47 protein-coding genes are annotated in these 48,562 nt (G+C 66.3%); 34 read left to right on the top strand and 13 right to left on the bottom strand.

Translation table 11 applies throughout. The features are described from left to right. Positions 1-75 precede the first annotated feature (75 nt). Positions 76-1,056, bottom strand: a complete 981-nt coding sequence (locus AC6LKG_RS19145) for a Bug family tripartite tricarboxylate transporter substrate binding protein (protein WP_498166937.1) — start codon at positions 1,054-1,056, stop codon at positions 76-78. After that, positions 1,053-1,829, bottom strand: a complete 777-nt coding sequence (locus AC6LKG_RS19140) for an IclR family transcriptional regulator (RefSeq protein ID WP_498166935.1) — start codon at positions 1,827-1,829, stop codon at positions 1,053-1,055. The genes AC6LKG_RS19145 and AC6LKG_RS19140 overlap by 4 nt, the downstream gene beginning before the upstream one ends. Before the next feature lie 68 nt (positions 1,830-1,897). Here AC6LKG_RS19140 and AC6LKG_RS19135 point away from each other — a divergent pair, with 68 nt between their 5' ends. Then, on the top strand, positions 1,898-2,947 hold the full coding sequence (locus tag AC6LKG_RS19135) for a cyclase family protein (protein ID WP_498166933.1): 1,050 nt from the start codon (positions 1,898-1,900) through the stop codon (positions 2,945-2,947). Positions 2,948-3,080: 133 nt separating this feature from the next. Here AC6LKG_RS19135 and mltB read toward each other — a convergent pair whose 3' ends face one another. Further along, complete coding sequence (gene mltB / locus AC6LKG_RS19130; protein ID WP_498166930.1) at positions 3,081-4,238, bottom strand: lytic murein transglycosylase B; 1,158 nt, start codon at positions 4,236-4,238, stop codon at positions 3,081-3,083. 10 nt (positions 4,239-4,248) lie between these two features. On the opposite strand from mltB, the gene AC6LKG_RS19125 reads away from it, so the two are divergent. The 17 genes from AC6LKG_RS19125 (at position 4,249) to AC6LKG_RS19045 (ending at position 24,660) form a co-directional block, all read left to right on the top strand. After that, positions 4,249-5,172, top strand: coding sequence for a histone deacetylase family protein (locus AC6LKG_RS19125; protein WP_080977347.1), 924 nt, complete (start codon positions 4,249-4,251; stop codon positions 5,170-5,172). A gap of 71 nt (positions 5,173-5,243) precedes the next feature. Further along, positions 5,244-5,993, top strand: a complete 750-nt coding sequence (locus AC6LKG_RS19120) for an electron transfer flavoprotein subunit beta/FixA family protein (protein ID WP_076411707.1) — start codon at positions 5,244-5,246, stop codon at positions 5,991-5,993. A gap of 1 nt (position 5,994) precedes the next feature. Next, a complete protein-coding gene (locus tag AC6LKG_RS19115; RefSeq protein ID WP_498166928.1) occupies positions 5,995-6,924 on the top strand; it encodes an electron transfer flavoprotein subunit alpha/FixB family protein in 930 nt (309 codons plus the stop codon). A gap of 222 nt (positions 6,925-7,146) precedes the next feature. After that, positions 7,147-8,838: an aspartate-alanine antiporter gene (gene aspT / locus AC6LKG_RS19110; RefSeq protein ID WP_498166927.1), complete on the top strand. Its 1,692-nt coding sequence runs from the start codon at positions 7,147-7,149 to the stop codon at positions 8,836-8,838. Positions 8,839-8,976: 138 nt separating this feature from the next. Then, positions 8,977-10,791, top strand: coding sequence for a bifunctional aspartate transaminase/aspartate 4-decarboxylase (locus tag AC6LKG_RS19105; protein WP_498166924.1), 1,815 nt, complete (start codon positions 8,977-8,979; stop codon positions 10,789-10,791). Between the two features lie 36 nt (positions 10,792-10,827). Beyond that, entirely contained in the window at positions 10,828-12,531 is a 1,704-nt protein-coding gene (aspT, locus tag AC6LKG_RS19100; protein WP_498166922.1) for an aspartate-alanine antiporter, read from the top strand. A 161-nt stretch (positions 12,532-12,692) separates the two neighbouring features. Next, the gene (locus AC6LKG_RS19095) at positions 12,693-14,519 is read left to right on the top strand and encodes an acyl-CoA dehydrogenase (protein ID WP_498166919.1); all 1,827 of its coding nucleotides are present in this window, start codon (positions 12,693-12,695) and stop codon (positions 14,517-14,519) included. A 153-nt stretch (positions 14,520-14,672) separates the two neighbouring features. Beyond that, complete coding sequence (locus AC6LKG_RS19090; RefSeq protein WP_498166918.1) at positions 14,673-15,314, top strand: peroxiredoxin; 642 nt, start codon at positions 14,673-14,675, stop codon at positions 15,312-15,314. Between the two features lie 225 nt (positions 15,315-15,539). Continuing rightward, on the top strand, positions 15,540-16,568 hold the full coding sequence (locus AC6LKG_RS19085; protein ID WP_498166917.1) for a sulfate ABC transporter substrate-binding protein: 1,029 nt from the start codon (positions 15,540-15,542) through the stop codon (positions 16,566-16,568). Between the two features lie 24 nt (positions 16,569-16,592). Then, on the top strand, positions 16,593-17,483 hold the full coding sequence (cysT, locus tag AC6LKG_RS19080) for a sulfate ABC transporter permease subunit CysT (protein WP_498166940.1): 891 nt from the start codon (positions 16,593-16,595) through the stop codon (positions 17,481-17,483). Beyond that, positions 17,480-18,379, top strand: coding sequence for a sulfate ABC transporter permease subunit CysW (cysW, locus tag AC6LKG_RS19075; protein WP_498166915.1), 900 nt, complete (start codon positions 17,480-17,482; stop codon positions 18,377-18,379). Before cysT ends, cysW begins: the two co-directional genes overlap by 4 nt. A 25-nt stretch (positions 18,380-18,404) precedes the next feature. Then, on the top strand, positions 18,405-19,469 hold the full coding sequence (locus tag AC6LKG_RS19070; RefSeq protein ID WP_498166912.1) for a sulfate/molybdate ABC transporter ATP-binding protein: 1,065 nt from the start codon (positions 18,405-18,407) through the stop codon (positions 19,467-19,469). Beyond that, complete coding sequence (locus AC6LKG_RS19065; protein WP_498166909.1) at positions 19,466-20,215, top strand: phosphoadenylyl-sulfate reductase; 750 nt, start codon at positions 19,466-19,468, stop codon at positions 20,213-20,215. Before AC6LKG_RS19070 ends, AC6LKG_RS19065 begins: the two co-directional genes overlap by 4 nt. 40 nt (positions 20,216-20,255) lie before the next feature. Further along, positions 20,256-21,164 (top strand): sulfate adenylyltransferase subunit CysD, encoded by a 909-nt coding sequence (gene cysD, locus AC6LKG_RS19060; RefSeq protein ID WP_064526919.1) that lies wholly within the window; start codon positions 20,256-20,258, stop codon positions 21,162-21,164. A gap of 43 nt (positions 21,165-21,207) precedes the next feature. Further along, positions 21,208-22,506 carry a sulfate adenylyltransferase subunit 1 gene (locus tag AC6LKG_RS19055; RefSeq protein ID WP_498166907.1) on the top strand — a complete coding sequence of 433 codons (1,299 nt, stop codon included), beginning with the start codon at positions 21,208-21,210 and terminating at the stop codon, positions 22,504-22,506. Positions 22,507-22,719: 213 nt separating this feature from the next. Further along, positions 22,720-24,126, top strand: a complete 1,407-nt coding sequence (locus AC6LKG_RS19050; RefSeq protein WP_498166904.1) for a PA0069 family radical SAM protein — start codon at positions 22,720-22,722, stop codon at positions 24,124-24,126. 72 nt (positions 24,127-24,198) lie between these two features. Beyond that, positions 24,199-24,660 carry a hypothetical protein gene (locus AC6LKG_RS19045; RefSeq protein WP_498166902.1) on the top strand — a complete coding sequence of 154 codons (462 nt, stop codon included), beginning with the start codon at positions 24,199-24,201 and terminating at the stop codon, positions 24,658-24,660. 104 nt (positions 24,661-24,764) lie between these two features. On the opposite strand, the gene AC6LKG_RS19040 is transcribed toward AC6LKG_RS19045, so the two are convergent. Next, positions 24,765-25,637 (bottom strand): EamA family transporter, encoded by an 873-nt coding sequence (locus tag AC6LKG_RS19040; protein ID WP_498166899.1) that lies wholly within the window; start codon positions 25,635-25,637, stop codon positions 24,765-24,767. 235 nt (positions 25,638-25,872) lie between these two features. On the opposite strand from AC6LKG_RS19040, the gene rplS reads away from it, so the two are divergent. Next, positions 25,873-26,253 (top strand): 50S ribosomal protein L19, encoded by a 381-nt coding sequence (gene rplS / locus AC6LKG_RS19035; protein WP_006218237.1) that lies wholly within the window; start codon positions 25,873-25,875, stop codon positions 26,251-26,253. Positions 26,254-26,377: 124 nt separating this feature from the next. Next, a complete protein-coding gene (locus tag AC6LKG_RS19030; RefSeq protein WP_498166897.1) occupies positions 26,378-27,109 on the top strand; it encodes a CoA pyrophosphatase in 732 nt (243 codons plus the stop codon). 158 nt (positions 27,110-27,267) lie between these two features. On the opposite strand, the gene rsgA is transcribed toward AC6LKG_RS19030, so the two are convergent. Further along, a complete protein-coding gene (gene rsgA / locus AC6LKG_RS19025) occupies positions 27,268-28,230 on the bottom strand; it encodes a ribosome small subunit-dependent GTPase A (RefSeq protein ID WP_498166895.1) in 963 nt (320 codons plus the stop codon). Further along, a complete protein-coding gene (locus AC6LKG_RS19020) occupies positions 28,227-29,477 on the bottom strand; it encodes a M48 family metallopeptidase (protein ID WP_498166892.1) in 1,251 nt (416 codons plus the stop codon). Before AC6LKG_RS19020 ends, rsgA begins: the two co-directional genes overlap by 4 nt. Positions 29,478-29,553: 76 nt before the next feature. On the opposite strand from AC6LKG_RS19020, the gene orn reads away from it, so the two are divergent. Beyond that, a complete protein-coding gene (gene orn / locus AC6LKG_RS19015) occupies positions 29,554-30,099 on the top strand; it encodes an oligoribonuclease (protein WP_498166889.1) in 546 nt (181 codons plus the stop codon). Positions 30,100-30,130: 31 nt separating this feature from the next. Further along, positions 30,131-30,760, top strand: coding sequence for an NAD(P)H-hydrate epimerase (locus tag AC6LKG_RS19010; protein WP_498166887.1), 630 nt, complete (start codon positions 30,131-30,133; stop codon positions 30,758-30,760). Positions 30,761-30,840: 80 nt separating this feature from the next. Here AC6LKG_RS19010 and paaX read toward each other — a convergent pair whose 3' ends face one another. Further along, complete coding sequence (gene paaX / locus AC6LKG_RS19005; protein ID WP_498166885.1) at positions 30,841-31,770, bottom strand: phenylacetic acid degradation operon negative regulatory protein PaaX; 930 nt, start codon at positions 31,768-31,770, stop codon at positions 30,841-30,843. A 172-nt stretch (positions 31,771-31,942) separates the two neighbouring features. Here paaX and paaA point away from each other — a divergent pair, with 172 nt between their 5' ends. From paaA to paaK, 9 genes are all read left to right on the top strand, one after another. Next, positions 31,943-32,932, top strand: a complete 990-nt coding sequence (gene paaA / locus AC6LKG_RS19000; protein ID WP_498166883.1) for a 1,2-phenylacetyl-CoA epoxidase subunit PaaA — start codon at positions 31,943-31,945, stop codon at positions 32,930-32,932. A gap of 88 nt (positions 32,933-33,020) precedes the next feature. Continuing rightward, on the top strand, positions 33,021-33,305 hold the full coding sequence (gene paaB, locus AC6LKG_RS18995; protein ID WP_006388300.1) for a 1,2-phenylacetyl-CoA epoxidase subunit PaaB: 285 nt from the start codon (positions 33,021-33,023) through the stop codon (positions 33,303-33,305). Positions 33,306-33,320: 15 nt separating this feature from the next. Further along, positions 33,321-34,085, top strand: a complete 765-nt coding sequence (gene paaC, locus AC6LKG_RS18990) for a 1,2-phenylacetyl-CoA epoxidase subunit PaaC (protein WP_498166880.1) — start codon at positions 33,321-33,323, stop codon at positions 34,083-34,085. After that, positions 34,079-34,588, top strand: a complete 510-nt coding sequence (paaD, locus tag AC6LKG_RS18985; protein WP_498166878.1) for a 1,2-phenylacetyl-CoA epoxidase subunit PaaD — start codon at positions 34,079-34,081, stop codon at positions 34,586-34,588. Before paaC ends, paaD begins: the two co-directional genes overlap by 7 nt. Positions 34,589-34,602: 14 nt before the next feature. Continuing rightward, complete coding sequence (paaE, locus tag AC6LKG_RS18980; protein WP_498166875.1) at positions 34,603-35,691, top strand: 1,2-phenylacetyl-CoA epoxidase subunit PaaE; 1,089 nt, start codon at positions 34,603-34,605, stop codon at positions 35,689-35,691. Between the two features lie 45 nt (positions 35,692-35,736). Next, complete coding sequence (gene paaN / locus AC6LKG_RS18975; RefSeq protein ID WP_498166873.1) at positions 35,737-37,401, top strand: phenylacetic acid degradation protein PaaN; 1,665 nt, start codon at positions 35,737-35,739, stop codon at positions 37,399-37,401. A 14-nt stretch (positions 37,402-37,415) separates the two neighbouring features. Beyond that, positions 37,416-38,204, top strand: coding sequence for a 2-(1,2-epoxy-1,2-dihydrophenyl)acetyl-CoA isomerase PaaG (gene paaG, locus AC6LKG_RS18970; RefSeq protein ID WP_238908341.1), 789 nt, complete (start codon positions 37,416-37,418; stop codon positions 38,202-38,204). Further along, complete coding sequence (gene paaI, locus AC6LKG_RS18965; protein ID WP_049072392.1) at positions 38,204-38,677, top strand: hydroxyphenylacetyl-CoA thioesterase PaaI; 474 nt, start codon at positions 38,204-38,206, stop codon at positions 38,675-38,677. Before paaG ends, paaI begins: the two co-directional genes overlap by 1 nt. 93 nt (positions 38,678-38,770) lie before the next feature. Beyond that, entirely contained in the window at positions 38,771-40,087 is a 1,317-nt protein-coding gene (gene paaK / locus AC6LKG_RS18960) for a phenylacetate--CoA ligase PaaK (protein ID WP_498166870.1), read from the top strand. A gap of 93 nt (positions 40,088-40,180) precedes the next feature. Here paaK and AC6LKG_RS18955 read toward each other — a convergent pair whose 3' ends face one another. The 6 genes from AC6LKG_RS18955 to radC form a co-directional block, all read right to left on the bottom strand. Beyond that, positions 40,181-41,581: an MATE family efflux transporter gene (locus AC6LKG_RS18955; RefSeq protein ID WP_498166867.1), complete on the bottom strand. Its 1,401-nt coding sequence runs from the start codon at positions 41,579-41,581 to the stop codon at positions 40,181-40,183. Next, complete coding sequence (locus tag AC6LKG_RS18950; protein ID WP_498166865.1) at positions 41,578-43,308, bottom strand: ArnT family glycosyltransferase; 1,731 nt, start codon at positions 43,306-43,308, stop codon at positions 41,578-41,580. The genes AC6LKG_RS18955 and AC6LKG_RS18950 overlap by 4 nt, the downstream gene beginning before the upstream one ends. Before the next feature lie 124 nt (positions 43,309-43,432). Further along, positions 43,433-43,699 carry a type B 50S ribosomal protein L31 gene (locus tag AC6LKG_RS18945; RefSeq protein ID WP_175132451.1) on the bottom strand — a complete coding sequence of 89 codons (267 nt, stop codon included), beginning with the start codon at positions 43,697-43,699 and terminating at the stop codon, positions 43,433-43,435. A gap of 176 nt (positions 43,700-43,875) precedes the next feature. Further along, positions 43,876-44,724, bottom strand: a complete 849-nt coding sequence (gene kynA, locus AC6LKG_RS18940) for a tryptophan 2,3-dioxygenase (RefSeq protein ID WP_498166862.1) — start codon at positions 44,722-44,724, stop codon at positions 43,876-43,878. Positions 44,725-44,919: 195 nt separating this feature from the next. Beyond that, on the bottom strand, positions 44,920-45,549 hold the full coding sequence (gene kynB, locus AC6LKG_RS18935) for an arylformamidase (RefSeq protein WP_498166860.1): 630 nt from the start codon (positions 45,547-45,549) through the stop codon (positions 44,920-44,922). A gap of 109 nt (positions 45,550-45,658) precedes the next feature. Continuing rightward, positions 45,659-46,336, bottom strand: a complete 678-nt coding sequence (radC, locus tag AC6LKG_RS18930) for a RadC family protein (protein ID WP_498166857.1) — start codon at positions 46,334-46,336, stop codon at positions 45,659-45,661. Between the two features lie 51 nt (positions 46,337-46,387). Between radC and AC6LKG_RS18925 the strand changes: the two genes are divergently transcribed. Genes AC6LKG_RS18925 through maiA form a run of 3 tightly spaced genes read left to right on the top strand, consistent with a single transcriptional unit; the run spans position 46,388 to position 48,533 of the window. After that, the gene (locus AC6LKG_RS18925) at positions 46,388-46,864 is read left to right on the top strand and encodes an FKBP-type peptidyl-prolyl cis-trans isomerase (RefSeq protein ID WP_498166854.1); all 477 of its coding nucleotides are present in this window, start codon (positions 46,388-46,390) and stop codon (positions 46,862-46,864) included. Further along, on the top strand, positions 46,864-47,847 hold the full coding sequence (gene ispH / locus AC6LKG_RS18920; RefSeq protein ID WP_498166852.1) for a 4-hydroxy-3-methylbut-2-enyl diphosphate reductase: 984 nt from the start codon (positions 46,864-46,866) through the stop codon (positions 47,845-47,847). The genes AC6LKG_RS18925 and ispH overlap by 1 nt, the downstream gene beginning before the upstream one ends. 41 nt (positions 47,848-47,888) lie before the next feature. After that, on the top strand, positions 47,889-48,533 hold the full coding sequence (maiA, locus tag AC6LKG_RS18915) for a maleylacetoacetate isomerase (RefSeq protein WP_498166849.1): 645 nt from the start codon (positions 47,889-47,891) through the stop codon (positions 48,531-48,533). Positions 48,534-48,562: the final 29 nt, after the last annotated feature.

Raw genomic sequence — 48,562 nt, 5'->3', positions numbered from 1 at the left:
CCGCCCGGGATATCATCCGGGGCGGGGGGCGTTTGCATTGCCGCCCGGCCATGTGGCGCCGAGCGTCGGTGGGCCTTATTCGGGCTGGATGTTGGCGTCTTTCATGACCTTGATCCAGCGGGCGCTTTCCGCCAGGTTGAAGGCTTCGGCTTCCTGGTAGGTCATGGTACTGGGCAGCGTGCCCTGCGACTTCAGCGCCTCGACCACCTTGGGCGATTGCGAAGCCTCGATCATGGCCTTGTTCAGCTTGGCGACGATGGGTTCGGGCGTGTCCTTGGGCACCCACATGCCGTACCAGGTGACGATATCGAAGCCGGGCAGTCCGCTCTCGGCGATGGTCGGGACGTCGGGCAGTTCGGCCAGGCGGTTCTTGGTGGTCACGGCGATCGGTCGCACCTTGCCGCTCTGGATCAAGGGCAGGGCGGGGGCCAGCGGCGCGTACATCAGGTCGACGTGGCCGCCGGCGACGTCGGTCAAGGCCGGGCTGCTGCCGCGGTAGCCGACGTGCGCGATGGAGGCCTTGGTGGTGGTGTTGATGAGTTCACCTGCCAGGTGAGGCAGGGTGGCCACGCCCGGCGAGGCAAAGCTCAGCGAACCCGGTTGGGCCTTGGCCTGCGCGATCAGTTCGCCGAAGGTCTTGAACTTCGAGTCGGGCGGCACCACTGCCACCATCGGCACGGTGCCGAGCACGCCCACCATGCGGAAGTCCTTGATCGGGTCGAACGTCAGGCTTTTGAACTGGGCCGGGTAGATGCCTTGCACCGAGGGGTTCATCAGCACGGTGTAGCCGTCGGCGGGAGAGCGCGCCACCTGCGCGGCGCCGATGGTGCCGCTGGCGCCGGGCCGGCTCTCGATCACCAGCGGATGGCCCAGGATCTCTCCCATGCGCACCGCGATCACGCGGCCCACCACATCGGTGGGGCCGCCGGCGGCCCACGGCATGATCACGCGGATCGGTTTATCAGGGTAGGCGTCCTGCGCCTGCGCGCCAGCCAGTGGCAGGGCCCCGATGGCGATCGCCGAGCATGCCGCTGCGAGCAAAGTGCGCTTGTTCATTTGCTGTCTTCTCCTACAAAGGTGAGGTTGGCCGAGGGCAGGGCTGCGCGCAGCAGCGCCTTGACCTCTTTGAGTTGTGCTCCAGTGGTGGCTTCGTTTTTCTGCATGCGCCCCAGAGGGCCGGCCACCACGATGGCAAAGGGTTGTTCATAGGCCCGAAAGCCCAGCGAAATGGACATGACGTCTTCGACGTTTTCGCCCAGCGAGCGTTGCCAGCCGCGTTGGATGCCGGCCCGGAGATCACGGTCGAAGGCGGCCTGGCTGGTTAGGGTGGTATCGGTGTACGCGGCGAATCCGGGGTAGGTCTTGAACCATTTCTGGCGTTCGTCCTCGGACAGCACCGACAGCAGCGCCTTGCCCGAGCTGGTGGCGTGGACCGCCTTGAAGCCGCCCGGCTGATGCGAGAAGCGGATGGTCTGCTTGGATTCGGCGACGATCAGGTACACCACCTTGTCGTCGGCAAGCTTGGCCAGCAGGGCGGTCTCACCGGTCAGGTCGCGCACCCGTGCCAGGACCGGCTCGATCACCGCGTTCAGCGGATCGCTGCGGCAGATCAGGGTGGCGACATGGATCAGTTTCTGGGTCGGGTAATAACCGTGCTTCTTGCCGATCTCGTAGAGATAGCCGCGCGCCACCATGGTCTTGAGCAGGCCATGGCAGCTGGACAGCGGGATCTCCATTTGCGCGGCGATCTCGCTGTACAGCAATGGCTTCTGCGCCTCGGCGAAGAGGTTCAGAACATCCAGGACTCGGGCGGCTGTTTTCACATCCATGATGCTATTATCCTATATGTGATAATTTTGTGTCAAATTTGCTTTCAATTGCCAAGGAGTCGTGTCGCATGAGATGGAAGAATCGTCCCGAGGGATCGAATTGGGGGGACTTCGGCCCTGACGATCAAAGAGGTTGCCTGAATTACATCACTCCCGCGAATGTGATGAAGGGAATCCAGGAGGTCCGCGAGGGGCTGAGTTTCTGTCTGTCGCTGCCGCTGGATTATCCCGGAGGCAACGGCGTCAACGTGCGCCGCCATCCGCCCAAACTGCGCCCGACCGAGAGGGATGGCGACCAATATCTGAATTTCCCGCTGGGCCGCCTGCGCCCCGGATGCGTCGATGTCCTGAGTGACGACATTGTCGAGATGAGCCTGCAGTATTCGACCCAGTGGGATTCGCTGGCGCACGTGGGCGCGCTGTTCGACGCCAACGGCGACGGCCTGCCCGAGCGAGTCTATTACAACGGCTATCGCCCCAACGAGCACGTGGTCGGTCCGGTCGATTACGACGTCGACAACGGTTTCGCCAAGACCGACCTGGGGCAGGGCGGGGCCTCCCATGCCAGGAAACTGGACATTACCCAGTTGGCCGAATCCTGCCTGCAGAGCCGTGGCGTCATGGTCGATCTGGCGCGGCACTACGGCCGCGAGCAGCGGTCGGTGGGCTATGACGACTTGATGCGCATCATCGAAGCCGACCGCATCGAGATCGAGCGGGGCGACATTGTGCTGTTCCATACCGAATTCGGCGATGCCTTGCTGGAAAAGCAACGCGAGCCCGATCACCATACGCTGCATGAGATCTGTGCCGGGCTGGACGGCAGCGACGAGAAACTGCTGCAGTGGATCACAGATTCGCAGGTGGCCGCGATGGCTTCGGACAACCATGCGCTGGAAATCTATCCGACGCAGAAGCCCAACGCCTGCTGCGCGGCATTGCCGCTGCACCACCATTGCATCTTCAAGCTCGGCCTGCCGATCGGCGAGATGTGGTACCTGGGGGCGCTGGCGCGCTGGCTGACGGCCAACGGACGCAGCCGTTTCCTCCTGACCGCGCCGCCGCTGAACTTGCCTGGCGCGGTGGGCTCGCCGGCCACGCCGGTGGCCACGGTCTGAGCAACGGCGCGATCCGGCCCGAGCCGGAATCGTCGAGGCCGGAACCGCCGGGCGCAAAGCACCCCGCCGCGGACCCGCTCCGCCGATGCGGCCTCAGGGCGCCACCGGCACGAGCGAGGGGCACGCCGGCTTTTCAGCGGCCGACGCGTGCCTCGATTTCGCTGGCCAGATCGGCCACCGCGGTGGCGTAGAAATAGCTGCGGTTGTATTTCGTCAAGGCGAAGAAGTTGGGTGTGCCGACGCGGTACTGCGCGGTGCCGCGGGCTTCTTCCACCAGGTCGACGATGCCCAGCGGCTGGCTGCCCCAGCCGTTGGCCGAGGCGCCGGGCTGCAGGCGCGCGCCGGCCGCGCTCAGGGCGCTCCAGTTTTGCCTGGGCTCCAGTCCGCCATCCACCAGCGCGCTGGGGTCGGCCGGCAGCGCCACCGGCGCGAACACCGGCAGGCCCCGCTGCCAGCCATGCTGCGACAGGAAGCTGCCCACCGACATGATGGCATCGCGGGTGTTGTTGGTCAGGTCGATATGGCCGCTGTCGTCGCCGTCGACCGCGTAGTGCCGGATGCTGGTGGGCATGAATTGCGGCATGCCGATGGCGCCGGCATAGGAGCCGCGGGTTTCCATGTCCAGCTTGCCCTTCATCGCCAGCGTCAGGAAGTCTGCCAGCTGGCCGCGAAACATGGCGGCGCGCTCGGGCTTGGCCGGGTCCGGATAGTCGAAGGCCAGCGTGGTCAGCGCGTCCAGCACGCGGAAATTGCCCATGTTGCGGCCATACAAGGTTTCAACGCCGATGATCGAGGCGATGATCGGCGCCGGCACGCCGAAGCGCTGCGCCGCCTGGTTGAGCTGGTCTCGATGCGCGTTGTAGAACTCCACGCCCCAGCCGATGCGCTTGGGCTCGACGAAGCGCGAGCGGTAGGTCAGCCAACTGCGCCAGATCTTCTTGCCGGGCGGCGAGGGCGCGATCAGGCGGGCCACGGTGGCGTTGTAGCGCGCGCTTTCGAGCGCCGCCACCATGGGCTTGAGCGGCAGGTCGCGCTCGGCGGCCAGGCTTTCGACGAAGGCGCGCACTTCCGGGCGCAGGGCGCCGCCGGGCGTCAGGGCGGCCGGGCCGTCGTCAGTGGGCTCGGAACCGACTGTCGGCGTGCTGGGTCCGATGCGGATGGGCGTGGTGCCGGTGGCGGCCGCCGGCGGCTGGCCGGAGGACGGATTGGGGGCGGTGGGGGCGGTGGTGGCGCACCCGGCCAGCAGGGCCGATAAGGTGCCGAGTTGCAGTAATCGCCGACAGATGAACATAATCTTCCTTATGGAGACCATGTATCTTACCCACCCGGCATGCCGCTTGCATGAAATGGGCAGTTGGCATCCGGAGAGCCCGCAGAGGCTGGATGCCATTTCCGACCAATTGCTCGCCAGCGGTTTGATGCCCTATCTGGACGACCGGCAGGCGCCGCAGGCGTCGCGCCATGACGTGCTGCGGGTGCACACTGTCCAGTATCTGGACAGTCTGCGCGAACACACCCCGGAGCACGGGTATTACCCGATAGATCCCGACACCCTCATGAACCCCCACACCTACGAAGCCGCCCTGTACGCGGCTGGCGCGGGCGTGGCGGCCGTGGACGCGGTGATCGGCGGGGAGGCTCGCACCGCTTTTTGCGCGGTGCGCCCTCCAGGGCACCATGCCTGCCGTTCGCAGGCCATGGGCTTCTGCTTCCTGAACAACGTGGCGATCGCGGCCCGCCACGCCATGGACTTCCACGGCCTGTCGCGGGTGGCGATCGTCGATTTCGACGTGCACCACGGCAACGGCACCGAGGACGTCTTCGCGGGCGATGAGCGGGTGCTGATGTGCAGCATTTTCCAGCATCCCTTCTTTCCCAACAGCGGCACCGAACATCCGGCGGCCAACATGGTCAACGTGCCTGTAGCCGCCTATACGGCGGGCGCTGCTGTCCGTGCCATCGTCACGGACACCTGGCTGCCACGGCTGGAGGCGCACCGCCCGGAACTCATTCTGATTTCGGCCGGTTTCGATGCCCACCGCGAGGACGACATGGGTCAAATGGGGCTGGTGGAGGCCGACTATGCATGGATCACCGAGCAGCTCGTGGAGGTGGCGGAACGCCACTGCCAGGGGCGCATCGTCAGCACGCTCGAGGGCGGTTACAACCTGTCCGCCCTGGGGCGCAGCGTCGTGGCCCATATACGGGCGCTGGCGAAGCTGTAGAATCAGGAAAAAATTGTGCAATGCGATCCCGGCGATTGCCGGGTAATTATTTCCATTTTGGAGGCAGCGGGATGAAGGTGTTGGTACCTGTCAAGCGCGTCGTTGACTACAACGTCAAGGTGCGCGTCAAGTCTGATCAGACCGGCGTGGATATCGCCAATGTGAAGATGTCGATGAACCCCTTTGACGAGATCGCCGTCGAGGAAGCCACCCGCCTGAAGGAAAAGGGCACCGTGGCCGAGGTGGTGGCGGTTTCTTGCGGCGTTGCGCAATGCCAGGAAACGCTGCGCACCGCCATGGCCATCGGCGCCGACCGCGGCGTGCTGGTCCAGACCGACGCCGAACTGCAGCCGCTGGCCGTGGCCAAGCTGCTCAAGGCCCTCGTCGACAAGGAACAGCCGCAACTGGTGATCCTGGGCAAGCAGGCCATCGACGACGACGCCAACCAGACCGGCCAGATGCTGGCCGCGCTGCTGGACTGGCCGCAAGCCACGTTCGCCAGCAAGGTCGAGCTGGCCGATGGCAAGGCCACGGTCACGCGCGAAGTCGACGGCGGCCTGGAAACGCTGACGCTCAAGCTGCCGGCCATCATCACCACCGACCTGCGCCTGAACGAGCCGCGTTACGTCACGCTGCCGAACATCATGAAGGCCAAGAAGAAGCAGCTGGACACCGTCACCCCGGAAGAACTGGGTGTCGATCCGGCGCCGCGCCTGAAGACGCTCAAGGTCAGCGAGCCGCCCGCCCGCAAGGCCGGCATCAAGGTGGCCGATGTCGCGGCCCTGGTGGACAAACTCAAGAACGAAGCGAAGGTGGTCTGAGATGACGACGCTGGTTATTGCCGAACACGATAACGCCCAGCTCAAGGGCGCAACCCTGAACGCCGTCGCCGCCGCCGCCAAGATCGGAGGCGACGTCCACGTGCTGGTCGCAGGCGCCAATGCCCGCGCCGTGGCCGACCAGGCCGCGCAGGCGGCTGGCGTGTCCAAGGTGCTGCTGGCCGACGCGCCGCAACTGGCCGACGGCCTGGCCGAGAACGTGGCCGCCCAGGTGCTGGCGGTGGCCTCGGGCTACAGCCACATCCTGTTCCCGGCCACTGCTTCGGGCAAGAACATCGCCCCGCGCGTGGCCGCAAAGCTCGACGTGGCCCAGATATCCGACATCATCGGCGTGGAATCCGCCGACACCTTCCAGCGCCCGATCTACGCCGGCAACGCCATCGCCACCGTGCAATCGGCCGACCCGGTCAAGGTCATCACCGTGCGCACCACCGGCTTTGACGCCGTGGCCGCGCAGGGTGGCTCGGCCGCCGTTGAAGACGTCGCCGCCGTGGCCGATTCCGGCCTGTCGAGCTTCGTCGGCCGCGAAGTCGCCAAGAGCGACCGCCCGGAACTGGCCGGCGCCCGCGTCGTCGTTTCCGGCGGCCGCGGCCTGGGCAGCGCCGAGAACTTCAAGATCCTGGATCCGCTGGCCGACAAGCTCGGCGCCGCCCTGGGCGCCTCGCGCGCCGCGGTCGACGCAGGCTACGCGCCCAACGATTGGCAGGTCGGCCAGACCGGCAAGATCGTCGCGCCGCAGTTGTACGTGGCCGTCGGCATTTCCGGCGCCATCCAGCATCTGGCGGGCATGAAGGATTCCAAGGTCATCGTCGCCATCAACAAGGACCCCGAGGCGCCGATTTTCGGCGTGGCCGATTATGGCCTGGTTGGCGACCTGTTCCAGGTCGTTCCCGAACTGACCGGCGCGTTGTAGACCAACGCGCCTCTGGCTTAAATGCCAAAAGCCCGCGGACATTATCTGTCCGCGGGCTTTTTTTATTCCTGAGTGATGCGGCTTATTTTTGGCTGACAAACGAAACTATTTGATATTTATAATGTAAATGTTTTGATTTTTTGAAAGATTCTGATAATGTATGCCGCGCGCAGCTAGGATTGGCGCAAGTGTTTGGCCGGTACATAACGAAGGAGATTCGGGATGGAATGGTTATTCGACACTCTGCGGAAATACCCTGAACTGGCAATATTTCTTACTCTGGGTCTGGGATATTGGATCGGTGCCAAGAAAATATTTGGCTTCAATCTGGGGGCGGTGACCGGAACCTTGCTGGTCGGCGTGCTGGTCGGCCAGCTCGACATCACGATCGCCCCGATCGTCAAACAAGTATTCTTCCTGCTGTTCCTGTTCGGTCTGGGCTATGGCGTCGGGCCGCAATTCTTCCGCGGCATGAAAAGCGATGGCCTGCCGCAGGTCATCTTTGCCGTCGTCATCTGCGTTATCTGCCTGCTGGTGACCTGGGGCACGGCCGTGGGGTTCGGCTTCGACGCCGGTACGGGCGCGGGCCTGCTGTCCGGGGCGCAGACCATTTCCGCGGTAATCGGGGTTGCAACCGACACCATCAATGGCCTGGGCATTGACGCGGCCACCAAGAAGAAATGGATCGACAGTATTCCGGTGGCCTATGCGGTCTGCTATATCTTCGGCACGGTCGGCAGCGCCTGGCTGCTGGCCTCGCTGGGCCCGAAGCTGATGCGGGTGGATATCGTCAAAGAGTGCAAGGAGTACGAGGCCAAGATGTCCGGCGGCGCCGACTCGATGGAGCTGTCGGGCTACCGCAAGTTCATTTCGCGCGCTTACAAGCTGGACCATTCCGAATTCGTCGGCAAGACGGTGGGCGAGATTGAAGCGCGCTTCGTCGAAGCGCGCGTGTTCATCGAGCGCATCCGGCGCGGCGACCAGATCCTCGACACCGATTCCTCCACGGTGCTGCAGGCTGGCGACGTGCTGGGAGTGACCGGCCGCCATGACGCGCTGGTGCTGCAAGCTGCCGGCATTATCGGCACCGAGGTCGAGGACCGTGACCTGATCAGCCTGCCTGCCGAGATTGTCGAGGTGGTGCTGACCAATAAGAACCTGGCCGGCAAGACCGTCAAGGAAATCTCCGAGATGGAACAGGTGCGCGCGCTCGGCCGCGGTGTGTTCCTGCGCAAGGTGATGCGCGGCGGCCACGAGATGCCGGTCAACTGGGGCCTGAAGCTGGACCGCGGCGACCGCCTGTTCATCCTCGGGGCCAAGCGTGACGTCGAGCGGGTGGTCGGCAAGGTGGGCTACGTGGATCGCGCCACGGAGCAGACCGATATGGTGTTCGTGGGCTTCGGCATTCTGCTGGGCGGCCTGTTCGGCACGCTGGTGCTGACGGTCGGCGGCGTTCCCATCACCCTCTCGACCTCGGGCGGTTCGCTCATTGCCGGCCTGATCTTCGGCTATCTGCGCTCGGTGCATCCGACCTTCGGCCGGGTGCCGGAACCGGTGCACTGGTTTCTGACTTCGGTCGGCCTGACTGCGTTCGTGGCGGTGGTCGGCATCAGTTCGGGGCCGGGTTTCGTGCAGGGCTTCCAGCAGTTGGGCGCCAAGCTCTTCATCGCCGGCATCATCGCCACCAGCGTGCCGATGATCCTGGGGGTATACATCGCCCGCTACGTGTTCAAGTTCCACCCGGCGATCGCGCTGGGGGTTTGCGCCGGCGCCCGTACCACGACGGCGGCCATTGGCCAGATTACCGAGACTGCCAAGAGCCAGGTGCCGGCCCTGGGCTATACCGTGCCCTACGCCATCGGCAACACCCTGCTGATCATCTGGGGCATTGTCATTGTCATGCTCATGACCTAGGACCCGTGTTTCCGGAGGCGGTCCCGCCCTTCGGCAACATGGACTCCGGCGGGATATCCGCGCGCGCCGCGCGCGGGCCAGCGGTCCGGGGCTGCCCCGGGCAAGCGTCTGTCAATCGCAAACCAGGAGTTCTGCACAATGGCTTCCACCGCGCCCATCACCGTCAGCCTGGCCTCGGCCTTGAAAACCACCCGTTCGCGCCAGCGCGACCTGGAGCAGTTGTCGCCCTTCGAATTGAAGGACTACCTGATCACGCTGGCCAAGGACAGCCAGCAGACCGCCGTGTCGACCATGCTGAATGCCGGTCGCGGCAATCCCAACTGGATCGCCACCGAGCCGCGCGACGCCTTTTTCCTGCTGGGCCAGTTCGCCATGAAGGAAGCGCGGCGGGTGCGCGACGATGGCATCCTGGCGGGCATGCCACCCAAGAAAGGTTGCGCCGACCGCCTGCGCAAGTTCCTGTCCAAGAACAAGGGCGCGGCGGGCGCGGACTTTCTGGCCGGCGTGCTGGAGTACGGGGTCAAGATCAAGAGCTTCGTGCCGGACGAATGGATCCATGAGTTGACCGACGGCGTCATCGGCGACAACTATCCGGTGCCGCCGCGCGCGCTGGTGCATCTGGAGCAGATCCTGCACGACTACCTGATCAAGGAAATGTGCGATGGCCGGCCACCCAAGGGCAAGTTCGACCTGTTCCCGGTCGAGGGCGGCACGGCGGCCATGTGCTACATCTTCGATTCGCTGATGCAGAACGGCCTGCTCAAGCAGGGAGACACCATCGCGCTGTTCCTGCCGACCTTCACACCCTATATCGAGATCGCGCATCTGGAGCGCTTCCAGTTCAAGATCGTCGCCATCAATGCCAGCAGCGTTCGGGCCGACGGTACCCACGATTGGCACTATCCGGCCGCGGAAATCGCCAAGCTCGAAAACCCGAAGATCAAGTTGGCGGTGACGGTCAATCCCAGCAACCCGCCTTCGGTCGCCTTCAGCCCGGTCGAGATGAAGCAGATCGTGGGGCTGATCCGCAAGAATCCCGACCTGGTGCTGGTGACGGACGACGTCTATGGCACCTTCGTGCCGAATTTCCGGTCGTTGATGGCGGAGGTGCCGCACAACACCATCTGTGTGTATTCATTCTCGAAGAACTTCGGTTGCACTGGCTGGCGCCTGGGCGTGATTGCGACCCATGAAAAGAACACCATGGACCGCCGCATCGCCGAACTGCCCGCCTCCTGGAAGAACCGCCTGAAAAAGCGCTATGGCGCCATGACGATGGAGCCGGAGAAGCTCAAGTTCATCGACCGGCTGGTGGCCGACAGCCGCAACGTGGCACTGAACCACACCGCCGGCCTGTCGCTGCCGCAGCAGGTGCAGATGGGATTTTTCGCGCTGTCGCACCTGCTGGACCTGAAGGATGCGTACAAGCACCTGACCATGCAGATCGTGCGGGCCCGGCGCGACGCGCTGTGGCGCGGGCTGGGAGCGCCGCTGCCGCCGGAAGACCCGATGCGCGGCTGGTACTACGTCGAACTGGACTTCATGGTGTGGGCCAGGAACACCTATGGTGACGCCTTCTGCAAATACATGTCGTCGAACTACGAACCGGTCGACTTTCTGTTCCGCCTGGCCGAGAAGTCCGGCGTGGTGTTGATGGACGGAGGCGGCTTCGGCGGCCCGCCCTGGTCGATCCGCATTTCGCTGGCTAACCTTGACGACGGCGATTATTCCAGGATCGGCAAGCACATGGTCGATGCCGCCACCGAATACGTGGAGGCCTGGAAGGCCGGCCAGCTCGTGCGTTCCGGCCCGACCGCCGGCAAGGGCCAGAAGGTCAAGGCCTCGGTCGCCAAGCGCACGGCGGCCGGCAAGGGCGCCGCCAAGAAGGCGGTGAAAAAGGCCGTGAAGCAGGCCGCCAAGGCCGAACGCTCGGCCGGGAAAGGGGCGAAGTAGTCCCGGGACGCCACATCCGACAGGGCGGAAGACCACATGACATGCTCCATCGGGTTTTTCAACAGCGTTCCCATCGCGGTGTTGTTTCTCACGGTGGGCCTGGGATACCTGATCGGCAAGCTCCGTGTCGGGCCGATTCAGCTTGGCGGCGTGTGCGGCACGCTCATCGTCGCCCTGCTGATCGGCCAGAGCGGCTGCCAGACGCGCGGCGACCTGAAGGAAGTGGCGTTCGCGCTGTTCATCTTTGCCATGGGGTATTCAGGCGGACCGCAGTTCTTCGCCAACCTGAACCGGTCCAGCCTGCGCTACATCGTGCTGCCGCTGATCGAGGCCTTGCTGGTGCTGGCCATCGTGCTGTTGGCGGTGCCGTTGTTCGGATTGGATGCCGGCACGGCGGCCGGCTTGGCGGCGGGGGCGGCGACCGAATCGGCGGTGGTCGGCACGGCCGCCGAGGCCCTCAAGCACCTGGGCCTGGCCGAGGCCGAGGTGCGGCGCATGGAGGCCAACATCGCCACGGCCTACACGCTGACCTATCTGATAGGCCTGATCAGCATCGTGTTCTTCACCAGCCAGGTGGCGCCAGCCCTGTTGCGCATCAACTTGCGCCAGGCGTGCAAGGCGCTCGAGGAGAAGCTGGGCGCGGTGGCGGGGGAGGCCGGCGAGAGCCTGACGCCGACTCTGCCGCGACTGGTGGGACGCTCGCATGTGGTCAAGGATGCCGACGGCTGGAGCGTGGCCGAGGTCGAAGCGGCGCTGGGCGGCCGCACGGCCATCAGCCGCGTGTTGCGCAACGGCGCGGCGATCGAGCCGGCCACCGCGGACCGGCTCGCCACCGGCGATATCGTGGTGGTGCTGGGGCCGCGCCGCTTCGTGTTGCGGGCGGGGGCGGTGATCGGTCCGGAAATCCAGTTGCCCGAAGCCCACGCGGACGACCTGCAATTGACCGAGCTGCAAGTCATCGTCAGCAAGAAGGCCGTCAATGGTCGCACTGTGGGGGAACTGGCCCAGCGACCAGGCGCCAGGCGCGCGCGCGGGGTGTTCCTGCAATCGATCCGGCGGTCGGGGCACATGCTGCCCGTCATGCCCTCCACGGTGGTGCAGTATGGCGACCTGGTGACGCTGGTCGGCGCCGAACCCGAGCTGTCGCAGGCCGGGGCGGCGCTAGGCAATGAACTACGGCGCAGCGGCGTCACCGATCTGGTATTTCTGGCGTTCGGCATCCTGGTCGGATTGGTGATTGGCAGCCTCGGCGCGCGCCTGTGGGGCATTCCGGTTTCGCTCGGCAGCGGCGGCGGTGCGCTGGTCAGCGGCCTGGTGTGTGGCTGGATCAACGCCAAGCGTCCGGCACTAGGGCACATGCCGGACCAGGCGGTGCAATTGCTCAAGGACCTGGGCCTGGCCGTGTTCGTTGCCAGCGTCGGCTTGTCCGCCGGGTCGGAAGCCGTGTCCCTGATAAAGCAGCATGGCGCCGTGTTGCCGCTGATCGGCCTGCTGGTGTCCCTGGGGCCGGCCAGCCTGTCGCTGTGGGTCGGCCACAAATTGCTCAAGATCGAGGGGCCGCTGCTGGTGGGCGCCATCGCGGGCCAGCACGTCAGCACACCGGCCATCAGCGCCATCCTGGGCGCCAGCGGCAGCGCGGTGCCGCTGCTGGGCTACACGGTGACCTACGCCATCGCCAACGTGCTGCTGCCGGTGCTGGGGCCGGTCATCGTATCGCTGGCGCATCACCTCGGGGGGTGAGGCCGGCGGGGCGCATCGCCCCATGACGCGGAGCGAGGGTTTAACATAGGCTAGGGAAACTACCGAGACCGCCATCGACCGCGCCACGCGTGTCGCCCAAGGCGGCATCCCATCGCACCCCGCCGCCCCCGCCGTCACGGGAGCAGGCTCCTGGAGACAAGATGCCCTACCTTACCCCGCTGAAGGATTTCCGCTTCGCGCTGAACGAACTGGCCGGCCTGGACGACGTCCTTAAACTGCCTGGCTTCGAAGAGGTGACGCCCGACCTGGTGGACGCCATCCTGGAAGAGAATGGCCGTTTCGTCGAGCAGGCGATCGCGCCGTTGAATGTGCCGGGCGACACCCGGCCGCCGGTCTGGAGCGATGGCCGCGTGACCACCACGCCAGGTTACGCGCAGGGCTTCAAGGATTACGCCGCCGGTGGCTGGCAGGGCCTGCAGCATCCACAGGCCTGGGGCGGGCAGGGCCTGCCCAAGCTGGTCGCGGCTGCGCCCGGCGAGAACATCCAGGCCGCGAGCCTGGCGTTTTCGCTATGCCCGATGCTGACCGATGGCGTGATCGAGGCCATCCTGACGGTGGGTTCGGAGGCGCAGCGCAAGACGTTCATCCCCAACCTGATCGGCGGAAAATGGACCGGCACCATGAACCTGACCGAGCCGCAGGCCGGATCGGATCTGGCCCAGGTCGCGACCCGCGCCGTGCGCCAGGAGGACGGCACCTATCGCCTGTCGGGCCAGAAGATCTTCATCACCTACGGCGAGCACGACCTGGCCGAGAACATCATCCACCTGGTGCTGGCGCGCACCCCGGATGCGCCCCCAGGGGTCAAGGGGATCTCGCTGTTCATCGTGCCGAAGTTCCTGGTCGGCGCCGACGGCGCTCCGGGGCCGCGCAACGACGTCTGGTGCGCCTCGCTGGAACACAAGCTCGGCATCCACGGCAGCCCGACCGCGGTGTTGCTGTACGGCTCGGGCAAGGGCGAGGTGGGCGATGGCGCGGTCGGCTATCTGGTGGGCGAACTGAACCGCGGCCTGGAATACATGTTCATCATGATGAACGCGGCGCGCTTTTCGGTCGGGCAGCAGGGCATCGGCGTATCCGAGCGTGCCTATCAGCATGCATTGGCCTATGCGCGTGAACGGGTCCAGGGCAGGGCGGTGGAAGGCTCGGCCGCGCCGGTCGCGATCGCGCGTCACCCGGATGTGCAGCGCATGCTGCTGACCATGAAGGCGTTGACCGAGGCGGCGCGCGCGGTGTCCTATGTGACGGCGGCAGCGCATGACAAGGGCGCGCATCATCCCGACCCCGAACAGCGCGCCCGCAACCGCGCCTTCTACGAATACATGGTGCCGATCGTCAAGGGCTTCTCGACCGAATCGGCGGTGGAAGTGGCCTCGCTTGGCATCCAGGTGCATGGCGGCATGGGCTACATCGAGGAGACCGGCGCGGCGCAGTATTACCGCGACGCCCGCATCCTGCCGATCTACGAGGGCACCACCGCGATCCAGGCCAACGATCTGGTCAGCCGCAAGACCCAGCGCGATGGCGGCGCCACCGCCTATGCCGCCATTGCCGCCATGCGCGAGACGCTGCGGGCGGTCGAGGCCGAGTCCTCGCGCGCCGCGGCGTCCGACCGCGATGGCCTGCGCCTGTTGCGCGACAACCTCGACAGCGCGATCCAGGCCTACGAGGCCGGGGTGGAATTCATCCTGGAACAGGCGGCAGTGAACATCCGCGCGGTCTATTCCAGCAGCGTGCCCTACCTGATGCTGGCCGGCGTGGTGCATGGCGGCTGGCAGATGGCGCGCGCCGTGCTGGCGTGCCGCCGGCACCTGGCTGGGGGATCGACGGATCCGTTCCATCGCGAGAAGCTGGCGACCGGATTGTTCTATGCCGCCCACATCCTGCCGCGCGCCCTGGCCTTGTCGGTGGCGGTGCGCGCCGGGGTAGTGGCCGATGCCTGTGGCGCTGACGCGAATATTGCATAAGGTTATATATCTTGCGTATTTCCCCCGCAACAGGTTTGATGGAAGAATCGTTTGGGTGGGGGCACAGGCTGCCGCCGAAACGTTTTTCCAGCCGGTCGCCGGGCTAGGGCGGCCGGTCGATTCCGCAACCCGAATCCGCAAGCAGGAGACACCATGAGCCATCTACGCCTGGGCGACACCGCGCCCGATTTCGAACAGGAATCCTCCGTCGGCCCGATCCGTTTCCATGAGTATCTGGGCAATAGCTGGGGCGTGCTGTTTTCGCATCCGGCCGACTTCACGCCCGTGTGCACCACCGAGCTGGGCTACACCGCCAAGCTGGCCGACGAATTCGCCAAGCGCAATGTGAAGGTACTGGCATTGTCGGTGGACGGCGCCGATTCGCACAGCAAGTGGATCGAGGACATCAACGACACCCAGTCGACCAAGGTCAATTTCCCGATCCTGGCCGACAAGGACCGCAAGGTGTCCGAGCTGTACGACATGATCCACCCGAACGCCAACGCCACGCTGACGGTGCGCTCGGTCTTCATCATCGACCCTAACAAGAAAGTGCGCCTGATCATCACTTATCCGGCCAGCACCGGCCGCAACTTCAACGAGATCCTGCGCGTCATCGATTCGCTGCAGCTTACCGACAGCCACAGCGTGGCCACGCCGGTCAACTGGGAAGACGGCGACGACGTCATCATCGTGCCGTCGCTGCAGGACGAAGCGGTGATCAAGCAGAAGTTCCCGAAGGGCTACAAGGCGGTGCGTCCCTATCTGCGCATTACGCCCCAACCGAATAAGTAAATAAGAAATCCGTGCGCAAGGCGGTCCGCTCCGCCTTGCCGGATGGCGCCTGCAAAACGCCCGCAAAGCCGCGTATTCCCTGGGAATGCGCGGCTTTTTCACATGGGGCGGCGGCCGCGCTATATGCCTGGCGGCGATGAGCAATCAAAGAATGATTCGTTCCGTTCGGAACTGGCCGCCGGCACACTTGCTTCCACATAGCCAAACACGCGAAGGGAGCAAGGAATGTCTTTCAGGAAAGCCGGATGGTTGGCCGCCGTGGCCGCGGTGACGATGTCTCTGGCCGCCATCGCGCCGGCGCAGGCGCAGCAGAAGCAGACACTGTTGAACGTATCGTACGACCCGACGCGCGAGCTGTACCGTGCCATCGATGAGGCCTTCATCAAGCAATACAAGGAAAAGGCCGGCGTCGACCTGACCCTCCGCCAGTCGCACGGCGGCTCCGGCCGCCAGGCGCGTTCGGTCATCGACGGCCTGGAGGCCGACGTGGTAACGCTGGCGCTGGCCTACGACATCGACGCCATCGCCGACCGCGGCCTCTTGCCCACGAACTGGCAGGCGCGCCTGCCGCAGAACAGCTCGCCCTACACCTCGACCATCGTGTTCCTGGTGCGCAAGGGCAACCCCAAGCACATCAAGGACTGGGACGACCTGGTCAAGGACGGCGTGCAGGTGATCACGCCCAACCCCAAGACCTCGGGCGGCGCCCGCTGGAACTACCTGGCCGCCTGGGCCTACGCGCTGGAAAAGAACGGCGGCAGTGAAGCCAAGGCGCGCGCCTATGTCGGCGAGTTGCTCAAGCACGTGCCGGTGCTCGATACCGGCGCCCGCGGCGCCACCACCACCTTCGTCGAGCGCGGCGTGGGCGACGTGCTTTTGGCCTGGGAAAACGAAGCCTTCCTGGCTCAGGAGGAACTGGGTCCGGACAAGTTCGACATCGTGGTGCCGTCGCTGTCGATCCTGGCCGAGCCGCCCGTGGCCATCGTCGACAAGATCGTTGACAAGAAGGGCACTCGCGCCGCCGCCCAGGCCTACCTGGAATTCCTTTACACCCCGGCCGCCCAGGAAATCATCGCCAGGAACTACTACCGGCCGATCGACAAGACCGTGGCCGCCAGGTACGAAAGCAAGTTCCCCAAGGTCAAGCTGGTGAGCATCGACGACAAGATCTTCGGCGGCTGGCGCAAGGCGCAGAAGGACCACTTCAGCGACGGCGGCACCTTCGACCAGGTCTACCAGCCGCAGAAGAAGTAAGCGGACAACCAGCGGACCATGGCCATGACTTCAGCCTCGATTCCGGCGGCAACGGACGCGCGAGCGCGTTTTGCCGTCCGGCGCAACCGTCCGGGCGTGCTGCCCGGCTTCGGCATTTCGATGGGCTACGCGCTGCTGTACCTGAGCGTGCTCGTGTTGATTCCCCTGGCGGCGCTGCCGATCAAGAGCGCGTCGCTGGGCTGGCAGGGCTTCTGGGACGCGGTGACGGCGCCACGCGTGCTGGCGTCCTATCAGCTTACCTTCGGCGCCTCGTTGCTGGCGGCGCTGGTGAACCTGGTGTTCGGCACCATCGTGGCCTGGGTGCTGGTGCGCTACCGCTTTCCCGGCAAGAAGATCCTGGACGCGCTGGTGGACCTGCCATTCGCGCTGCCCACCGCCGTGGCCGGCATCGCGCTGACCGCGCTGTACGCCGAAAAGGGCTGGCTGGGCGCGCCGCTGGCCAACTGGTTCGGCCTGAAGGTGGCATTCACGCCGCTGGGCATCGTGATCGCGCTGATCTTCATCGGCGTGCCATTCGTGGTGCGCACGGTGCAGCCGGTGCTGGAAGACATCGAGCGCGAAATCGAGGAGGCTGCCGCCAGCCTTGGCGCCGATCGTTGGCAGACCATCCTCCGCGTGCTGTTGCCGACCCTGTTGCCCGCGCTGATGACCGGCTTTGCGCTGGCGTTCGCCCGCGCCGTCGGGGAGTACGGCTCGGTGGTGTTCATCGCCGGCAACATGCCGATGGTGTCCGAGATCACGCCGCTGCTGATCATCGCCAAGCTGGAGCAGTTCGACTATGCAGGCGCCGCGGCCATCGCCACGGTGATGCTGGGGCTGTCGTTCGTGCTGCTGCTCGTCATCAATCTGCTGCAGGGCTGGCAGGCCCGTCGCGGCCTCGGGAGACAGGCATGAGCGCCACCGACCGTCCGGCTCACCTGACCGAGCCGCGCTGGGTACGCGGCATCCTGCTGTTCCTGGCGTTGGGCTTTCTGGCGCTGTTCCTGCTGGTGCCGCTGGCGGCGGTGTTCGCCGAAGCCTTGCGCAAGGGCTGGCAACTGTACCTGGCGGCCATCGTCGAGTCCGACGCGCTGGCCGCGATCCGGCTGACGCTGCTGGTGGCGGCGATCGCGCTGCCGGTGAACCTGGTTTTCGGCGTGGCCGCGGCCTGGGCCATCACCAAGTTCCAGTTCCGCGGCAAGCAGTTCCTGATCACGCTGATCGATCTGCCGTTCTCGGTGTCGCCGGTGGTGGCCGGTCTGGTGTTCGTGCTGCTGTTCGGCTCCCAGGGCTGGTTCGGCGGCTGGCTGCAGGCGCACGACGTGAAGATCGTCTACGCCGTACCGGGCATCGTTCTGGCCTCGTTGTTCGTGACCTTTCCCTTCGTCGCGCGCGAGCTGATTCCGCTGATGCAGGCGCAGGGCAGCGAGGAAGAACAGGCCGCGCTGACGCTGGGCGCGAACGGCTGGCAGATCTTCTGGCGGGTGACGCTGCCGAACATCAAGTGGGGCCTGCTGTACGGCGCCATCCTGTGCAATGCGCGCGCCATGGGCGAGTTCGGCGCGGTGTCGGTGGTGTCGGGCCAGATCCGCGGCCTGACCAACACCATGACCCTGCATGTGGAGATTCTCTACAACGAATACCAGTATTCGGCGGCATTCGCGGTGGCCTCGCTGTTGGCGCTGTTGGCGTTGGTGACGCTGGTGGCCAAGAACGTGGTCGAGTGGCGCAACGCGCGCTACCTGAAGGCGGCGGAGTTGCCGGTCGAGTATCCCGGGCCGGCGACGGCCATCAAGCCGGCCGTCGCCTGACGCGGCCGGCCAGACGGAGACAAGCATGAGTATCGAGGTTCGCAATCTATCCAAGCGCTTCGGCCAGTTCCGCGCGCTCAATGACGTATCGCTCCACATCGAGACGGGCGAACTGGTGGCGCTGCTGGGGCCTTCGGGCTGCGGCAAGACCACGCTGTTGCGCATCATCGCCGGGCTGGAATCGGCCGACACGGGCAGCGTGCTGTTCGCTGGCGAGGACGCCACCGCGGTCCACGTGCGCCAGCGTCAGGTCGGTTTCGTGTTCCAGCATTACGCGCTGTTCAAGCACATGACGGTGTTCGAGAACGTTGCCTTCGGCCTGCGCGTCAAGCACCGCTCGCAGCGGCCGCCGGAAGACCAGATCCGGCGCAAGGTGCATGACCTGCTGGGCCTGGTGCAGCTGGACTGGCTGGCGGATCGATATCCGGCGCAGCTTTCGGGCGGCCAGCGCCAGCGTATCGCCCTGGCGCGCGCGCTGGCGGTGGAACCGCGCGTGTTGCTGCTGGACGAGCCGTTCGGCGCGCTCGACGCCAAGGTGCGCAAGGAACTGCGGCGCTGGCTGCGTCGCCTGCACGACGAACTGAACGTGGCCAGCGTGTTCGTCACCCATGACCAGGAAGAGGCGCTGGAAGTGGCCGACCGCGTGGTGCTGATGAACGCCGGCAGGATCGAACAGGTCGGCACGCCGCGCGAGGTCTGGGAGGGGCCGGCCACGCCGTTCGTCTACGGCTTTCTGGGCGACGTCAATCAATTGCAGGGCGTGGCGAGCCGCGGGGTCTGGGAAGGCGCCGGGTTGTCGCTTCCGGCGCCCGAGCTGGTGCAGGCCGAGTCGCAACGCGCCACCGCCTACGTGCGACCGCACGAATTCGATATCGAACGCTATCACGCTGGCGGCGCCGGCATCGCGGTGCGCCTGTCGCATGCCTATCTGGCCGGCCCCAGCGCCTACCTGGAATTGGCCAGCCAGGATTCCGACGCCGTCATCGAGGCCGAGGTGCCCGAGCATCTCTATCGCGAACTGGCGCTGCGCGATGGCGACATCCTGCTGGCCCGCCCGCGCCGGGCGCGCGTCTTCGCGGTGCAAGCATGACGGCCGCCGATCTCGCCGCCGGCCTGGCGCCGGCCCTTGCGGTTCGCTGGCACGAACTGATCGCGCGGCTGGCGGACGCGCGCCAGCGCTATCCCGACGCGGCGCTGGCCTCTTCGCTGGCGGCCGAGGACATGGTGCTGACGCACGCCATCTACAGCGCCGGCCTGGACCTGGAGGTCTTCACGCTGGACACCGGCCGGCTGCACGCGGAAACGCTGGGCGTGCTGGACGCGGTGCGCGAACGCTACGGACGCGAGATCACCGTGTATCGACCCGAGTCCGGGGCGGTCGAGCGCCATGTGGCCGAGCACGGCGCCTACGCCTTCTACGAGAGCGTCGAGCTGCGCAAGGCCTGTTGCCAGATCCGCAAGGTCGAGCCGCTCAAGCGCGCGCTGGCCGGACGCGGCGCCTGGATCACCGGGCAGCGGCGCGCGCAATCGACCACGCGCGGTGAACTGCACCTGGAAGAGGACGACGCCACCTTCGGCCTCTACAAGTTCAACCCGCTGGCCGAATGGAGCGAAGAGGATGTCTGGGGCGTGATCCGCGGCCAGGGCATTCCCTACAACCCGCTGCACGACCAGGGCTATCCGTCCATCGGCTGCGAGCCCTGTACCCGCGCCATCCGCCCGGGCGAAGACCTGCGGGCCGGGCGCTGGTGGTGGGAGTCGTCGGACTCCAAGGAATGCGGCCTGCACGCAGGCAACCGGGTCATCGGCATCGTCGCGGAAACCACGCGCGCCTGACTCCCGTCACGTATCAAGAATTCGTTTTAGGGGAATACCTATGTCCGCAGTGATTCAACGCAGCCACCTGGACTGGCTGGAATCGGAAGCCATTTTCATCATGCGCGAGGTGGCGGCCGAGAGCGAGAAGCCCGTGCTGCTGTTCTCGGGCGGCAAAGATTCGGTGGTGCTGCTGCGCCTGGCCGAAAAGGCCTTCCGGCCGGGGCGCTTTCCGTTCCCGCTGATGCACATCGACACCGGCCACAATTTCGACGAGGTCATCGCCTTCCGCGACGCCCGCGCGGCCGAACTGGGCGAGACCCTGATCGTGCGCAGCGTGGAAGACTCGATCAAGCGCGGCAGCGTGGTGCTGCGGCGCGAGACCGACTCGCGCAACGCGGCGCAGGCCGTGACGCTGCTGGAGGCGATCGAGGAATTCGGCTTCGACGCCTGCATCGGCGGCGCCCGCCGCGACGAGGAAAAGGCGCGCGCCAAGGAGCGCATCTTCTCGTTCCGCGACGAGTTCGGCCAGTGGGACCCCAAGGCCCAGCGCCCGGAACTGTGGAACCTGTTCAACACCAAGGTGCACCGCGGCGAGAACATGCGGGTGTTCCCGATCTCCAACTGGACCGAGCTGGACGTCTGGCAGTACATCCAGCGTGAACGGCTGGCGCTGCCGTCGATCTACTTCAGTCACGAGCGCGAAGTGGTGCGGCGCAAGGGTCTGCTGGTGCCGGTCACGCGCCTGACGCCGCCGCAGGACGGCGACACCGTCGAGCGCCTGTCGGTGCGCTTTCGCACAGTGGGCGACATTTCCTGCACCTGCCCGGTGGCCTCGGATGCCGCCGACACTGCCGCCATCATCGCCGAGACAGCGGTGACCGATATCACCGAGCGCGGCGCCACGCGCATGGACGACCAGACTTCCGAGGCCTCGATGGAGCGCCGCAAGAAGGAAGGCTATTTCTGATCGCACGAGTGGCCGGCGCCTGGCCGGCCGACAGGGGACGCATATGAACGCAGTAAACGATTCTTTTCTTTCGGGCACCGACTCGGGCTTGCTGCGCCTGATTACCGCGGGTTCGGTGGACGACGGCAAATCGACGCTGATCGGCCGCCTGCTGTATGACAGCAAGGGCGTGTTCGCCGACCAGCTCGACGCCATCTCGCGCGCCAAGTACAAGCGCGTGGCCGAGGGCGGCATCGACTTCTCCCTGCTGACGGACGGCCTGGAGGCCGAGCGCGAGCAGGGCATCACCATCGATGTGGCCTACCGTTACTTCTCGACCCCGGCGCGCAAGTTCATCATCGCCGACGCGCCCGGCCACGAGCAGTACACCCGCAACATGGTCACCGGCGCCTCCACCGCCGACGTCGCCGTGATCCTGATCGACGCCACCCGCGCGGCCGACGGCAAGCTGCTGCCGCAGACCAAGCGCCACAGCACCATCGCGCGCCTGCTGGGCATCCGCCACATCGTGGTGGCAGTCAACAAGATGGACCTGGTGGATTGGGACCGGGCCGTGTTCACGCGCATCCGCGACGCCTATGCCGACCTGGCGGACAAGCTCGGCATCGCCCACTTCGACGCTCTGCCTTTGTCGGCGCTGAATGGCGACAACGTGGTGACGCTATCGGACAAGACACCGTGGTATGCGGGCCAGCCGTTGCTGACGCTGCTGGAATCGCTCGATCCGGCGGCCGACGGACGTGGCGGGCCGCTGCGCTTTCCGGTGCAATGGGTGGCGCGCCACGATGGCAGTCTGAAGGAGGATTTTCGCGGCTACGCCGGCCGCATCGCCAGCGGCGCGCTGCGTCCAGGCGATGAGATCGTGGTGCAGCCTTCGGGTGTGACCGCTCGCGTGCAGGAAGTGCGCCTGTTCGATCGCGCGCTGGACGTGGCGGTGGCGGGCGACTCGGTGACGCTGGTGCTGGACCGCGACGTCGACGTGTCGCGCGGCGACGTTATCGTGCACGCGGCCACGCCGGCGCAGGTCGCGCGCGAGTTCGAAGCGGAGCTCTGCTGGCTCGATGGGCAGGCGCTCAACCCCGCGCGCAAGTATCTGCTCAAGCATGGCACGCGGCTGACGTCGGCGAAGATCCGCGCTGTGCTCTCGCATCGCGACATCCACGAACTGCAGGAGGTGCAGAACCCCGAAGGCACGCTGCGCATGAACGACATCGGCCGCGTCGCGTTCAGCACGCGCGAGTCGCTGGCGGTCGATCGATATGCCGATGTGCCCGCCACCGGCGCCTTCATCCTGATAGACGAAGCCACGCATCAGACCGCGGCGGCGGGCATGTTCCGGTAAACCGCAAGCGGATCCGGGGCGGGCGTCGCCGGTGGCCGGCCCTGGGTTGTTGTTTTTTATCCAAATTCAATACTGGCGCGGCTCTCCAGGCGATATCGCAAGGTGAAATCGAATTCTCCGGACGCCGTCTTCGTCTTGCGGTAAAGTGGGACTGTCTTACGAAAAGGCTTTTGGTGCTTGTCAAAACCACTGTGTTTTTGTACAGTAGTTTTCATGGCACGCACCGATCATTCTTTTCCCGCCGGTTCTGGGTCCCCGGCTGCCGCCCCCGCCGCCTTGCGCGGTCGGGGTGCGGTTACTAATGTTCGGCATCGCTTCCAGAAAGACGACCGCGCGCAGGTCGACGATGGCTGGTCCGCCTCGGGCCTCCCGGCTGATTTCGTTGATTCTGTCCCCAATATTTCCCCCGATGATTCGTCCGGCCTGACCGATCTGGCCGCCGCTGGCGCTGCGCCCGCGGCCACCGTCATCCCCATCCTGCCCGACGTCCGCCGGGCGCCCGCCGCCCCCAAGACCACCGTCACGGCCGAAGAGGCCCGCAAGATCCTGTCGCGCAACGATTCGCCCGACATCCCCTTCGACGTGGCCGTCAATCCCTACCGGGGCTGCGAGCACGGCTGCGTCTATTGCTACGCCCGCCCGACCCACTCCTACCTGGGCTATTCCCCCGGCCTCGATTTCGAGACCCGGCTGGTGGCCAAGGCCAATGCGGTCGAGGCGCTGCGGGTGGAGATCAGCCGTCCCGGCTACAAGCCCTCGCCCATCAACATCGGCTCGGCCACCGACGCCTACCAGCCCATCGAGCGCGACTGGCGCCTGACGCGCGGCATGCTCGAGCTGATGCTCGAAACCCGCCACCCGGTCACCATCGTCACCAAGAACGCCCTGGTGGCCCGCGACCTCGATCTGCTGGCCGCGCTGGCCGAGCACAAGCTGGTGGTGGTCTACATGAGCATCACCACGCTGGACGCCGACATGGCCCGCACGCTCGAGCCGCGCGCCGCCGCCCCCTGGCGCCGCCTGGAAGCCGTGCGCAACCTGACCGCCGCCGGCGTGCCGGTCGGCGTGCTGGTGGCGCCCGTGATCCCGTTCATCAACGATGACGCCATGGAACATATCCTGCAGGAGTCCAAGGCGGCCGGCGCGCACTACGCCAGCTACACCGTCATCCGCCTGCCCTGGGAAGTCAAGACCCTGTTCGAGGACTGGCTCAACGCCCACTTCCCGGACCGCGCCCAGCGCGTGCTCCATCGCATCGAAGATTTGCGCAACGGCCGCCGCAACGATCCCAACTTCGGTTCGCGCATGCGCGGCACAGGCATCTGGGCCGACCTGCTGCGCCAGCGCTTCGCCGTGGCCATCCGCAAGCTTGGCCTGAACCGCCACCGGCTGGCGCTCGACTGCGACCGCTTCCAGCCGCCGGCGCCCGCCAGCTGGCCTGGCCCCATTCCTTCCGCTGCGTCCGGCGTGGCTGATATCCCCGTTTTCCCATCCCCGGTTGGCGTGCAAGCGTCTTCAGGGGTCCCTTTTTCCAGTGCCGTGCCCGTGGCCGGCGCGTACGGGCGCGGAGCGCGCCAGTTGCGCGCCATGGCCGCGGGGCAATTGTCGTTGTTCGACTGACCCGCGGCCCGTCCCCGGGTTGCCACCGCGGCGTGTCGCCACGGTTCCTGATTGCGCTAAAAGGAGTTCCCCATGAACACCGCTCAACTCTCCGTCCTGCCAGACGACCTGACCGCCGTCTCGTTGTCGCCGCTGCGTCGCGCCGCCCAGCGTGCCCGCGCCTTCGGTGCCCGCTTCACCGGGCTGCCCATGCCATGGACGGGCTTGCCGGCAGGCGGCGCCGGCAAGGGCGTGGCCACGAAACTGGCCTTGCCTGCCGGCCCCGGCGCGGATGCCCCCGCCGAGGTCGAGCCGCGCAAGCGCGAGCGCGAGCGCAGTGGCACCTTGCCGGGCAAGTGGCCGTTTCCGCCGGCCGCCGGGCCGGATACCGCCCCCGTCCGAGGCGCGCGTGAGCGCTGCCTGGGCAACGCCACGGTCGAACCCGTTTCGGATCAGGTCAGCGTGAAAAGCATGGTGCTGGATGTGGTGCTGGTACTGGCATGGGGAGCGATGATTCCCGCCCTCATGTGGTTGGGCGTGGCCGGCGGCTTCTGAGCCGGCCCGAGGCGTAAAGATTCAGGGCGGCGCCGCTGTCCGGGAGGCTCCCGGACGCATCGTGGCGCATCACGCCACCGCGCGCCAGGGAGCCGGTTCACGGTTCAGACCGAGCCCAGCAGCACCACGCCCGCCAGGATCGACAGGCAGCCCGCCAGACGGCCGGGGCCGACTTTCTCGCGCAGCAGGAACATGCCGGCCAAGGTGCCCAGCATCATCGACATTTCCCGCGCCGGGGCCACCAGGCTCAGCGGCGCGCCGTTGCGCAGGGCATACAGCACCAGGATGTAGCCCAGCGGCGACAGCAGGCCCACCGCCAGCGCCAGGTGCCAGTGGCCGCGCATCAGTTCCCACGCCTGGGCGCGGCGCTTCACCATGTGCGGCGTCATCATCGCGGTGCGGGTGACACAGGTGAACCAGTCGAACAGCACCGGGCTGATCAGCAGCACCTTGACGCCATAGGCGTCCACCACGGTGTAGGCGGCGATGAACAGGCCAATTACCATGCCCCAGCGCACACCTACCCAGGCCTGCGCGTTGCGGAAGATCGACAGACGCCCCTGGGTGGCGATCAACAGCACACCTATCACCACGCACAGCATGCCGGCGATGCCGGTCGCGGTGGCCGGTTCGCGCAGCAGCAGGAAGGCGCCGGTGGTCGAGAGCAGGGGACCCGTGCCGCGGGCGATCGGATACACCACCGACAGGTCCGCGACCTGATAGCCGCGTTGCAGGCACAGGCTGTAGCCCAGATGCAACAGGCTGGAGGTCAGGATCGCCCCGACCACGGGCCAGGTCCAGGTCATGCCGTCATGCAGCAGCACCCACACGACCCACGGCGCATATAGCACCGAGGCGCACAGGCCATAGGCGAAGACAAAGGGAGCGCCCACCATGGCCGCGCGTTTGGCAAGCAGATTCCACGTTGCGTGGGCCATCGCCGCCAGGACGACCAATAACAGGGACGAGTACGACATGGGGGGAACAGCGTCTTATGACGTGTTTGTTACAGAAACCGCTAGGGTACCGCAAACCTGCGGGCAGGGCGTCATGTTACGCGAGGCGGTGGTCAATTTTTGGTGTAGAATCATTGGTTTGCCAAATCTCATCCTCTGCTTGCGGTACATGGCCTGGCCTTTCTGGCAGGCGTGAACAATATCGAACGGCAAAGTTTTTTCAGTCCGCAAAGGCATGATGATCTAGGAGTTCTCAATGAACCTTATCGCTATCCTGGAACAGGAAGAGATTGCCCGTCTGACCGGCGGCCAAGCCAAGCCTGAATTTGCTCCTGGTGACACCGTCATCGTGAGCGTGAACGTCGTCGAAGGCACCCGCAAGCGCGTGCAGGCTTTCGAAGGCGTCGTGATCGCCAAGCGCAATCGCGGCCTGAACTCCGCGTTCACCGTGCGCAAGATTTCGTCGGGTGAAGCCGTGGAGCGTACGTTCCAGCTGTACTCGCCGCAAATCGCCGGCATCGAAGTCAAGCGCCGCGGCGACGTGCGCCGCGCCAAGCTGTACTACCTGCGCAACCGCTCGGGCAAGTCGGCGCGTATCAAGGAAAAGCTGGTCAGCAAGCAAGCCTCGGCGGCTTGATCGCTTATCGGCACACGGCCCCACCAGTGTCGGACGCACACGCCATCCCGCGTTTTCGTCCGGCACGGGTTTCCGGGTTAAAAAGGCACCTGCGAGGGTGCCTTTTTCTTTTTTGAAAAGCCGAATGTCTGATTCCTCGTCTTCTGCGCGGCCACGCCGGCCGCTCGTACGGCCCGGGTTCGATCCGGCATCGCAACCCTGGGTAGTCGCCAATGATTCGCTGGTGGCGGTGCCGGCCGGTCTGCTGACGCCCGACCAACTGCGCGGCACGCTCAGCCAGCCGTCCACCTGGACGCTGGAGCTGTCGCGCGACAACGACCTGCGCTACCCCGGACGCGAGGGCGCCCCCGTGCCCGCCGCCGTCCTGATTCCGCTGGTGACGCGCGCCGACGGGGTGCACATCATGCTGACCCAGCGCGCGGCGCACCTGCACGACCACGCGGGCCAGATCAGTTTTCCGGGCGGCCGCATCGAGACCAGCGATGCCACGCCCGTTGCCGCCGCGTTGCGCGAGGCCCAGGAAGAAACCGGACTGCCGGCCAACCATGTCGAGGTACTGGGCAGCATGCCGCCTTACCTGACCGCCACCGGCTTCTCGATCATTCCGGTGGTCTCGCTGGTGACGCCGGGCTTCCAGTTGGCCCCGGACGCGTTCGAAGTGGCCGAAGTATTCGAAGTGCCGCTGTCGTTCCTGATGGACCCGGCCAACCATCGCCTGTACGAGGCACGCTTGGAGGACGGGCGTGTGCGCCACTATTACGGCATGCCGTATGGCCGGCATTTCATCTGGGGCGCCACCGCGGGCATGCTGCGCAACCTTTACCACTTGCTGCGCAACGGCTTCGAGCCGCGTTAGGTCCGGGTAGGTTGGCGCATCGCCGGGCCGTCAGTCAGCCGCTTCAGCTACCTCGAGTCGATTGCCCGCCGGGGGTCGGGGCCCGGGCGCCGCGGCGCTGCCTGCCCGTCGACGGCGCCGCTCGAGCGGGCCGCGCCGGGACGCTGCCAACCGGCGGCTCAATACCGCTGTTGTCCCGCCAGGTTCTCGTCCAGGATGCGCAGGTACAGTGCGTAGCGGGCCGGGTCGATCGCACCGGCTTCCAGCGCCGCGACCACGCCGCAACCCGGTTCTTGGCGATGGGTACAGTTGTAGAAGCGGCAGGATTCGATCGGCGTGGCGAACTCCGGGAAGCCGCGAATGATGTCTTCGCGGCTCAGGTGCTGCAGGCCGAAGGCCTGGAATCCGGGGGAATCGATCAGGTCGCCGCCCGGCGCGGGCAGGTGATAAAGGCGGGTGCTGGTGGTGGTGTGCTTGCCCATGTCCAGCGCTGTCGAGTGCTCGCGGGTGGGCGCGGCGGCGTCCGGCACCAGCGCGTTCAGCAGGGTGGACTTGCCCATGCCGCTTTGCCCCAGCAGCAGGTTGGTGCGGCCGGCCAGGCGCGGCGCCAGCAGCGTGTGGACCTTTTCGGGTTCGAGCGCGCTCAGTTCGATGATGTCCACGCCCAGCGCGGCGATCGGCGCCAGGCGCGCGCGGGCGGCGGGCAGCGCGTCGACGATGTCGGTCTTGTTCAGGATGATCAGCGGGGCGATGCCGGCGCTCCAGGCGCCGGCCAGCGCGCGGCCGGTGAGGTCGTCGGAGAAGGTCGGCTGCACCGCGATCACGATCAGCAGTTGGTCGACGTTGGAGGCGAACTGCTTGGAGCGCATTTCGTCGGAGCGGTACAGCAAGTTGCGGCGCGGCAGGATGGCGTCGATGGCGCCCTCGTCCTGGCCCTGCGGCGTGATGCGGACGCGGTCGCCGACGGCGGCGCCGGCTTTCTTGCCGCGCGGGAAGCATTTGCGCAGGCTGCCATCGGCCAGCTCGACGGTGTAGTGGCGGCCGTGCGCCGCGATGATGCGGCCTTCGTTGGCGGCGTTGGCTGGCGCGCTGCCTTGGGGCGCGTCCTGGAAGGCGGCCTTGTTGCGGTCGTTGCTGCTCATGCCGCGGGTGCCGTCAGGTGGCGGATGCGCACGGCGGCGGGCGGATGGCTGTCGTAGAAGGCGGAGTGCACGGGATCGGGCGTCAGGGTGGCGGCGTTGTCGTCGTAGAGCTTGACCAGGGCGGAGACCAGGCGGTCCGGCGAACTCTGCTCGGCCGCGTAGCGGTCGGCCTCGAACTCGTCGCGGCGCGAGTACCAACTGGCCAGCGGCGTGAAGACGAAGGTGAATACGGGAATGACCAGGAAGAACAGCAGCAGCGCCATGGCGTCGTTGCGGCCGCCCAATTGGGGCAGCACGCCCAGACCGACGTAGAACCAGGGTTGCTGTGCGACCCAGCCCAGGATGGCGAAAAAGCCCAGCGCGGCGGCGAAGCTAAAGAGAATGCGCTTGATGATGTGGCGCTTGGCGAAGTGGCCGAGCTCGTGCGCCAGCACGGCCTCGATCTCGTCGGCGTTCAGGCGCGCCAGCAGGGTGTCGAAGAACACGATGCGGCGCGAGCGGCCGAAGCCGGTGAAATAGGCGTTGCCGTGGGCCGACCGGCGCGAGCCGTCCATTACGAACAGGCCATTGAGCGCAAAGCCGCAACGTTGCGCCAGCCGCTGGATGCGCCCGGCCAGTTCCGGGTCGGACAGCGGCGTGAACTTGTTGAACAGCGGCGCGATGAACATCGGATAGACGATGAGCAGGGCCAGGTTGAAACCCGTCCACAATGCCCAGGCCCAGATCCACCAGTATTGACCCGCGCTGCCCATCAGCCACAACACGGCGGCGGCCAGCGGCAGGCCGAGCGCGGCTGCCACCAGCAGCCCTTTCACCGCGTCGGAGATGAAAAGCTCGGGTGTCATGCGGTTGAAACCGAAACGCGCTTCCAGCTTGAACTGGCGCCAGAGCGTGAAGGGCAGGCCCAGCAGGCCCAGCAGCAGCGCCACCGCCACCAGCAGCAGCATCTGCCGTAGGAAATCATTGCTGGTAAGCTGGCCCACCATCAGGTCGATGGCCTGCAATCCGCCCAGCAGCGTCAGGCCGATCAGCAGAATGGCGTCGTAGGTGCGTTCGAACATGCCAAGCCTGACCCGGGCCACCGTATAGTCGGCCGCGCGCTGGTGGCTGGCCAGGCCGATACGATGGGAGAATTCCGGCGGCACCTGGTCGCGATGGCGCGCCACGTGGCGGATCTGGCGGCTGGCCAGCCACATGCGCACGGCGATATCGGTCAGCAGGAAGGCAACGAACAGCAGTGTGAACATGGGCGACGCGGCTGGCTCAAAAAGGGATGTGCGAAAATCGGTTGTTTGAAAATCGCGAGTTTTATAGGCAAATTATATGGCTGTGAACGAAAACCGCCTGGTCTGGCTGGACATGGAAATGACCGGCCTGGACCCTGAAAAAGAACGCATCATCGAGGTTGCCGTGGTGGTCACCGAGCCGGACCTGACCGTGGTCGCCGAAGGCCCCGTGCTGGTTGTGCACCAGCCCGACAGCCTGCTCGAGGCCATGGATAGCTGGAACAAGTCCACCCACGGCAAAAGCGGCCTGATCGACAAGGTCCGCGCCTCCACAATCTCCGAAGCGCAGGCAGAGGATACGCTGTTGGCGTTTCTTGCGCAGCACGTGCCTGCGGGCAAGTCGCCGCTGTGCGGCAACACCATCAGCCAGGACCGTCGCTTCATGTTCGCTTACATGCCGCGCCTGGAGCAGTTCTTCCATTACCGCAACCTGGATGTCAGCACGCTCAAGGAACTGGCGCGCCGCTGGGCGCCGGCCGTGTACAAGGGCTTCGAGAAGAAGAGCCGCCACGAAGCGCTGGCCGACATCTACGAGTCGATCGACGAACTGAAGTACTACCGCGAACACTTCCTGAAGGTGTAAGCCGCCCACGGGCGGCAGCCTGCGAGCCGCCATGTCTCCGTCCTATCCCGTTGCCGTCATTCGCGCCGCCGAACTCGAGGCCCTGGCCCGGGGGCGGCGGCTCATGCCGCTGGCCGGCGCGGCCGCGGCGCGTTTCGTCGCGGCCCGGTTCGCGCCGGGAACCAGGGTGCTGGCGCTGGCTGGTCCGGGCAACAATGGCGGCGATGCCCTGGTGGCGGCAACCCGTCTGCGTGAAGCGGGGTACGACGTGCAGGTTGTACTTCCCTCGGGCGCGCAATCCCTGCCTGCCGACGCTGCGCTGGCCTACGCCGGCTGGATCGCGGCGGGTGGCGCCATCTGCCGAGATTTGACGCTGGATGCGGTGCCGGCGCTGGTCATCGACGGTCTGTTCGGCATCGGCCTGAACCGTCCCCTGGAGCCGGCGTGGCAGGCTTTGGTGGACCGCGTCAACGCCTGGAACGTGCCAGTGCTGGCGCTGGACGTGCCCAGCGGCATCGATGCCGACAGCGGCGAAGCCCTGGGCCGGCCGATCCGGGCGCGTTGGACGCTGTCCTTCATTGGCCGGGCAAGGGGGCTGGCGAAGGCGGGCGCGGATGTCGTCGGTGAGTCCTGCCTGGAGACGCTGGGCGTGACCCTGCCGCAGGCCTGCCAAGGGTTCTGACCCCTGAGGGCGCGTGTTTTGCTGTCCTGATACGCTGCGCGAGGCGATGGCCCGCGCCGATGGGCGGATTGTGCCGCGCTTCAGGCCGGCCGCCCGCCGAAACGCGTGGCGATGTCGGCGGCCAAGGGCGTATAGCGTTCATTGTCGCGGCCGGCCAGGGTGTTCAGATGTGCTTCCGAGGCGTCGAACACCTGCCAATAGATGCGGCCACAGATGTCGCGGGCGGCATGGCCCGGCCAATTGTCCGGCAGCATCGGCCCGGGCAGTTGCGGATCGTGCAGCACGATCCGACGCCAATTGTGCAGCAGCAGGACACGCGCGATGAAGGCGTCGGCTGGCGACGGTGGCGTGTCCAGTAGTTTTTCCAAAGGTCCGAAATTGCGGCTGAATTGCCGGTATTGTTCGGCCACGTCGTCCAGGTTCCAGCATTGCGCGGCCAGGCTGGCTATCGGCAGGCCGCCGGCGCCGGCCAGATCGCGCGCCGACAGCACCAGCGCCTTGTCCGGAATCCCCAGCTTCTCCAGGATGTCATGCGCCGCCCGGGCTTCGGTGTGCGGATGGGCGAACAGCCCGGGCGCGATCATGCCGAATCCTTCCCAGACCAGTTCGCGGCGCAACTCGGCTCGCTCGGCCAGTCCGTTGCCCGTGCGCGGCAGCGCCACCAGCGTCCATTCCCCGTTCCATTCCTGTGGCGCGCCCTCGTAGATGCGCTGCGAGGCGTGCGCCGTGTGACGCTGGCCTTGCTCGGAAATCAGGTAGAGGCTGCGGCGGCCATGGCGCTCGGATTGCAGCCAGTTCTGGGCCACCAGCCGGAACACGCTGGTACGCAACAGGCGCTCGTTGATACCCAACGGCGCCAACAGCTCGATCAGGTCGCCCAGCCAGATGGCGCCGCCATGGGGAGCCAGGGCGTCGCCCAGCAGGCTGACGCACAGCGATTTTGCGCGCGGAGGATCGCTCTTGATCAGGCGTGACAGGTAACGGTCCAGGGGCGACTGAGGGTTTGCCATAAGGGGGGCCGCAAGCGGCCGATATCGGGATCCTGGATATGATACATAAATCCAATGTGATACAGATTTGAGTTTGACAATGGATTTTTTGTATTAAATAATCCGACCATGACATGACGGCCCTGCGCGGCGTTTGCTTTGCGCTATCGCAAACCGTCTCAAGGAGACAGACATGTACGCTCAACTCGTCGAAACCGGCGTCAAGCAGGTCAAGACCGCGGACCAGCTCGAAGGCCGCGAACAGACGTTCCAGCGCCGCATCGACGAAGGCGTGCGGATCGAGGCCAAGGACTGGATGCCCGAGGCCTACCGCAAGACCCTGGTGCGGCAGATCTCGCAGCACGCCCACTCCGAAATCGTCGGCATGCTGCCGGAAGGCAACTGGATCACCCGCGCGCCGTCGCTCAAGCGCAAGGCCATCCTGCTGGCCAAGGTGCAGGACGAAGCCGGCCACGGCCTCTACCTGTACAGCGCCGCCGAGACCCTGGGCGTGTCGCGCGACGACCTGATCGACGACCTGCACGCCGGCCGTGCCAAGTACTCCAGCATCTTCAATTACCCCACGCTCAGTTGGGCCGACATCGGCATGATCGGCTGGCTGGTCGACGGCTCGGCCATCATCAACCAGATTCCGCTGTGCCGCTGCTCCTATGGCCCCTACGCCCGCGCCATGGTGCGGGTCTGTAAGGAGGAGTCCTTCCACCAGCGCCAGGGCTACGACCTGCTGATGCAGATGTGCCTGCACGGCACGCCCGAACAGAAGGCCATGGTGCAGGACTCGTTGAACCGCTGGTGGTGGCCGGCGCTGATGATGTTCGGCCCCTCGGACGCCGACTCGCCCAACAGCGCCCAGTCCATGGCCTGGAAGATCAAGCTGTTCTCCAACGACGAACTGCGCCAGAAGATGGTCGACCAGACCGTGCCGCAGGCCGAATACCTGGGCCTGACCATTCCCGATCCCGACCTGAAGTGGAACGCCGAGCGCGGCCACTATGATTTCGGCGAAATCGACTGGGCCGAGTTCTATGCCGTACTCAAGGGCAATGGTCCGTGCAACCGCGAGCGCCTGGCGGCACGCGTCAAGGCGCACGAAGACGGCGCCTGGGTGCGCGACGCGCTGGTCGCCTACGCCGACAAGCAGGCCGAGCGCAAGGCGGCCTGAGCCTGGCCGGGCGGCGCCCGGCCTTCCAACTCCTTACTCATCCATTACCCGGGGCGGCACGCGCGCCCGGCATCCGAGGATATCCATCATGAGCAAAGACTGGCCTCTGTGGGAAGTGTTCATCCGCAGCCAGCACGGCCTGGCGCACAAGCACGTCGGCAGCCTGCACGCGCCCGACGCCGAAATGGCGATCAACCACGCCCGCGACGTCTACACCCGCCGCAACGAAGGCCTGAGCATCTGGGTGGTGCGGGCTTCCGACATTTCCGCCAGCAGCCCGGGCGACAAGGATCCCTTGTTCGAGCCGGCCAACAGCAAGGTCTACCGGCATCCCACGTTCTTTCCGATGCCTGAAGAAATCAAGCACATGTAAGGCGGTGGGGGAGACATGGACAAGACTTTCTTCGAATATCTGCTGCGCCTGGGCGACACCACGCTGATCCTGTCGCAACGCCTGGGCGCCTGGACCGGCCACGGCCCGATCCTGGAAGAGGACCTGGCGCTGACCAACACCGCGCTCGACCTGCTGGGCCAGGCCCGCATGTGGCTGACGCTGGCCGGCGAGGTCGAAGGCGCTGGCCGCGACGAAGACGCGCTGGCCTATCTGCGCGATGCCCATCAGTTCCACAATGCGCTGCTGGTCGAGCGGCCCAACGGCAACTACGCCGACACCATGGCGCGCCAGTTCCTGTTCGACGTCTGGCACTACTTCCTCTTGCAGCGCCTGGCGCAATCGTCCGACGAGCGCGTGGCCGGCATCGCCGCCAAGTCGCTCAAGGAAGTGACCTACCACGTGCGCCGTTCGTCGGACATGGTGGTGCGCCTGGGTGATGGCACCGAGACCAGCCACGCCAGGATGCAGGCGGCGATCGACGACGCCTGGCGCTTCACCGGCGAGCTGTTCACCGACGACGCGATCGACCAGGACCTGGCGGCGCGCGGCATCGGCTGTGAGCTGGCCGCGCTGCGCGCGCCCTGGGAACAGCACGTGCGGGAAGTGCTGGCCGAAGCCACGCTGACCATGCCCGATGCCACCGCCGCCGATCATCCGGCCCACCGTGGCGGGCGCCAGGGCAAGCACACCGAGGAGCTGGGCTACGTCCTGGCTGAAATGCAGTACCTGCCGCGCGCCTATCCGGGAGCCAAGTGGTGAACGCCATCGCGCCCGTGTCCATCGAGCAGGTCTACGCCTGGCTGCAGGAGGTCCCCGATCCGGAGATCCCCGTGCTGTCGGTGGTGGACCTGGGCGTGGTGCGGGACGTGTCGTTCGACGCCGACGCCTGCGTCGTCGTCATCACGCCGACCTACTCGGGCTGCCCCGCGATGCGCGAGATCACCGAGGACATCCGCCAGGTGCTGGCGCGCCACGGCATCGGCGAGGTGCGCGTCGAGACGCGCCTGTCGCCCGCCTGGACCACCGACTGGATGAGCGAGAAGGGCCGCGCCGCGCTCAAGGACTACGGCATCGCCGCGCCCGCGCAGCAGGCCATCGACATCTCCGGCATCAGCCGGCGCAATGCCGGGCCCGCCATCGAGTGCCCGCGCTGCGGTTCGCGTGATACGCGCCTGGTCAGCAATTTTGGATCGACCTCGTGCAAGGCGCTGTACCGCTGCGTCAGCTGCCGCGAGCCGTTCGATTATTTCAAGACTCACTGAGAGTGGTTTCGAGAATGAGCCCGAATCAATTCCACCCCCTGAAAGTGGCCTCGGTGGCGCGCAACACGCGCGACGCGGTGGTCGTGACGTTCGACCTGCCCGACACGCTGGCCGACGAGTTCGCCTTCCTGCCGGGCCAATATCTGACGCTGCGCACGCAGCTCAACGGCGAGGAGCTGCGCCGATCCTATTCGATCTGTTCGGCGCCGCGCGACAAGCTGCTGCGCGTGGCGATCAAGAAGGTCGACGAGGGCGTCTTCTCGAGCTGGGCCAACCACGAGCTGCAGCCCGGTCAGACGCTGGAAGTGATGGCGCCGGCCGGCAACTTCACCGTCGACTTCGCGCCTGAAAACCAGCGCCACTATGTTGCCTTCGCCGTCGGCAGCGGCATCACTCCGGTGTTCTCGCTGGTCAAGACCGCGCTGTCGACGGAGCCGAACAGCAAGTTCACGCTGTTCTTCGGCAACCGCGCCTCGTCGGCGGTGCTGTTCCGCGAAGAGATCGAGGACCTGAAGAACCTGTACATGGACCGCTTCTCGCTGGTCTACGTCATGAGCCGCGAAACCCAGGACATCGAGCTGTTCAACGGCCGCCTGGATGGCGACAAGGTCGACCAGCTGATGTCGGCCTGGATGAGCCCCGAGGATATCGACTACGCTTTTGTCTGCGGTCCGCAGACCATGACCGAGAGCGTGGTCGAGCGGCTGCAGGCCCGCGGCATCCCGAAGGCGAACATCAAGTTCGAACTGTTCGGCGCCCCGAAGGGGCCGCGCGCGTTGCGCACGGGGCAGGACGCCCGCCAGGCGCCCGGCAAGGGCCAGTGCGAGGTGACCGTGGTGCAGGACGGCCATAGCCGCAAGTTCGTGATCGACAAGAACAAAGACAGCGTGCTGGATTCGGCGCTGGCGCAGGGTATCGAGCTGCCGTATTCGTGCAAGGGCGGGGTGTGTTCCACCTGCCGCTGCAAGGTGGTCGAGGGCGAAGTGGACATGGATGCCAACTTCGCCCTGGAAGACTACGAAGTGGCGCGAGGCTTTATTCTGAGCTGCCAGAGCTTTCCGGTCAGCGACCGCCTGTTGATCGACTTCGACCAGGAAACCTGACCCGGCGCGCGCCAGTCATACCCCTATTCCATTTGGAGAGACGCAGTGTCCCAGAAATTCTTCGAACGCCATCAGCCCCTGCTGGAACAAGCCCTGGCCGCCGCCGCGCTGCGCGGCTACTGGAGCCCGTTCGCCGAGTCGCCCAGCCCCCGCAACTATGGCGAGACCGCCAATGACGACGGCCGCGCCGCCTTCGAGGCGCTGCGCGGCAAGCCGTTCCCGCTGAATCTGCACGATGCCGACGGCACCGTCGGCGGCGAGAAGTCGCCCTTCGGCTTCGACCTGGGCATCACCTATCCGCACGTGCCGGCCGCCAAGCTGGTGGCCGCGTCCAAGCGCGCGCTGCAGGACTGGCGCCGCGCCGGCCCGCAGGCCTGGGTGGGCGTGTCGCTGGAAATCCTGGCGCGGCTGAACAAGCTGAGCTTCGAGATGGCCTACGCCGTGCAGCACACCACCGGCCAGGGCTTCATGATGGCCTTCCAGGCCGGCGGCCCGCACGCGCAGGACCGCGGCTTCGAGGCCGTGGCCTACGCCTGGCAGGAAATGTCGCGCATCCCCGGCGTCGCCATCTGGGAAAAGCCGCAGGGCAAGAACGATCCCATCCGCATGGAGAAGCACTTCACCGTGGTGCCGCGCGGCGTGGCGCTGGTGATCGGCTGCTCGACCTTCCCGACCTGGAACGGCTACCCCGGCCTGTTCGCCAGTCTGGCCACGGGCAACACTGTGATCGTCAAGCCGCACCCCGGCGCGATCCTGCCGCTGGCGCTGACCGTCAAGGTGGCGCGCGAAGTGCTGCAGGAAGCCGGCTTCGATCCGGACGTGGTGCTGCTGGCCGCGCACACGGCCGAGGAAGACACCGCGCGCCAATTGGCGCTGGATCCCGCGGTCAAGATCATCGATTTCACCGGCAGCACCGCCAACGGCGACTGGCTGGAGAACAATGCCCGCCAGGCGCTGGTCTACACCGAGAAGGCCGGCGTAAACCAGGTCATCATCGATTCGGCCGCCGACCTGAAGGGCGTAGCGCGCAACCTGGCGTTCTCGCTGGCCCTGTATTCCGGCCAGATGTGCACGGCGCCGCAGAACATCTATGTGCCGCGCGACGGCATCCAGACGCCGGAAGGGCGGATCAGCTTCGATGAGGTCGCCGCTGCCCTGGGCGCCGCGGTCGACAAGCTTGGCGCCGACGCCGCCAAGGCCGTCGAGCTGACCGGCGCGATCCAGAACGAAGGCATCGTCGAACGCATCGAGAAGGCCCGCGCGCTGGGCCTGCCGGTGGTGGCCGACAGCAAGACGCTGACGCATCCGCAGTTCGAGAATGCCCGCGTGCGCACGCCGCTGCTGCTGCGCGCCGAGGCCGGCAACCCCGCCATCAGCCAGGAATGGTTCGGCCCGATCGCCTTCGTGGTCGCCACCGATTCCACCGCGCACAGCATCCAGATCGCGCGCGACAGCGTGATCGAGCACGGCGCGCTGTCGCTGTCGGCCTACACCACCAGCAACGAGGTGGCCGAGCAAGTGCAGGACGCGGCGGAAGAGTCCGGCGTGTCGCTGTCGCTGAACCTGACCGGCGCGGTGTTCGTCAACCAGACCGCGGCATTCAGCGACTTCCACGGCACCGGCGCCAACCCGGCGGCCAACGCGGCGCTGTCCGACTCGGCCTACGTGTCCAACCGCTTCCGCGTGGTGCAGACGCGCCGTCACATCTGAGCGGTGGACCGGACATGACCTACCAAGACATCCAATTCGAACTGGCCGACGGCATCGCCCGCCTGACGCTGAACCGCCCGGACAAGCTCAACAGCTTCACCGCCAACATGCACGCTGAAGTGGCGGATGCGCTGACCCGCGTCGAAACCGAGGGCGCGCGCGTGCTGGTGCTGACCGGCGCCGGCCGTGGCTTCTGCGCCGGCCAGGACCTGAGCGAGCGCAAGCCGGCGCCCGACGGCACGCCGCCCGACCTGGGCGAGACTGTCGACAAGTTCTACGCGCCGCTGGTGCGGCGCCTGAACGCGCTGCCGATGCCGGTGGTGGTCGGGGTCAACGGCGTGGCGGCGGGGGCGGGCGCCAACCTCGCATTCGCCGGCGACATCGTCATCGCCAAGGAATCGGCCAATTTCATCCAGTCGTTCTGCAAGCTGGGGCTGATTCCCGACACGGGCGGCACCTTCGTGCTGCCGCGCCTGGTGGGCCGCGCCCGCGCCATGGGGCTGGCGATGCTGGGCGACAAGCTCAGCGCGCGCCAGGCCGAGGCCTGGGGCCTGATCTGGCAATGCGTGGCCGACGACGCGTTCGGTGCGGCGCTGGAGAGCCTGGCGCAGCACTTCTCGCGCGCGCCGACCAAGGGCCTGGCCTTCACCAAGCGCGCCTTGCAGGCCAGCCTGGGCAATGACCTGGCGACCCAACTGGACCTGGAGCGCGACATGATGCGCGAACTGGGCCGCAGCGCCGACTACGCCGAAGGCGTGGCCGCGTTCCTGGGCAAGCGCGAACCGCGGTTCAAGGGGCAATGATGAGCAGCACGCACGTTCCGCCCGTCGAGGCGCCGACCGACCCGCAGGAACTGGCGCAGGCCGTGGGCACGGTGATGTATGCCGGCGATGCGGCCTCGCAGGGCCTGGACATGAAGGTCGAGGAAATGGCGCCCGGCTATGCGCGCCTGACCATGCGGGTGCGTCCCGACATGCTCAACGGCCACAAGACCTGCCATGGCGGCTTCATCTTCGCGCTGGCCGACAGCGCCTTCGCCTTTTCCTGCAACTCGCGCAACGTCAGCACCGTGGCGTCGGGCTGCACCATCGATTACCTGGCCCCCGGCTTCGAGGGCGACCTGCTGACCGCGGTGGCGCAGGAGCGCTCGCTGGCCGGGCGCACCGGGGTGTACGACGTGACGGTCACCAACCAGGATGGCCGCAACGTCGCCCTGTTCCGGGGCCGGTCCTATCGCATCAAGGGGCAGATCGTCGGCACGCCGGCCGAGGCTTGAACGCGTCAACCAACCAGAGACAAGACCTCCGGCCGAGGCGGGCGCGCGGCGCGCCCCCCGGATCGGAGGATGCATTCCAGGAGAGAGATAACCATGTCCAACACCATGAGCAAGCCGGGGCTGGACCCCATCGAGCATGCCAGCCAGGATGAGCTGCGCGCGCTGCAGCTCGAGCGCCTGAAATGGTCGCTCAAGCACGCCTACGAGAACGTGCCGCACTACAAGAAGGCGTTTGACGAGATCGGCGTGCATCCGGACGACCTGAAGCAGCTGTCCGACATTTCGAAGTTCCCGTTCACCACCAAGAAGGAACTGCGCGAGAACTATCCGTTCGGCATGTTCGCGGTGCCGCGCGAGCGCATCTCGCGCATCCATGCTTCCAGCGGCACGACAGGCAAGCCGACCGTGGTGGGCTACACCAAGGGCGACCTGGACAACTGGGCCAACCTGGTGGCGCGCTCGATCCGCGCGGCCGGCGGCAAGCCCGGCGACACGGTGCACGTGGCCTATGGCTACGGCCTGTTCACGGGCGGCCTGGGCGCGCATTACGGCGCCGAACGCCTGGGTTGCACCGTCATCCCGATGTCAGGCGGGCAAACCGAAAAGCAGGTGCAACTGATCAACGATTTCCGTCCGGACATCATCATGGTCACGCCCTCCTATTTCTGCAATATTCTGGAGGAGCAGCGCCGCCAGGGGATTGATCCGCGTCAAAGTTCGCTGCGCATCGGCATCTTCGGCGCCGAGCCCTGGACCGGGCAGATGCGCGCCGACATCGAGGCCGAGGCAGGCATCGATGCGGTTGACATCTACGGCCTGTCCGAAGTGATGGGCCCGGGCGTGGCCAGCGAGTGCGTCGAGACCAAGGACGGTCCGGTGGTGTGGGAAGACCACTTCTACGCCGAGATCATCAATCCGGACACGGGCGAGCCCGTGGCGGACGGCGAGCCGGGCGAACTGGTGTTCACTTCGCTCACGAAGGAAGCGATGCCCATCATTCGCTACCGCACCCGCGACCTGACCCGCCTGCTGCCGCCCACCGCGCGCAGCATGCGCCGCATCGGCAAGATCACCGGCCGCAGCGACGACATGCTGATCGTGCGTGGCGTGAACATGTTCCCGACCCAGGTCGAGGAACTGGTGCTCAAGATCGCGCAACTGGCGCCGCACTACCAACTGGTGCTGTCGCGCACCGGCAACATGGACGAGCTCGAGATTCTGACCGAAGTGCGGGCCGAGTTCTCGACGCTGTCGGAGGCCGAGCGCGCCGCGCTGGGCAAGCAGTTGCAGCACGCGGTCAAGACGCACATCGGCGTCAGCGCCCGCATCCAGGTGTCGGACGCCGGCCACGTCGAGCGCACGCTGACCGGCAAGGCCCGTCGCGTGATCGATAAGCGTCCGAAGGGCTGAGCCTGCACGCCGCGTGGCGATCGCCATGCGGCGCGGGACGCAAAAAAAGCAGCCCTGGGCTGCTTTTCCATTGGGAGGGGCGCCAGGGCCTGCCTAGCGCGCCACGGCACGCACGATATGTCGGTACCAGAAGTGCAGCAGGGTGGCCGACAGCGCCAGCCCCACCATGGCCATCAGCCACATGCTGCCCGCGCCCTGGGGCGAGCCGGGCACCAGAATCCCGCGCAATCCGTCCAGGCCACCGCGGCCGGGACCGAAACCGAACCACCAGCCGCCGACCAGGCCGACCCCGGCCAGCGCCACGGTCTGCAACAGTAGCGGCACGACCGCCACTTTGTAGGCGCGCAGCAGGTACGAGTTGATGCACTGCATCGAATCGAACAGATGGAACAGGGGCAGCATCGCCAGCAGGGTGGTCGCCACGGCCGCCACTTGCGGGTTGTCGGTGTAGGCCGCCAGGATCAGCGGGCGGCCGGCCAGCAGAATAACCGCGGTCAGCAGCGCGCCCATCAGGCCCAGCGCCAGGCCGGCCATGCCGGTGCGATGGGCGTGCGCCAGGTTGCCGGCGCCGATCGCCTGCGCGGTCAGGGCGGCGGTGGCCACGCCCAGCGCCATCGGCATCATGTAGCAGAGCGCGGCCAGATTCGACATGATCTGATGGCCGCCGGTCACGAAGGTGCCTTCGCGCGCCACCAGCAGCGCCATGAACGTGAATGCCGAGACTTCGACCAGATAGGAAGCGCCCATGGGAATGCCCAGCCGCAGCAGCTCTTTCAGCGTCTTCCAGTCGGGGCGGCCGACATGCAGGTGGAAACGGAGGTAGTAGCGGTCATGGGTGATCACCCACAAGCCAAGCCCCAAGCTCATCCATGAGACTACGGCGGTCGCCAGACCGGCGCCGGTGGCGCCCATTGCAGGCAGGCCCAGGCTGCCGTAGATGAACAGCCAATTGAAGAAGGCCTTGAAGCCGATGGCGGTCAGGTTGATCGCCATCACCAGCTTGGGCCGCGAGACCGAGGTGCCGAGTGCGTAGATGGTGCGGAACACCAGCGCCGCCGGCAGCGCCAGGGTCAGCGCCCGCAGGTAGGCGGCGATGCGCTCGCGCACGCCCGGATCGACGTTGCCGGACATCGACAGCCAGAAGTCGGGAAACAGCATCAGCACGGCGCCCACCAGCGACAGGCCCAGCGCCAGCCAGACACCCTGGCCCCAACTGCGTCCCACCTCAAGGTTGTTGCCGGCGCCGAAGTGCTGCGCCAGGATCGGGATCAGGGCGTGAACCACGCCCATCAATCCGACGAAAATGGTGATGTAGATGGAGGCCGACAGCGCCATCGCCGCCAGGTCGGTGGCGCTGGCGTGGCCGGTCATGGCCGTGTCCAGCACGCCGAACGAGATCCCCGCCCACTGGCTGACCAGCACTGGCCAGGCCTGCCGGGCGATGCCGCGCAGGGTGGCGCCGAAGCTGGGCGCCGCCGGGTGGACGGGGGTCATCGGGTGGGGCCGACGCGCAACAGGCGGAACACTTCCTGCCGATCTGCTCGGCGCCCGCCCTGCCACAGCACGGCGGCGCCGTCGCTGTAGGCAGCGGTATTGTCGCGCAGGCTCTGGTTGGTAGTCTGCTGCAGCACCAGCGTGCACTTCGAGTCGAAGGTGAACGTCAGGTTGTTGAAGATCAGGAACGAGGCGCGCTGGCCGCTGCCCAGGCTCAGGCCGCGCACGCATTCGCCCGGCCGGATGTTCTGTTCGATTGCTTGCGCCAGTTCGCCGGATACCGTGCGGTAGCTGCGGGCGTAGTCGACCGCCGGCTGCCACAGCAGCACCAGCAGGATCCAGGTGACGGTCAGGCCGCCGGCCGACAGCACGGTGCCGCGCCACAGCGCCTGGGGTTTGACCCGCAGGCGCCAGACCACCAGCGCGATCCAGCCGATGGTGAATGCCACGGCCAGGGCGAAGGCGGTCCAGGAGATGACGGGTTCATAGCCGGTGGTCTGGCGGCCGATATTGCGGGAGATCTGGGCCGGCCAGTGGAAATGCAGGGCGATCCAGCCCAGCCAGGCGGTCGCGGCCGTCAGCGAAAAACACATCACCGCGAACCAGTCCAGCGTATTGACCACGCCGCGGCGCAGGGTCGGCAGCGAGAAGGCGCCCAGCACGGCGCATGGCACGGCCATCAGCACGTATTCGGAATCGCTTGCTTCATCCAGACCGAACAATATCAGTGTGGCGCACACCAGTAGCGTCAGCGGCAGCCAGATGTGCGGCGCATAGATCCAGGCGCGCCAGCGCCAGATCGCCAGCAGCGCCAGCGGCCAGGTGGGCCACAGGTACCACGGCAGGTCGCGCAGGGTGCGGCCGATGTCATGCCATGGCGGAATGGCGAAAGACGACAGGTTCCAGCTTTTCCAGTTGCGGATCCAGTATTCGCTGCTGTGGCTTGCCGGGATCCACCACGCCAGGATCAGGCCGGCGGCGAGCAGGACTGCCCATGGCAGCCAACGCTTGCATTTCCAGAGAGGGCCGCGCGGATAGAAGGCGAGCAGGGCGGCGATCATGATCGGCAGGGCGCCGACCCAGCCGCGCGTCAGGAAGCTGGCGGCCAGCGCGATGCCCAGGGTCGTCGAGCCGGTGACGGGGCGATCAACGCTGCGCGCCAGCGAATAGAAAGCCAGTGCCTGGCAGGCCATGATGGCCGGCACGACCGTGGTCTCATGGGTGCGCTGCAGGATACCGACCGTGGCCAGCAGCAACAGCAACGCGGCGTCGGCCAGCATCCGGCCGTAGTCGCGCGGTTCCGGTTCGCCGCCGAAGGGCAGCGCCAGCGGCTGTGCCTCGGCGCGGCGGCCGAGCAGATAGGTGCCGTACCAGACGCTCATCGCCGTGATGCCGAACCACAGCAGGTTGGGCAGGCGGCCGGCAGTGATGTCGCCGATAAAAGGGCCGAACAGCCAGATGCAGATTGCGCCGATCCAGGTGATCAGCGGACCTTCCTCGGCATGCGCCAGGTGCCCCACCTGCGGCAGCAGCCAGGTGATGCCGCCCTCGCGAATGGCGGTGATCATCGTCGCCAGGCCCACCGCGTCGTCGGTTTTCCACGGGTCGCGCATGAACAGGCCGGCGACGATGTACGCCAGCGCCAGCCCAAGCAAGATCAGCCTGGGCAGTTTCGCGGTGGCCACGGACGTCAGCCGGGCCGGAGTGGAAATGGAAAGTGGGGACACGGGCGTTAATGTAACCGAGAGATTGGGAAGCGCCAGTCCCCGGTGGCTCGACGAGCAGGGTCAGGGGAAAAAAAAGCAGCCCGGAGGCTGCCTTTTTGCTGTGACTCCCGTAGGAGCAACAGGATCAGGAAGCGGACTTGACCGTGCCAGCGGTGCGGGCGAAACGGGCGCGGAATTTTTCCACGCGGCCGGTTTCGACGATACGCGTCTGGGCGCCCGTATAGAACGGGTGCGATTCGGAGGTCACGTCGCACTTGAAGAGCGGGTACGTCTTGCCATCGAGTTCGATGGTTTCGCGCGTCTGGACGGTCGAGCGGGTAACGAACTTGCTGCCCGTTTGCAGATCGGCGAAGACGACTTCGCGGTATTCGGGGTGAATGCCTTCTTTCATGGTGCTTTCCTAGGACTCCCCAGGGAGTCATGTCAAAAGTTAGGGTCGCCAGCACGAACCGCTTTCAGGCGTTCTTGCCACGTATCCAAAAAGTAACTGTGCATTCTAGCATGGGAATGACCTGCCGGGCCAGGCCGATCCGGGTAATCGGGTCCGGACCGGCCATCGGGGACGGGTCAGAGATCCGTGCGCAGTTTCCAGATTTCCGGAAACAGCACGACTTCCAGCATGCGCCGCAGGTAATCCACGCCCGAGGTGCCGCCGGTGCCGCGTTTGAAGCCGATCACGCGCTCTACCGTGGTGACGTGGCGGAAACGCCACAGCCGGAAGGCGTCTTCCAGGTCTGTGAGCTTTTCGCCCAGTTGGTACAGGTCCCAGTAGCGGTCGGGATCGCGATACACCGTCAGCCAGGCTTGCTCGACCCCTTCGGACGCCTGATAGGGCTGGGTCCAGTCGCGCTCCAGGCGGTCGGCCGGCACCGTCACGCCGTGGCGCGCCAGCAGGCGCAGCGATTCGTCGTACAGCGACGGCGCCTCGTAGGCGCGCTGCACCTGCGCCAGCAGGTCGGCGCGATGCGCGTGCGGCTTGAGCATGGCGGCGTTCTTGTTACCCAGCAGGAATTCGATCTGGCGGTACTGGTAGCTCTGGAAGCCGCTGGAGCGCGCCAGGTAGGGGCGCAGGGCGGAGTATTCGGGAGGCGTCATGGTGGCCAGCACATCCCAGGCATGGACCAGTTGCTCCATGATCTTGCTGACCCGGGCCAGCATCTTGAAAGCGGGCTGGGGACGGTCGGCGGCCAGGTTGGCGATGGCGCCGCGCAGTTCATGCAGCATCAGCTTCATCCAGAGTTCGCTGGTCTGGTGCTGGACGATGAACAGCATCTCGTTGTGCTCGGGCGACAGCGGGTGCTGCGCGCCCAGCAGTTCGTCCAGATGCAGGTAATCACCGTAGGTCATCTCGCGCGTGAAATCCAGTTGCGCTTTTTCCTGGTGGACGATGTCTTCGGGGCGTTGGGCTTGGCTCATGCCAGGTCTCCCTGGCAGGGCGGGGCGGCGCGGCGGGCAGAGGCGGGCCGGCTGCGCCAGCCGGAAAATGGCGGGCAGGCGCTGGCGGGCGCCATGCGCGGGTCGGATAGTGTGTTCATGGTTGTGCTTCTTCGAATGGGGCGGCGGGCCGGCACGATCTGCGCGCCATAGCCCCGCCGGCCCGTGGCCGGGGGGTCAGCCCAGTTCGCGCAGGACCGCGCGCACCGGGCTGGCGTCAGCCTGGATCAAAGCCAGCGGCAGAGCGATCAGCTCGTAGTCGCCCTCCGGCACGTCATCGAGCACCAGGTTCTCCAGTACCCGCATGTCGTGCCGCAGGATGGTGTGATGGCTGTCCAGGGTCTTGCTGGACGCGGGGTCGATGCTTGGGGTATCCAGCCCGATCAGCATGACGCCGCGTTCGGCCAGCCATTCGATGGTCTGTGGCGCGTACGCCGAGAAATCGTCCGTCCACCAGTCCTGTGCGGCATGCTTGGCGGTGCGCACCAGGATGCGCGGCGGCAGCCTGTCGGCGGCGTGGAGCAGATGCTCGGGGGTGATCAGTGGGCCGCAGTCGATGGCGTGGATGACGCGGCAGGGGCCCAGGAAGGGTTCGAGCGAGACCGCGCCGATGGCGGCGGCGCCGTTCTGGTAGTGCAGCGGGGCGTCGGCATGTGCGCCCACGTGCGGCGACAGCGTGATTTCGCTGACGTTGACCGGACAGCCGGGCGCGAGCGACCACTTCCATTCCTGGCGATACGGGGTATCGCCGGGAAACACGGGCGAGGCCGTGGAGACGGGAGGGGAGATATCCCACAGGCGTTTCATGGCAGGCGCGGGGTCGCGGGAATGGAATCGGGCAAGCGAAGACGAATTAGGTTAAGCCTAAAGCAATTCGGCGCCGTAGTCTAACGAATTCCCGGGGTGGACGTACCCCTCAGATGCGGCCGAGCTCCGCCATCGAGATGACCGCATCGCCGGCGACGATCAGGTGGTCGACCAGGGCCACGTCCACCAGCGCCAGCGCCTGCTTCAGGTGGCGGGTGAATGCCTGGTCGGCGGCGCTGGGTTCGGCCAGCCCGGAAGGGTGGTTGTGGGCCACGATCAGCGCGGCGGCGTGGTGCCGCAGGGCCTCGCGCACCACTTCGCGGGGATAGACCGAGGCCTGCGACAGGGTGCCGCGCGCCAGTTCACCGCTGGCGATCAGCCGCAATTGGCTGTCCAGGTACAGGGCGATGCAGTGTTCGACCTGCCGATGGGCCAGCGTGACCCGGCAATACTGTTTTACCCGGGACGGGTGGTCGAGCGTGCTGTCGCGGGCCAGTTCCTCTTCGGCCGCGCGCTTGGCCATTTCCAGGATCGCCGCCAGGGCGCAGGCCTTGGCGGTGCCCAGCCCCGGCACCACCAGCAGCTCTTCGGGCGTGGCGCCTAGCAACCCGCGCAGGCCGCGGAAGCGGTCCAGCAATTGGCAGGACAGGTCGAGCACGTTCAGGCCCGGCACCCCCGTGCGCAGCGCGATGGCAAGCAGCTCGGCATTTTGTAACGCCGAGGCGCCCAGGCGCAGCAGGCGCTCCCGGGGACGGTCGGATTGGGGCACCCGCGCAGACAATTTCATAAGAGGCTCTAAAATCGGGGTTTACTTACTGTCTGAATACGGTGGCAGATCTTGAGCATCGCCTCTAACGAAGTGAACGTTTTGGTCCGTGCGGACTCCTACCTGACGCTGAATTACCGCATCACCCTGGCTTCCGGCCCGGGCGAGGGGTCGGTATTCACCGATACCTTCGACGGCCGTCCAGCGACGTTGCAGATGGGGAGCGGCCAATGGGCGCCGGGCCTGGAAGCCGCCCTGCTGGGCAAGGCCGAGGGCGACTGCTTCAGCGTCATCCTGGAGCCGGCCGACGCCTACGGCGAGCGCAATCCCGAGCTGATCCAGCGGGTCACGCGCAAGATGCTGGCCGAGCATGCCGGCGCGGATGCCACGTTCGAGCCGGGTGACCTGGTCGAATTCGCCGCCCCCAATGGCGGGCGCTATTCGGGCGTCCTGAAGGAAATCAACGAGGAATCGGCCTTGTTCGATTTCAACCACCCGCTTGCGGGCGTCCGTTTGCAAGTCGACGTGGCGCTGCTGGGAGTCCTCTGATGAGCCAGGCCGTTCCCGTCACCGCCGCCGATGCCGAGGTGCTGCTGGCGCAGCCGCGCGGTTTCTGTGCCGGCGTCGATCGCGCCATCGACATTGTCGAACGCGCGCTCGAACTGCATGGCGCGCCGATCTACGTGCGCCATGAAATCGTCCACAATCGCTACGTTGTCGAGGACCTGCGCGCCAAGGGCGCCATCTTCATCGACGAGCTGGACGACGCGCCCACCGGCGCCATCGTGGTGTTTTCGGCCCATGGGGTGTCCAAGGCGGTGCGGGCCGAGGCCGAGGCTCGCGGATTGCAGGTATTCGATGCCACCTGCCCGTTGGTGACCAAGGTGCACATCGAAGTGGCCCGTATGCGCGCGGCCGGCCGTGAGATCGTCATGATCGGCCACAAGGGCCATCCAGAGGTCGAAGGCACACTGGGCCAGGCCCAGGGTGGCATGTACCTGGTCGAGACGGTAGAAGACGTGGCCGGACTGCAAGTCGCCAATCCCGACAACCTGGCATATGTCACGCAGACGACGCTGTCGGTGGATGATGCCGCAGCGGTGTCCAAGGCGCTCAAGGCGCGTTTTCCCGGCATCGTCGAGCCCAAGAAGAGCGATATCTGCTATGCCACCCAGAACCGCCAGGACGCGGTCAAGGTGTTGGCGCCCGAGTGCGACCTGGTGCTGGTGGTGGGCAGCCCCAACAGCTCGAATTCCAACCGTTTGCGCGAAGTGGCCGACCGCAAGGGCGTGGCCTCCTACCTGGTAGACGGCGCGCACTCCATCGATCCGGCCTGGCTGGTGGGCCGCAAGCGCATCGGCGTGACCGCCGGCGCCTCGGCGCCCGAGGTTCTGGTGCAGCAGGTGATCGCGCGGGTCAAGGAGCTGGGCGCGGTGTCGGTGCGCACCATGCCGGGCCTGGAAGAGAACGTGGCGTTCCCGTTGCCCAAGGGCCTGTCGCGCAAGGTGGCGCAGACCGAATCGCTGGAATAGGCGCGGCGGACGCCGCGCGGAACGAGAATCGAGGAGACTCCATGCAGTTGTACAGCTATTTCCGTAGTTCGGCCGCGTATCGCGTGCGCATCGCGTTGAACATCAAGGGCCTGCCGTATGAATACCTGGCCGTGCATCTGTTGAAGGAAGGCGGCCAGCAGCTGTCGGCCGACTACCGCAAGGTCAATCCGACGGCGCTGGTTCCGACGCTGGTGGATGGCGAGGCCGTCATCGGCCAGTCGCTGGCGATCATCGAGTACCTGGAGGAAACGCATCCGCAGGCGCCGCTGCTGCCTGCCGACGCGATCGGCCGCGCGCGGGTGCGCGACCTGGCGCTGGGCATCGCCTGCGATACCCATCCCTTGAACAACCTGCGCGTGCTGAAGTACCTGAAACACACGTTGGGGGTGGACGAGGCCGCCAAGACGGCCTGGTACCAGCACTGGGTGCGCCAGGGGCTGGAAGCCCTGGAGGCGCAACTGGCCGGTTCGCCCGCCACCGGCCAGTTCTGCCATGGCGACACCCCCACCATGGCAGACCTGTGCCTGGTGCCGCAGGTGGCCAACGCGCGTCGCTTCGACTGCGACCTGAGTGCCATGCCCACCGTGCTGCGCATCGACGCCGCCTGCCGCGAATTGCCGGCCTTCGATGCGGCCGCGCCGGGCAGGCAGCCCGACGCGGAATGAAACGCGTACCGGCCGGGGCAGTCCCGGCC

It is taken from the genome of Achromobacter sp. 46006 (assembly GCF_059761975.1).
Note: the sequence above shows the minus strand (reverse complement) of the source record. Positions and strands in the feature narration are given on the sequence as shown.

Bases quoted from the DNA above. Each gene is read 5' to 3' on its own strand.
- AC6LKG_RS19145 (WP_498166937.1), bottom strand. From the start codon at position 1,056: ATGAACAAGCGCACTTTGCTCGCAGCGGCATGCTCGGCGATCGCCATC.
- AC6LKG_RS19140 (WP_498166935.1), bottom strand. From the start codon at position 1,829: ATGGATGTGAAAACAGCCGCCCGAGTCCTGGATGTTCTGAACCTCTTC.
- AC6LKG_RS19135 (WP_498166933.1), top strand. From the start codon at position 1,898: ATGAGATGGAAGAATCGTCCCGAGGGATCGAATTGGGGGGACTTCGGC.
- mltB (WP_498166930.1), bottom strand. From the start codon at position 4,238: ATGTTCATCTGTCGGCGATTACTGCAACTCGGCACCTTATCGGCCCTG.
- AC6LKG_RS19125 (WP_080977347.1), top strand. From the start codon at position 4,249: ATGGAGACCATGTATCTTACCCACCCGGCATGCCGCTTGCATGAAATG.
- AC6LKG_RS19120 (WP_076411707.1), top strand. From the start codon at position 5,244: ATGAAGGTGTTGGTACCTGTCAAGCGCGTCGTTGACTACAACGTCAAG.
- AC6LKG_RS19115 (WP_498166928.1), top strand. From the start codon at position 5,995: ATGACGACGCTGGTTATTGCCGAACACGATAACGCCCAGCTCAAGGGC.
- aspT (WP_498166927.1), top strand. From the start codon at position 7,147: ATGGAATGGTTATTCGACACTCTGCGGAAATACCCTGAACTGGCAATA.
- AC6LKG_RS19105 (WP_498166924.1), top strand. From the start codon at position 8,977: ATGGCTTCCACCGCGCCCATCACCGTCAGCCTGGCCTCGGCCTTGAAA.
- aspT (WP_498166922.1), top strand. From the start codon at position 10,828: ATGACATGCTCCATCGGGTTTTTCAACAGCGTTCCCATCGCGGTGTTG.
- AC6LKG_RS19095 (WP_498166919.1), top strand. From the start codon at position 12,693: ATGCCCTACCTTACCCCGCTGAAGGATTTCCGCTTCGCGCTGAACGAA.
- AC6LKG_RS19090 (WP_498166918.1), top strand. From the start codon at position 14,673: ATGAGCCATCTACGCCTGGGCGACACCGCGCCCGATTTCGAACAGGAA.
- AC6LKG_RS19085 (WP_498166917.1), top strand. From the start codon at position 15,540: ATGTCTTTCAGGAAAGCCGGATGGTTGGCCGCCGTGGCCGCGGTGACG.
- cysT (WP_498166940.1), top strand. From the start codon at position 16,593: ATGACTTCAGCCTCGATTCCGGCGGCAACGGACGCGCGAGCGCGTTTT.
- cysW (WP_498166915.1), top strand. From the start codon at position 17,480: ATGAGCGCCACCGACCGTCCGGCTCACCTGACCGAGCCGCGCTGGGTA.
- AC6LKG_RS19070 (WP_498166912.1), top strand. From the start codon at position 18,405: ATGAGTATCGAGGTTCGCAATCTATCCAAGCGCTTCGGCCAGTTCCGC.
- AC6LKG_RS19065 (WP_498166909.1), top strand. From the start codon at position 19,466: ATGACGGCCGCCGATCTCGCCGCCGGCCTGGCGCCGGCCCTTGCGGTT.
- cysD (WP_064526919.1), top strand. From the start codon at position 20,256: ATGTCCGCAGTGATTCAACGCAGCCACCTGGACTGGCTGGAATCGGAA.
- AC6LKG_RS19055 (WP_498166907.1), top strand. From the start codon at position 21,208: ATGAACGCAGTAAACGATTCTTTTCTTTCGGGCACCGACTCGGGCTTG.
- AC6LKG_RS19050 (WP_498166904.1), top strand. From the start codon at position 22,720: ATGGCACGCACCGATCATTCTTTTCCCGCCGGTTCTGGGTCCCCGGCT.
- AC6LKG_RS19045 (WP_498166902.1), top strand. From the start codon at position 24,199: ATGAACACCGCTCAACTCTCCGTCCTGCCAGACGACCTGACCGCCGTC.
- AC6LKG_RS19040 (WP_498166899.1), bottom strand. From the start codon at position 25,637: ATGTCGTACTCGTCCCTGTTATTGGTCGTCCTGGCGGCGATGGCCCAC.
- rplS (WP_006218237.1), top strand. From the start codon at position 25,873: ATGAACCTTATCGCTATCCTGGAACAGGAAGAGATTGCCCGTCTGACC.
- AC6LKG_RS19030 (WP_498166897.1), top strand. From the start codon at position 26,378: ATGTCTGATTCCTCGTCTTCTGCGCGGCCACGCCGGCCGCTCGTACGG.
- rsgA (WP_498166895.1), bottom strand. From the start codon at position 28,230: ATGAGCAGCAACGACCGCAACAAGGCCGCCTTCCAGGACGCGCCCCAA.
- AC6LKG_RS19020 (WP_498166892.1), bottom strand. From the start codon at position 29,477: ATGTTCACACTGCTGTTCGTTGCCTTCCTGCTGACCGATATCGCCGTG.
- orn (WP_498166889.1), top strand. From the start codon at position 29,554: ATGGCTGTGAACGAAAACCGCCTGGTCTGGCTGGACATGGAAATGACC.
- AC6LKG_RS19010 (WP_498166887.1), top strand. From the start codon at position 30,131: ATGTCTCCGTCCTATCCCGTTGCCGTCATTCGCGCCGCCGAACTCGAG.
- paaX (WP_498166885.1), bottom strand. From the start codon at position 31,770: ATGGCAAACCCTCAGTCGCCCCTGGACCGTTACCTGTCACGCCTGATC.
- paaA (WP_498166883.1), top strand. From the start codon at position 31,943: ATGTACGCTCAACTCGTCGAAACCGGCGTCAAGCAGGTCAAGACCGCG.
- paaB (WP_006388300.1), top strand. From the start codon at position 33,021: ATGAGCAAAGACTGGCCTCTGTGGGAAGTGTTCATCCGCAGCCAGCAC.
- paaC (WP_498166880.1), top strand. From the start codon at position 33,321: ATGGACAAGACTTTCTTCGAATATCTGCTGCGCCTGGGCGACACCACG.
- paaE (WP_498166875.1), top strand. From the start codon at position 34,603: ATGAGCCCGAATCAATTCCACCCCCTGAAAGTGGCCTCGGTGGCGCGC.
- paaG (WP_238908341.1), top strand. From the start codon at position 37,416: ATGACCTACCAAGACATCCAATTCGAACTGGCCGACGGCATCGCCCGC.
- paaI (WP_049072392.1), top strand. From the start codon at position 38,204: ATGAGCAGCACGCACGTTCCGCCCGTCGAGGCGCCGACCGACCCGCAG.
- paaK (WP_498166870.1), top strand. From the start codon at position 38,771: ATGTCCAACACCATGAGCAAGCCGGGGCTGGACCCCATCGAGCATGCC.
- AC6LKG_RS18955 (WP_498166867.1), bottom strand. From the start codon at position 41,581: ATGACCCCCGTCCACCCGGCGGCGCCCAGCTTCGGCGCCACCCTGCGC.
- AC6LKG_RS18945 (WP_175132451.1), bottom strand. From the start codon at position 43,699: ATGAAAGAAGGCATTCACCCCGAATACCGCGAAGTCGTCTTCGCCGAT.
- kynA (WP_498166862.1), bottom strand. From the start codon at position 44,724: ATGAGCCAAGCCCAACGCCCCGAAGACATCGTCCACCAGGAAAAAGCG.
- kynB (WP_498166860.1), bottom strand. From the start codon at position 45,549: ATGAAACGCCTGTGGGATATCTCCCCTCCCGTCTCCACGGCCTCGCCC.
- radC (WP_498166857.1), bottom strand. From the start codon at position 46,336: ATGAAATTGTCTGCGCGGGTGCCCCAATCCGACCGTCCCCGGGAGCGC.
- ispH (WP_498166852.1), top strand. From the start codon at position 46,864: ATGAGCCAGGCCGTTCCCGTCACCGCCGCCGATGCCGAGGTGCTGCTG.
- maiA (WP_498166849.1), top strand. From the start codon at position 47,889: ATGCAGTTGTACAGCTATTTCCGTAGTTCGGCCGCGTATCGCGTGCGC.